Source organism: Haliscomenobacter sp. (genome assembly GCF_040403615.1).
GTDB lineage: Bacteria > Bacteroidota > Bacteroidia > Chitinophagales > Saprospiraceae > Haliscomenobacter.
Genome location: NZ_JBBAKG010000014.1, coordinates 1 through 57,671, shown reverse-complemented (window position 1 = coordinate 57,671; position 57,671 = coordinate 1). Strand labels below are relative to the sequence as shown.

Here is a 57,671-nt window from a genome sequence, read left to right as displayed (position 1 = left end):
GAATCAACTGGATGACAATCAAAACTTTCGGGTTGTTTACCACACCGAACCGCTGCTAGCTGATGAACTGCTGGAGCGTGCGTTTCCCTTTTGGCCGCAGCCCTGGGAATATACACCTATTCCTGGAGATGCTTCTTTTGCCCTGGATTTTGCTGTGGATGAAGAATGGCTTGGGCCGCCTGATTACTGGTTTGATGAAGTTTATCCCGAAGCTTTTTTGACAGCACTGGGCGAAAAGCAAGAGGAGGCGATGGACTTTTTTTATGAATTGGGTTCAAAATCCAGCGGCCACAAGGTTGGAGGATATGCTTTTTTTACGCAATGCGATCCCCGCAAATTGGAGATCCCGATGCAATTGCTTTTTCAGTTGGATTCAGACAATGACATCGATAGTATGTGGGGCGACATGGGCATTGGTAATTTTTTTATTTTGCCAGAAGACTTGAAAACCTTGCGTTTTGATCGCGTTTTGTTCCATTGGGACTGTTCATGACGAGGATTTTACATTTTTTAAAGAATTTTTAATGTATTTTTAGAGTTCTATAACATACTGTAGAATTACTGCATTCCTATTTATCCAAATACCAACCAAATTTGATTGAACATGCTTGCGCCTTATTTTGACCCCCATTTGACAGAAGCTGGCTGCGATGAAGCAGGTCGTGGATGTTTGGCAGGTCCCGTTTTCGCGGCGGCAGTCATTCTTCCCAAGTCATTTCGTCATCCTCTTCTGAACGATTCCAAGTTGCTCACCGAGCAACAACGCATGGAATTGCGCTGCATCATCAAAGCGTCTGCAGTAAGCTGGGCTGTGGCTCAAGTTGATCCCGAAGAAATAGATAAAGTCAATATTCTCAATGCTTCTTTTCTAGCTATGCACCGGGCATTGGACAAACTCCACCACCAACCGGAACTCATTTTGGTAGACGGCAACCGCTTCACGCCTTACCAAAGCATTGATCACCGCTGCATCATTAAAGGCGATGGCATTTATATGTCCATTGCGGCTGCTTCAGTATTGGCCAAAACTTACCGCGATGATTACATGTCCGATTTGGCAGACAATCATCCTCAGTATGGTTGGAACAACAACAAGGGGTATCCAACCAAGGCACACCGCGAGGCATTGCGCCACCATGGCCCTACGCCGCACCACCGCCGCTCTTTCCGATTGTTGCCAGAACAAGTTTCCCTTTTTTAATTGCCTATAGTCAATTGCGTTTTTGGTAGATGAAGCGCCTTCAATTATCCAAAAAAGCAGCACATGCTGGCTTATCTTTGTAAATTGGGTGAAAATTTATAACCATGAGCCAAAGCAACAAGAGCGACAACCCATGGAAAGCCATCATTGGTGTCGCTGTAATCGTGACCTTTTTGGTTGGGCTATTCATGTTGGCCCGCTTCGTTTTTACTTTAATGTACTACTTGTCTCCGATCATGCTGATTGCAGCTTTGATTATCGACTACCGCGTAGTATTGGATTACCTCAAGTGGGTTCGCAACACATTTCGTCGAGACAATATCTCTGGTGTACTCATTGGCATCGTTTCCATCATTGGATTTCCGATTTTGAGTGCTTACTTTTTGGCCAATGCCTTGCTGAAGAAGCAAGTAAAAAAGGTCAAAACGGCGTACGAACGCCAGAGAGATGGCGATTTGGTGGAATATGAAGAACTGGAAACTGATTTTCCACCGCGCATCCGCAAAGAAGAAAAATCGATTAAAGACGACGATCTGGTGCTATAAGTGACTGAATTGATCCTCAATTGAGCAGACAGTAGGCAATACCCAAAAAATATGGCTCTGATTTTACCGATTGCCGTTGTATTGAGTGTTGCCTACTGCCTACTCATCCATTTTTTCTTATGGCATTGGCACAAGATTCCCCTTTGGCAAATCCCTGCCGATTTTCAGCCCCACACTTTCGTTTCCGTGATCATTCCTGCCCGCAATGAGGCAGCCAATATCCAGGAATGCGTCAACGCAGTATTGGCCCAAAATTATCCCGTCGAATTGATGGAGGTGATCGTAGTTGACGATCATTCGGAAGATGCTACGCCGGCATTGGTGCAAGCCATAGCAGATCCTCGAATCCGGTTGATCCAGTTGGCCAATTATCCTCTCCCTGAAGGGCAGGCTTTCAAAAAACACGGCATTAACACTGCGATTGCCCAGGCGCGTGGAACGCTGATGCTGTGCACCGATGCAGATTGCTACATAGGTAGGGAATGGATTTCAGGCATGGTGTCATTTTACCAAAATCACCCCGTACAAATGATTGCCGGCCCCGTCAATTTTCATCGGGAACGGAGTTTTCTGGAGCGTTTCCAATCGCTGGATTTTTTAGGCATGATGGTATTGACCGGAGCAGGCTTGCATTCTGGCCTGATGCGCATGGGCAATGGTGCAAACTTGGCCTATACCCGTGCAGCTTTCAACGCAGTGGGAGGGTTTCGGGGAGTTGACCATCTTGCCTCGGGTGATGATGTTTTTTTGATGCACAAAATTGAAACGCAATATCCTGGACAAGTACAATTTCTTAAATCCCTTTCAGCTACAGTACTCACCTTAGCCATGCCCGATTGGCGTGCTTTCTTTCATCAGCGCCTGCGCTGGGGCACCAAAAATGCCAACTATACCGAATGGCGCATTACCGCGGTATTGGGGCTGGTTTTTGGGTTGTGTTGGAGTATTTTGTTGTGCTTGCTGCTGCTACCGCTTGCACCATCTGCATTGGGAATGAGCTTATTGCTGCTAATCAGCGCTAAAGTTGGGGCTGATTACCGTCTGTTGGGCACCGGAGCGGTCTTTTTTCAGCGCCAGGATTTGTTGCGTGTATTTTGGCCGGCGCAAGTGGCGCACATTCTCTACATTGCCGTCATTGGTTTGTGCGCGAATCTGTACAAGCAATACGAATGGAAGGGGCGCAAGGTCAGGTAGGTTTTAGACTTGTTATAACGGGAGACTGCTTGGCTCAAAAAAGGTCTTTTTTTCCTGCTTTTCGTTTATTTTCTCGTCCGTAGCGCTGCTACGCACTCAAAAATAAGCCTCAATCAGGAAAAAATTTATGCTGAGCTTGCCGAAGTAATCCCTTATTTTGATCTCAAGCGCTCCCGTTACAACAAGTCTAGTTTGCCTTGAAACCGATCAAATTTAACATCCTACCCGTAACGCCTTTTTCTTTGCGGTAAGAATAAAAATCGGTATTGTGCACCACGGTGGAATAGGGCGAAACCTCAATTTTTTCAGGTAGAATTCCCGCCTCAATCAATTGCGTACGATTGGCTGCTTTGAGATCCACAAAATACTTTTGCAAGGATTCATCCCAACGTTTGAAATCACCTGCAAAATGATCGGCCACATCGGCATTGACTTCAAAGGAACATTCATCGATACAGGTGCCGATGTAAGCCAGGCAATCCTGGGCTTGAACACCGAATTCGGCTTGTAGGCGAGTGATGGTTTTGGATACGATCCCCGCAATCGTGCCGCGCCAGCCTGCGTGAATGGCGGCAACTGCTCGGGTTCGGGGATCGGCAATCAGAATGGGCGTACAATCCGCAATCGTCACCGTCAAAAACAGATTGGGTACATTGGTGATGAGGGCATCATAACCATCCGCTCTTCCAGGTTGATCTACTTTCAGGATGGCATCGCCGTGAATCTGGTAAGCGCTGGCGATTTGCGTTGGGGACAATCCCAGGCTTTGGAAAAAAATGCGACGGTTTTCTTCGATGGCAATGGGGTCATCTTCGGTGGAAAGCCCCAGATTTAGCGCAGCGTAATTGCCCTGACTGACGCCTCCGTGGCGGGTACTTTCAGCGGCAATTAGACCTGGAATGGCATCAAAAATCCGGGGTTGGAGACAGCAAGATTGAATCGTAGTGGTCATTTTTGGGAAAATTTTCCCAAAAGTAGGCATTGAACCGCTACCGTACAATGCTGTGTGCCGGGCTGTATTCTGCGTTGAGGATACATTCCTCTTTTCGGCCTCGAATTTTGAGGCGAAGCGGCTCGCTTTTGTCGGCTTTTCCTCGGATGTAGGTTTTTAAGGAACACCAATCACCAAGGGTTTCGATGGCTTGTCCGTCTATTTTTTCAACCACTTCGCCCAGTACAAACCCGTATTTTGATACATTTTCACATGCACTTAGGCGCACGATGCGGTGTACCCCTCCAACCGGATAAAACACGATACCGTAATCTTTGTCCTCCCGATTGGGGCGAATCAGGCGATTGGGCGTCAGAATGTATTCTTTGGCATCCGAATTGATGATCAGGTTGAATTGATAAAGATAACCCAATCCCAAACGGGCGTATTCTACCTCGCGTTGGAGTTCTATGCGGGGCGCATTGGTAATCACGTACTTGTCGTATCCAAATTTGTAGGGGCGATTGAGGGTGTAAAAAGTATCTACGGCACTCAGCCCAAACAAGGCCAAACTGGAAGCCCCCACATTCATTTGGGCATGTAACCCCGAAAACAAAGGGGTAAAAGCCGCTTTGTTGAGTTCCAGTTCACCACTTGAACCTAGGTCGATGTGTACCCAAAAAGGAACACCCTCGTAGCGAAATTCGATGAAATGTCGATTGCTTTGACTGATGGTATACGCACAGCGCAAGCCAACATCCAAAAAAGGCCGAGATGCCAAGTGCAAGGTCTTTTTGTCAAAATCTATTCGCCAATTGGCTTTGTTGATTACCGAACTGCCGATGAAACCGTCTACTTTTTGGCAGGAAGGCAAACCATCTGTATCGATGATGGCCACCCGGGTATCTTTAAAATGAACGTCCGCAAGTTGGATGTCACTGGCATTGCCCAATTGTCCTTTTGCTTCCGTTTCGTTGGCATCTGCCAGGATGACCCCGGAGTCGGGACTGGCCTGAATGCCACAACGCGTTGCAAAATCATTGTCCAATCCGGTCACCGTAAAGCCGTTGTCGAAAATAAAATTGCCTTCTACCCCGTTGATTTTCGCTTTTACGTAAATGTGGTTTTGGTGAAATGCGAACGGGATTTCCGTCATAAACTGTAGTGGGGCTACAGATCCCTGATTGGGTTGTACTTGCGCAAACCCAATGAAGTTAAACCCCAGAAAACCCAAAACCCAACAACCAAGTATTCTTTTCCACACCATAAAGCCGAATTTAGCAATAAAGATGCAAAAGACTCCGGTTTTGGTGGTTTCGTTGGTTATTTTACCCGAATTTTTGTCCCCGCCTTACAATCGTTACCTGCCAGGTTGTTCAGTTTCTTGATGCCTTCTACCGAAGTCTTGAACTTTTGAGCAACAATTTCCAGGGTATCTCCCTCGATCAATTGGTAGTATTGGGGCGCCAGGATGGTATTGTTACTATTGTTGTTAGTGGTAGGTGCAGCAGTAGGATTGGATTTGGAAAAAGGATCTGTACTATTTGCCGCAGGATTGGGCTTGTTGTTGGATGCCAAATCAGTGGAGGCACTCGTGCCTACCTTGATAGGTTGGAGCGCTGGCCTGGAGGTATTGTTTTGCGCAGGAGTCAAAGGTACAGTTGGCTTTGCAGTGCTGGTTGTGGCCGATTGATTGGGAACGGTAGACAACGGGGTAGGCTTTTTATTGGGTTGATCGCTTTGCAATGCTGGTTGTTTTTTGGCTTTCCCTCCTCTGATTTTGACCAGGGCATTTTCGCCAGGCTCTTGTCCATGGATCATCCGGTTGCGGATATACAGTTTGTCCAGGTCAACGGCATACAAGACCGAAATATCGATCATCAGGTCTCCTTTGCGCACTTTGTGAAACAATTCTTCGCCGCGCCAGCTTTTGGGTTTGGATTGCAAAAACACCCGGATGCCTGCCTTTAGAGGTACATCTGCGCCACTGATGTGGGGGTTGTAGTGCATGATGGCTTTAGGGGAGAGGTACTGCTTGGAGGCAATGTCTTTCAAGGTTTGGTTTTCGGCAGCCACAATAAACTTGACATCGTTTGTGGATTGTGGAATGCCGACTACAAGTACCGGTTTGGTTTTTTCAGGGGAGTCGGGCTGAGTCAGCGTTGGCAAGGTGCCCATTTCGGACAACAGCTCTTGGTAACTGACTTCATCGTAGCGGTGAAGATCGAAGTCTTCGATCAATTTGATCAATTTAGCTGGATAACCTGGGTCGGTAGCGTATCCGCCTTTTTTCAATCCTTCTGCCCAACCGCGGTAATCGGTACGCTTCAATTCAAACAAGGGCCCGTACCGTTCTTTTTTAGCCGGATTCATCAAGAAAGCGGAATGATCGCGGTAGCATTGATCTGCGTGGCTGTATACCCTGAAGCAAGATTTGATGAGTTCCCCTTTGTCGTTGAGGTCATCGTCTTCTTTGTAATAGCCTTCTCCAGACCAGTCTTTGCCACATTTGATCCCAAAGTGGTTGTTGGCCAAACGCGCCAGGTCACTGGTTCCCCAACGGGATTCCAGCAATCCCTGTCCCAGCTTGATGCTGGCGGGAATTCCGGTGCGTTCCATTTCTTCTACGGCCAAAAGGCGATACCGCTCGATGTAGGCCATTTTTTCCTCTACTTCTTTGGGTTGCGCGTTGGCGCATCCTAAAACCAAAATTGACAAACAAACGAACAGGCTGTTTTTAAAAAGTACCATGATCTATGGGATTGTTGCTTAGTAGTGGGGCAAAAATAAATCAAAACTCTCAACGGCGGCGAAAAGTTAATCAATATCAAGCTTTTGATTATTAAATTTTTTTTAACGTTGCGATTTTTTTGCGAAATTGCTCAGCAAAAGCCAGATAATGGCAATCGGGTCATTTTGCTGGAACAACTTGAACCCTGGGTTGTTGCACATAGATCCGAGACGGTAGTATTGCGTATCTACTCCAACGGTAACTGAAAGAGAACTGGCAATTAAATTAGCGACATAATGTTCAGGCCAACCTATCATTCAAAAATCTACCGCTCTTTCCTGAGCCTGGATGAAAATTCATTTCAGGAAATTATTCATTTTTTTGAAGACCATGAAAAGGAGATTCAAGGCCTGGATTTTGAAGAATATTTTGATCTTTTGGTTACGTATGTTACGGCTCTTTTTGAAGTAGGTGCTTACAGGGAGCATTTGGCAATCGTTGACGCAGTCATTGAAACATCTATCCTAAACAATATTGTGCAGTACAAAGAGGAAGACTTGTATCAGCGCATGCTTTTCCGCAAAGCGGCCTCCTTGTATCATATCCAACAATACCAAAAAGCAGAACATATACTGGGTGAACTGTTGCGCATGGATGTAGAAGACCAGGGTGCTGTTCTGTTTATGAAAAAATGCTTGCGCACCCATTATCCTCAAATCCGCAGCAATGCCCATGCCGGGGCAGTGTTTTTATTTTTGCTCACCACCTTGGTGATTGCAATGGAAGTACTGCTTGTTCGTCCCTTTTACCACATGCACACCAGACTGATTGAAAACTCGCGCAATTCTATTTTTGTGCTTGGTATTCTACTGATTGTGTTTGGAAATTTCTACCACTGGTATTTGGCGGAAAGGGAAGTGCGGAGATTTTTGAGCGAAATACGCAAGAGTAAAATGGAAAGAGTGGAGTAACCAGGCTTGTTGTTGAGTCTGGTTACTCCACATTTAATCTTCATCTGCCCCCATTTGCGCCAACACCATTCCGGGGTTCAATGCTGCCGCAGGATTGTGGGCAGCCGTGAAGGCCGGAGCAGCTGCTAATCGCTCCCGATTGGCGCGCAATTGCTCAATGGCCTGGGCAAAATACTCGAATGGTGCGCGTACTGGTTGCTCCTTGGCTACATCAAAGCCATGCAAGTTGCGGGCATCGGCTACAATGCGCTTCAGATCGGCGCCTGAGCAGTCGTAAGTCAGCTCCGCCAAATGGTTCAACTCGCCTGGTTTCAATTGCAATACACTGCCAGAAAGGATCGCTTGCAACATGGCCTTACGGGCGGATTGATTCGGCAGTTTCATTTCCAACCACAACTCTACTCGACCACTGCGGATCAATGCAGGTGGCAATGCACCAATGTTCATGGCGGTAAACATCACCGTCACTTGAGCATTCGACTTGGATTCCAGGCCGTCCAGCATGGTGAGCAAATAGCGGTACAAACCATATTCATCCTGGTTTTCAAACAACACATCGCAGTCATCGATGAACAAGATGCTGGGTGCGTTGTGTTTGGCCGCTTCAAAGATCTGGCTTACTTTTTGGTAAAACTGATCCGTTCCACTGATCACCGTACCGTCAAGCAAGAAAAACTTGCTGTGCAAACGGTGCGCCAAGGCCCGGCCAATCGAGGTTTTACCCGTTCCAGGAGGGCCGTACAACAAGACACCCCGCTTGGCGCGGATGCCCAGGTCTTTGGCCAGATCGTCGCGCTCCATCGGAACGATGATGTCGATCTCCAGTTGGCGAATGACTTCCTCTACGCCATACAAATCAGCGAAGTCCATGGTTTCTACTTCGGTGGTATCCACATTGCTGTGGAGGGCGTAAGTCTCCAGAAACTTGATCAAAAATGCGGTATCAAAAACGCCAAATGGTGGCAAAAACTGGCAGGCATAAGCCATCTGAATGGCGTTGAGGTGGGGCGCAAAAACAAACACCCGCTCAAAGTCAACGTCCTTTAATTTTCCATGACTGAGCACGTTGAACAAGAAAGCATGGTCGGCTGCCGTGAACTCAACCAGGTTTTCTTTCTGAATGAATTCGTTCAGAGGATCGGCATAGTGCCCGTGCTGGCTGCTCAACACAAGTCGTTTGCCACTTTGCTCCAACCAACGCAAAATGCCATCCAGGGCAGCATTCAGCACGCCTGGACGCGCTTTGCCGTAGCAGCTTTCTACCATGTTGGATACATGATGAAAATCGTCGACGATCACCAGGTCGTGCGCTTTGAGCGCTTTGAGTAAAGTGGAAACAATGCCTTCTTCGATGGCCAGGGGGTGGAAGGTTTGGATTTCATCAAAAAAATCGGCCAGGCGCAAAAAGTGGCCTCCAGTTTCCAGAGCCAGGCGCTTGAGCATGAAGGTACGGCCGTGACCGTAATTTACGGCAAAACCACATAAGCAGTTTTGTTGGACTTTGCGGAGCAAGCTTTGATAGGCGGCTTGCTGAGAGGGACTCAATTCCGGGAGTTTTACTGCTTGCAAAACCAGGGGTTGAAGCTTTTGCATTTTTTATTAAAGTTGATTCGGGGTAGTAACTGCGAACGCGGGGAAAAGATTCCCGCAGAGCCATTTTTTTTTAAATCGCCTGGCACTTTTCCTCCAACCATTGCAGCTCGGCTCCTTCGAGCAGGGGACTCAGCTCGCGGAATACCTTTTGGTGGTAATCATTCAACCACTGGATTTCAGCCGCATCGAGCAAACTTTGGTCAATCAACTTCACATCAATCGGGAAAAGGGTAAGGGTTTCAAAATGCAAAAAATCGCTGGATTCCTCAGGAGTCTGAGCGGCGCATAAAATAAGGTTTTCGATGCGGATCCCGTATTCTCCAGGCAAATAACAGCCAGGTTCGTTGGAACAAAGATGCCCAGGCAGCAGAGCTGTGGTACCCCGACTGGTGGAAAGGTTACTGGCAAAACCCTGTGGTGGCTCGTGCACACTCAAAAAGGCCCCAACCCCGTGGCCAGTTCCGTGGTTGTAATTCAATTGGTGTTGCCACAAGTGTTGGCGAGCCAGTGCGTCCAGTTGGATGCCGACGGTTCCCTGTGGGAAAATGGCCCGACTTAGGGCAATCATGCCTTTCAATACCAATGTGAAATGCAAACGTTGTTGTGCAGAAGGTTCGCTCAGTGCGATAGTTCGGGTAATGTCTGTGGTGCCATCCAGGTACTGCCCGCCAGAGTCTACCAAGAGCATACCCTGCGGTTGAATTAGGGCAGCATCTTCCGGGTTAGGCCGGTAATGAATGATGGCTCCATTGGCATTGTACCCGACGATGGCCGAAAAACTCTCGCTGAAATAATCAGCTTGCTTGGTACGGCAGGCAGCTATTTTTTGGGCAAAATCGTATTCGCTTGGGTAAGTATCTTCCTGTTGTAGTGCGGCTTCCAGCCAACGAAATGCCCGCACCAGGGCAACGCCGTCCTTGCGCATGGCTGTTTTCAGGTGGTATTGCTCGGCGTGGTTTTTAAGGGCTTTGCGATTGCGGATCAAGTGCTCGCCCTCTTTGATGCGGAGATGATCCAGTTGGTAATAGAGTTGTAAGCTACAGGTGCCTGGATCAATCAGGATCGATTGTCGGTCTGACAAAGTACTGCAAAAAAACTCGATGGTAGAATAAGGCATTAAACGAACACCATCTTGCTGCAATTGCTCGTACAGGGTTTGAGGTATTTTCGTAGAATCAACAAACAACCAGGCTTCGCTTTTTCCGATGATCAAGTAAGCAACAAATACCGGGTTGAAAGGGACGTCATTGCCGCGCAGATTGAGTACCCAGGCGATGTCTTCGAGGGTACAAACCAGGTGGTAGGCAGATTTTTGCTGCTTCATTTCCACCCTGATGTCGCGCAACTTATCTGCCCGGCTTACGCCAGCAAAGTACATGTCCTGCTCAAAAACCAGGGCTTGGGGTAGGGCAGGTCTCTCTGGCCAAAGCGGGCCCAAGAGATCCAATTGCGCATCTAGTTCAATTCCCTTGGCTTCAAATCTTTTTTCAATGTGCCGTACCTGTTGAATGCTAAACAATTGCCCATCGCAGCCTACTACCGAGCCTGCGGGCAGGTTTTCAGCCAACCACTCAATGTGCTCGGGAGCATTGGCCACCTGCTGTTTTTTGAGTTGAAAGGGGCTATCTTGTAGTTCTTTTTCTGCCTGCAAAAAATAGCGCCCATCCGTCCAAACCTGCGCTTCCGTAGCCGTGATGACCACAGTACCCGCAGAACCTGTAAAACCGGAAATCCACTCGAGCAACTTCCAATGTGCGGGTGCGTACTCACTTTGATGCGGATCGTTGCTGGGTATGATGTAAGCAGCCAGCCCCTGGTGTTGTAGGACAAGGCGCAAGGCTTTTAAGGCTTCGATAGACGAGGATGACATATGTGCAAAGATTGTAAGTCTGAACTAATTACGCGAATCTTGCCCCCAAGCCAATTTATCGCGCATCGTATCCATGAATCCGTAATCGTGCAGTTGCACCAGTTTGATAGAAAAATCATTTTTGCGTACCGCCAATTGATGCGCCGAAGTGATGGTTTCGAAACGAGAATCGAGGGTGCAAAGAAAATTTTCGGCGCGGCCTTCTACATCAAACGAAATGATCGAATCATCGGAGATCACCACCGGGCGTACGTTCAAGTTGTGGGTGGCTACCGGAGTGATCACAAAATTGTCAGAATTGGGAAAGATGATCGGCCCACCGCAACTCAAGGAATATCCCGTTGATCCGGTAGGGGTGGCCACAATAATCCCATCTGCCCAGTAAGTATTGAGGTACGAGCCATTGATGTAGGTATGGATCGTGATCATCGAAGAAGTATCGCGCTTGAGGATGGTAAAATCGTTGAGGGCAAAACGGGTATCTCCAAATAAAGGCATGTTGCTTTCGAGGTACAAGAGGCCGCGTTCCTCAATGGAATACCGCCCTTTGGCCAATAATTGCACCGCATCGCGAATGCGCTTTTTCTCGATGCTGGCCAAAAAACCCAATCGACCGAGGTTGATGCCCAGGATAGGAACGCCCGATTCGCGTACGTGCGTAACGGCACTCAGGATTGTACCGTCACCGCCCAAGGCAATTACAAAGTCAAATTTTTTGAGGGTAAGATCGATGAAGCCATCAAACTCGCCCACGTCTTTTTGAAATTTGATTTTGCCTTTCATCAGATCCAGAAATGGCCCGTAGACGTATACGGAGATGTTTTCTTCGTGTAACGCATCAAATAGAAGTTGAATGTGTGGCACATCAATGTCTTTCAGCACATAGGCGTAAACTACAACCCGCATCAAATATTCATGTTGAAATGAAAGAAAACACCCGGCTGCCACAGGTGGTTAAAGCTGTATTCGATTTTGAAAATCTTGTCGAAAAAGAATACCGCATCCAAACCAATTCCTTTGCCCCACAGCATCCGATTGGTAAAAGAATTGTCTCCAAAATCAAAAGGACTGTTGACGTAGCCAATGTCATTATTTATCGCCAAATATAACTTAAATGGCAATACCCGCATGCGTTCTATCGGGATGATTTTACCGAAATTCACCCGTTTTTCTGCTATTTTAAAACGGAAGCTGGTATTGATGATGCCCATGTCCAGTCCATCGATGACGTAATACTCATACCCCACCAGGTCATTGTCGGAATATCCAATGGCGCGGTTGTCATTGTAAGGCTGTTGGGAGCGAATAAAGGAAAATTTTGTGCGCCCAATAAACGAAAAATACCAGCGATCGCTTAGGGGTAGAAACTGTCCATATCGACTGGAAAAAGTAAAAGAGTTGCGGTCGTTGGACACCATACCCAAACCGTGTTTTTCCAGGGCAGCAGAAAAAAATTGCCCACTGAGTGGATAGGGCCGACAATCGCGGGAATCGAAGGTGTAGTAATAAGCAAGCGACAAGTACCGTTGAAGACTGCGTCCTTGCAGAAAAAAATCAGGGTTGAGGTCTTTGGCAACGTAATCGGCTATGCGATTTTGTTCGAAACTGAGTTTGAACTCGTGTTGTTCGCGCAATTTGGGCCGGTAAACAAGCGAAAAGCGCGAACGGAAGCGCTGGTAGGCAAATTGCCCTTCGTCTTTAAAAAACTGTTGCCGGTTGTCTTTGGTGGAATAATTGATCTCCCGATTTTGAGCAAAAGAAACCCCAGCATCGATGCCAAACGTTTTTTTGCGGTTGATAAACGGCAAGCGGTAACTCAGCGAATAATTGCGGGTATATCCATTGGTGAATTTGATCTGAAACCGATCCCGATTGCCCGAAAAATTGCGGTGTACAAAATCCATCCCATAAATGATGCGATCCAGAGAACGGTTTTGATCAAACCACCAAACGTTGAAATTACGGTCGGCCAGTTCAAAATAAGGCGTTGGGTAGATGTACCAGCTTTCAGCAAGGTGCAAATCGATGCGGATGTGGTTGGGGTTGTTTACACTATTGGAATGGCTGATGTGGCCTTCCCGAAACATTCCGGTATTGAGTACCTGCTGCTTGCCCCACTCAAGACGTTCCTTCAAGTTTTCGAGCAGAATGGTATCTCCAATTTGAAACGGCAACTCCCGCAAGATGACCTGGGCATTGGTACGACGATGGCCCTCAATGGCAATACTGTCCACCACCACATACGCTTCCTGCGCGATGGCTCCGGTACAATACAACCAGAAACAAAGTGACCATAAAAACCGCATACTTTTAAGTTGGAATTTGCCCTCAAACTAATGAGGGGTAAAATACGATATTTTACCAAAGTCCAGAAGAAAAATGAGCAAGATTGGTCCGCTGCAAAACTTTATGAATTAGACAGTATGTCATTTTAATACGCGCTAATTTCTTTTGCCGTATTTGAAATACTTTGACCAGCGCATTGCCGGACGTTCGATCAGCAAATAAAAACCATGCGCCAGTAGTAGCGTAAAGCCAAACAACAAAACTAAAACCATCAGTCGCTGCAAATCTCCTTCAACGTACCGCGCCAGCAAAGGAATGATCTTTTTGCCCAACGGCAAATGGATCAAGTACAAAGAATACGAAATCATACCCAACCAACGTAGGGGTTTGAAATGTAAACCCGGCAAAAAAGCGATTAAAAACCAGGGGACAAATCCTGCAATAACGTATTGCCAACTGAACTTATCCTGGATGACCCAAAAGACAATTGCCGAAAAAATGAAAAATTCGACCTGCCCCATGCGGTTTTCGAAGCGTCGAAAAAGGCCAAAACCCAGGATAAAAAACATGCTGTAATCGAAAAAAAATGCCGGATGACTCGGAAAAGCAGCAATGCCCAATAGCCCCAACACCAGCAACCAAAAATAAATGCCTAAGCGATGGAAAAGTAGGGGATAAAACAAACTCACTAGAAAGTAGTACTGAAACTCGATGGCCAGCGTCCAATACACCCCATTCAACCATTGATTGGGTGGAAAAAACGGGATCAGGTACCCCAAATGCAAAAACACCCGCTGGAGGTTAAAAGGAGGCGATGCAACCAGCCAAAGCCCCGCCAGGGCATTCAACATGAGTACAAATACAATGCTCAACAAGTAAGGTGGATCGATCCGCGCCCAACGCTTGATCAAAAACACTGGAAAGTGACGCAGCTGGTAATTGCTCCGGGCCATAGAATACGGGATGATGAATCCCGAAATGACAAAGAAAATCTCTACCCCTAACCAACCTTTGCTGGCGATGATTTTGATCCAATTCTGATCGGAAATAAAGTCATGATTGCCATTGGTAAAATGAAAGATACACACTACCGTAGCCGCAAGCCCGCGCAGCAACTCGATGATGGAAATATTGGCATTTTTATCCGACGGGATAAGGGTGGTTGTGGATTGTGGCATTATTTCAGCTCCACCGAAAAGCGAATCTTCTGCTCAGGCTCATCTTCGCCGTGGGTACGCACTTCGGATATTTTTTCAATGATCTCCATTCCTTTGGTCACTTCCCCAAAGACGGTATACTTTCCATCCAGATTGGGCGCTCCGCCCAGGGTTTCAAGAATCTTAAGTTGCTCTGGTGGATATTTATCCCTGAGTTCATCGAGGTCTTCATTCAGAAAACGCCGACCCCGCACAATGTAAAACTCGGTTGGCGAAGAGTTGTTGTTGGGATTGCCTTCATCGTAATGCGCCATCGCCAGTGCCCCATATTTATGGATGCGATCGGGGCTAGTTTCATTGGGAATGACGTACTTGAAGTTAATTTTTGTTTCACTTCCTCCCTGTACCATAAAACTGCTGATGATGCGGTAAAAATGGCTTTTCTTGTAGTAGCCTGCTTTGATCATCCGCACAAAATTGGCGCGGTGAAGGGGAGTCTCCTTGAACAGTCGAAGTTCCACATCTCCATAATCGGTGTGAAGCACAACCGCTGTCTCCTGGTTTTCTTTGGCATACTGGCCCAACACTGCGGCAACCTGATCCTGAGGGATTTCGAGTTGCTGATTTTGGCAAGACCACAAGCAAAGGCTGGCCAAACCAATCGTAATAAGTACTGCTCTCATTAATTTATTCTTGAAGGCAAATCACCTTTTGTGCTGCAAAGATAGCCATTTGTACCGCCAAATGCCTATAACTGTACCTACTAAGAGAAGAAGCGGATAAAAAAATCTTTAGCCATCGTACCTTTACGCCTTCTTTTATCGTTTCTAAGTAGTGGGGCAAAAATAAGTGTTCATTTTTCTTGAGCCATAGAATTAGATAAGACACTTGAAATGAACCGTTTACTTATCTAATCCTATGGCAAAATGAACACTTATTTTTTTAACGCCCCTAATGCAAAATTCAAGACTGTGCGTACGATGATTTTGAGCGGAAATTTGTTGCTTCGATTGATTTTAGTGGGATTCTTTGGCCTTTTTTTGGTACAAAGCTGGGCGCAAAAAGGATGGGAGGCCGGAGCATGGCTGGGTACAGCCTATTATTTCGGTGATCTGAACACCAGCTACAACCTGAGCGATCCTCGTCCTGCCGGAGGAATAATTGCCCGGTACAACTTCAACAACCGAATCTGCTTCAAAATGGGCGGTGGGTATGCTGTGGTAAGTGGCGACGACGCAAAATCGACCAATCCTTTTGAAAAGGCGCGCAACCTGAGTTTTCGTTCTGAAATTATTGACGTGAGTGGCCAATTTGAGATTAATTTCTTACCCTACGTACACGGCAGCCGCTCTGAGTTTTTTACGCCGTACATGTTCACTGGTTTCTCCGCATTTTCCTATAACCCGACAGCGGAACTGGACGCTACACGCTACAACTTGCGCGAGTTGGGCACCGAAGGGCAATTCAAAGGGGATGAATACTACGGGGTAAGCGGCAGTTTTGTGTATGGCGGCGGCTTTAAAATCGACGTCAGCAAAACCTGGAGCCTAAACCTGGAAGTAGGCGCCCGCGCCGCTTTTACCGATTACATCGACGATGTAAGTACTGTTTATCCGGGGAAAAAAGAACTGTTGCGTACCCGTGGCGAAGTTGCGGCGGCGCTTTCAGACCGATCCATCATGATTCCTGGCGTAGACAGCAGCCAATTGGGTAAAAAAGGCGCCCAAAGAGGCAACAGCAGCAACAAAGACAATATGGTTTTTATCCAAATCGGCATCGTGCGGTATTTCGGAAATCTGGCTTGTCCGAAGCCGTAATGGCTTCGAAGAACGAATGGGAAAGTGGGTTTGATTTAATGCGGGTGATGGGAGTTACTTAATCGCTTGGTTTTTTTACGCGGTAGCCAATGGATATGATAACATCCAAATTATAAAAATCCATCTGATATATTTTACCATCATCGGCAGTGTGTGCAAATTTTGCACATACTGAATCATGTACAAGTTCTCCTTCCTTCAATTTCAATAGCGTGGGTAGTATTCATCTTCTTTGGGTTTTGTTTCATAAGTATAGTTTTTAATTTTTAAAAATAAAAAATATAGTTTTAAAAATCACTCCACTTTACTCAACTCCGTCCTTGCCGATACCCCATTCTCATTTACGCTCTCAATGCTGAAATAATACGCCTTCTGATTGTCCATGCCTTTGAACCAATACTCATTCGCATCGTGTACCATGATGCAATTGTAGAGCTTATCTGGCGCAGTGCCGTAATAGATGTTGTAGGCGTAGGCATTGTCTACGGGCGACCATTTGATCCAAGCGGAGCGCTTGTCCAGCTCAGTACGCAGCACAAAGAATTGCTTGGGGGCTGGCGGAATACTGCCTTTGCCTTCACCAAAGATCCGCAGGCCGCTGAGTGCAAATTTTCCGCTGGGCATTTTGCGGTTTTCGATTTTCACATAGCGAGCTTCAATGGGTTGCGCCAGTTCGATGTAATCATGTGGCACATCGGTGGTGTTTTGGCTTTTATCAGCCAGAATTTCCCATTTTTTGCCGTCTTTGGAATGGTACAGGATGTACTGGTGCGCCACGCCGCTGTTTTTACCCAATACATCAGCATCCTGATCGGCATAGTTGATTTGAACGGCGCGGATGGTCGATACTTCTCCTAAATCCGTTTCCAGCCACTCTCCAGCTGCATTGCTTGCCGCCGACCAGTAAGTTTTAATGCTTTCATCTACCGCAAAATTGGCGAAATGAGCACCTAGTGTGGAAGAAACCCGCACCGGTTTTTGGTAGTTGAGCAACATCCAGCCCGTAAAGCGGCTTTTCAGGTGATCGGCCTTCCCTTCGGGTAAATAATGCGGATAATCGCCAAAGGCGGTGTTGCAGTACATCACATCATTTTGGTCAAAACCAGCAGGCCAGATGCCGATGCGGCGTTCAAAGTTGTTCTTTACCGCCACCACGATGGTGGATACGTGCCAGTAATTCTGCCAATTGTCCTGAAAAGTTGCACCGTGCCCTGCCCCGCGTGCGAAACCACCGGGCTTGAAAGACAAAGGGTCGCTTTGGTTAGTCCAGTTGTCGGTCAAAGGGGTGTTTGATACGATGACCCCGTCAGCATAGCCGCTGAACTCGGTGCCAGGAGCGCCGTATTGCAGGTAATATTTGCCGTTGTGTTTGGTCATCCAGGCGCCCTCCATAAAGGGGTTGAGGAAGGTATTGTCCATGTGTTCGCCGAAGCGCTGCCAGCCGAAACGTTCGGGGCGCAATACGTAAAGCTCGGTGCGCGTGCCCATTGGTTGCAGGGTTTTGCGGTTTAGCTCAACCCCCTTGAGCGGAAAAGCATTGCTGGAGCCATTGTACACATAGAGTCGGCCATCGTCGTCGGTGAAAAAAGCGGGATCCCAGCCGCCGATGTCAAATTTGTGCACGGCTTCCGACCACTTGTCGTGCTTGGGATCGGTACTCATCCAAATGGGAAAATCGCGGCCATAGGTTGAACCAAACACCAGCATGGTATCGCCGATGATGCCTACCGCGGGGGCACAAAGGTCGTCGTATACCTTGTGCTCAGGGCGGAGGAAATGGCGGGGAATGAAGTTCCACTTGAGCATGTCACTGCTCCACCAATAGCCCCATTGGTTGGTTGAAAAAAGGTAGTAGTCGCCTTTGTAATTCACTATCACCGGATCGGCAGTGGCGCGGTGACGGCCCCATTCCGAAAAGTTGGGGATAGGTGTGTAGCCATAGTCAATGTTGATGGGGTTGCAGTAAGTACGCTGGGCACTCAGCGTTGGGCTCCAGGAAAGCAAAACGATGCAGGTGCAGAGGAAAAATTGGCTGATTTTCATTCGGTTTTGTTTTTGGACTGCGAGCCATAAAAATATACTTTTACCGAAATAATCAACCAACAGATTTAGGGTTCCTTTAAAAAATCGCCATGCAAAACCTAAAAATCGCCAGCGCCCAATTCGAACACAAAAGTGGAGATAAAGCTTACAACCTTTCGGTCATTGAAAAACTCGCCGAAAAAGCAGCTAGAGAAGGGGCAAAAGTGATCGCCTTTCACGAATGTTCCATCACGGGCTATACGTTTGCCCGGCAACTTTCTAAGATTCAGATGCTGGAAGTGGCCGAGTGTATTCCCGCAGGGCCAAGCATCCAGGAACTGACCCGCATTGCCCAACAATTTGACGTCGCCATCCTGGCCGGGCTTTTTGAAAAAGACGAGCATGACAATTTGTTCAAAGCTTACGTTTGTGTGGACAAAAACGGATTGCTGGCCAAATTTCGCAAAATTCACCCCTTCATCAATCCTCACTTGAGTCCCGGCACTGAGTATTGTGTGTTCGATCTTTACGGCTGGAAATGTGGCATTTTGATCTGTTACGACAACAACGTCATCGAAAACGTGCGCGCCACCAAGCTGCTGGGAGCTGATATTATTTTTATGCCCCATGTAACGATGTGCACCCCTTCCACCCGTCCGGGAGCAGGCTTTGTTGACCCCGCGCTTTGGGGAAACCGCGAAGCTGATCCAACTTCACTTCGCCTGGAATTTGATGGCATGAAAGGACGCGATTGGTTGATGAAATGGCTTCCTGCCCGCGCCTACGACAACGCCATTTATGCTGTATTTTCCAACGCAATCGGCATGGATGATGACCAATTGAAAAACGGGTGCTCCATGATCATCGATCCATTTGGTGATGTGATTGCTGAATGTCGAACACTGGGAGACGATTTCGTTACCGCAGTATTGACCCCTGAAAAATTGACCCAGGCAGGCGGATCGCGGTACATCAAAGCCCGCAAACCAGAATTGTATGGAAAAATCCTGGCACAGGAGCATCAATCGGAGCAGAAGGTAATCTGGTTGCACGAATAATCTTTAATCAATTCTACTTCGTCTCTACGTTGCATTCAGGCAGGTGCTGCACGGGGAAATTGCAGGAATTGGCAATAAAACACAGTTGATTGGCCCGGTGATGCAAGACGATGGCTTGTTCGCACATGGAAGCTTCCGTTACCGTTACAAGCGGGTGTAAAATCACTTCCGTGAAATGCCCGCCGCCATCGGCTGTTTCTTGCATTGTCCCAGTGGCGTAATCAACATAATCCGTAACCACGATGCCATTTTCTGCGCAAAGGTGCAAATACCAGAGCATGTGACAGGTAGAGAGGGAAGCCACGAAGAGTTCTTCGGGGTTGTGCCGGGTTTTGTCGCCCCGAAAAGCTGGGTCAGAAGAGCCCAAAATATCGGCTTTGTTTTCAACGGACACGGTATGGCTGCGCTCGTATTGGCGGTAGCCACTGGTGCCTTGGCCGGTATTTCCGGTCCAGGTTACGGTTAGGCTGTAGGTGTGGTGTCCTTGCATAGATAAAGAAACTTGGAAATGGGTTAAAAAACCTGCTCAAAGTATACAAAATTCAACCAGGATGGGTTGATCCACTTGCTTATTTTGGGCAATCCTTTTTTCTTGATATACCTTCCAACTAAAATCTTTAGATTTGCTTACCTGGTTCACTATCAACAAACAAAAACATTAGACATGAAACGATCATTGTCCATTTTTTCAACATTAATCTGTTGTTGCATCATGCTGACGCTACCTGCCCAATCCTCCAAAATCGGAATTTTTGATGAAGCTGTTGACGTTGGCAAACCCAAAATTGCTGGAAGCTCGATCTACGACCCAACTACCCAGGAATACACGCTCACTGGTGCTGGATACAACCTCTGGTTCAACCGCGACGAATTTCATTACCTGACCAGCCGCATCAAAGGCGATTTCATTGCCACCGCTGATTTTGAATTTCCCAAGGCTGGGGTAGATGTGCACCGAAAATTTGGCTGGATGGTGCGCGAATCCCTGCAAGATGACGCTGCTCATTTTACCGCAACCCATCACGGCGGCGATGGACTTACCACCGCACAGTGGCGCTCTTTGCGTGGCGCCTTCATGCGCGACCCTCAGGACGAACAGTTTTTTCCAAAAAGAAAAGTACGCACTATTCAACTGGAGCGCAAAGGCAATCAATACACCATGCGCATCGCCAATTGGGGCGAACCTTTGCAATCTTACGGATCGATAACCATGGAAAACTTGAGTGACAATCCTTACGTCGGCCTGTTTGTGTGTTCCCACAATGCGGATGTAGCAGAAGAAGTACGGATTTGGAATGTGCGGATTGACCGCCCCATGCCAGCCAGTTTCAACTTTGGGGGTACGGATACCCTTGGCAGTCGTTTGGAGGTTTTGAACGTATTTTCAGGCACCCGCAAAGTGGTGTATGAAAGTCCGGTCAAGTTTGAAGCACCCAATTGGATGCCCGATGGCAAAAAATTGCTCTTCAACAGCAAGGGCTCGATTTGGACGATCCCGGTAGATGGCTCTGAAGCACCAACCAAGGTAAATACCGATTTTGCCGACCGAAACAACAATGACCACGTCATTTCTTTCAATGGAAAAATGTTGGGCATCAGTCACCATCGACAAGGTTTATTTGGCGGAGGCTCAACCGTATATGTATTGCCCTTGGCTGGTGGAACCCCCAAAATGGTCACCGAAAAAACGCCTTCGTATCTGCACGGCTGGTCGGCCAACAACAAGGAAGTGTACTACGTAGCCCGCCGGGATACGGCCAGAAATTCTCCCTACCATGTATTCAAAGCCAATATTGATAGTGGGGTAGAAACGCAGCTCACCAATTTCAAGTTTGGCCACGTTGACGGCCCCGAAGGCTCACCAGATGGGCAATGGATTTATTACAACGGCAGCCAATCGGGCACCATGCAGCTTTGGCGAATGAAACCCGACGGAAGCGCCCATGAGCAACTGACCTTTGATCAGTACAACAACTGGTTTCCTCACATCTCGCCAGATGGCAAATGGATCGCCTATATCTCTTTCCCCGACGACATTAATCCATCGGATCACCCGGCTTGTAAAGTGGTGAGTTTGAAACTGATGCCCGTCGGTGGCGGCTTCCCAAAAACCATTGCTTTCTTGTACGGCGGACAGGGTACGATCAATACACCTTCCTGGTCGCCAGATAGCAAACACATTTCCTTTGTGAGCTATTCTGGAAGGGTTAAATGATGAAAAATTGTTATTGCTCGCGCTATCTCTGTTTTTTTAGGACTTAGAGCGAGCAATGCAAGATTATTTCTCGCGCTATCTCTGTTTCGGAGATTGTCTTTGAAACGGGGTACTTTTATATTTTAGGTGCCTGGTCATAATTAACCGCACTGAACTGCACTAAAGAAAACCACCATCATGGAGTCCATCTTAACCGAGATTCACGACTGTCGCGTTTGCGCCGCAAGTTTGCCCCATGGATGCCGTCCGATTGTACAAGCCAGCAGCGAAAGTCAAATCCTGATCATTGGGCAGGCTCCAGGGAGGCGGGTGTTTGAAACAGGCATTCCCTGGAACGACCCCAGTGGAGATGCATTGCGTAGGTGGCTCGGGGTAGAAAAAAGTCAGTTTTATGACCCCAAAATTTTTGCGTTGATGCCGATGGGTTTTTGCTATCCTGGCGCTGGAAAATCGGGTGATTTGCCACCCCGACCAGAGTGCGCGCCACTTTGGCACGATAGTCTATTGGCAAATATGCCCAATCTGCGTCTGACCTTATTGATCGGGCAGTATGCTCAAAATCATTACCTTAGAAACGCTACAGGTAAAAACCTTACCGAAACGGTGCAAAATTGGCAAACTTATCTTCCTCAATACCTGGTATTGCCTCATCCCTCGCCGAGAAATCGGATTTGGATGAGTAAAAATACCTGGTTTGCATTAGATGTACTGCCTGCTCTTCGAGCGCTGGTATTGGAAATCGTTTAGGTTACGAAGGCATATTGGTCAACTTCTTCCGATCCCGAATGGTAATCGAACCGTCGCTGATGTCAATGTAGCCATCTTGCTTGAACTCGGTCAGCATGCGGATTACGCTCTCTTTGGCGGTGCCTACAATGCGCGCCAGGTCGTCGCGCAGTACGCTGATTTCGTCTTTGCCTTCTTTTTCAGACAGCAACAAAACGGCGTCTGCTACGCGTTTGCGCACTGAGTTATAGGCCAATTGCAGGAGTTGTTCTTCTTTTTCGGCGATGTTGTTGGCCAGCATTTTGATCAACTGAGACGAAACATCGCGGTTGGCAAGGAGTAGGGCCGTGAAGTCTTCTTTAGGGATGAGGCTCACTTCGGTATCTTCCAAAGCTGCTGCCGAATCGTCGTAGGTACTTTCTTTGATCAAATCAACATAACCGATGAAATCGCCTTCCGTAAAAATGTCGATGATGTATTCTTTCCCGTGTTCGTTGGTCTTGAACACTTTGATTTTGCCACTTTTGACAAAGTAGAGGTAGCGTGGAAAATCTCCTTCCTCGTACAGCAAGTCGCGTTTTTTGAAGTGCTTGACTTTGCGATTGTCCGATAATTTTTTCAATTCTTCATACCCTTTGGCAGCATTGATAAAGGCGGTAATGCCCTGCTCGGTACGATCGAATTGCTTCTTCAATTGTTCGCTTTTCTTGAGCCGTGTTTCGATAACGGATAGTAGTTCGTCTTTAAAAAATGGCTTGGTGATGTAATCATCTGCGCCCAGGTTCATGCCACGACGGAAATCAACCCTTTCGGTTTTTGCGGTTAAAAAAACAAAAGGGATAGCAGCCGTTTCGGGGCGTTTTCCCAGGATATTCAACACACCAAAGCCATCTAGCTTGGGCATCATTACATCACAAAGGATTAGATCAGGGCTGTTTTTTTGGGCAACTTCAACGCCTACTGTGCCATCCTCGGCCAGTAGCACCACGTAGCCAGAAAGTTCAAGAATTTCTTCCAGATTTTCCCGAACTTCCTGGTTGTCTTCGATGATTAGAATTCTTTGCTTATTCATCTTTTGGTGTTTTTATGGTAAGGGAATGTGGACGTGAAAGGTGGTTCCTTCGCCGAGGATACTTTCAAAATTGATGCGTCCGTTCATCAATTCAATGTAGCGTTTCACAATGTTCAACCCTAGTCCGGTGCCTGGGATGTTTTCGGCATTGTGGGCTCGGAAAAAACGGGTAAACAAGTGTTGCTGTTCTTCTTCCGGGATGCCGATGCCGTGATCCTGAATACTCACCCAAAGTTCATGGTTTTTGATTTCCACAAAGCAATCGATGGGTTTGCCTGGTTCAGAATACTTGATGGCATTGGAAAAAAGATTGATCAGAATATTCTTCAACATCTTTTTGTCCAGAAAAATAACGGTATCTGACCGCAAACCGTGATGCTGAAATACCTGTCCAGGTTTGAGTAAAGCTTGTACATCGTCCATGACCTCCTCACAAAAGCCTTCCAGATTGAATTCAACGGGAGAAATTTCAATTTTTCCTTCTTCCAGTTTGCTTAAGGAAAGGAAATCATTCAGAATGCTGATCAGGTTGTTGACTGCCGATTTGATGCGGGTTGTATGCTTCAGGCGTTTGTCTTGTTGCTCTTCGGCAGTATACATTTCCAACAAATCTGCCGAAGAAAGAATGGTGCTGAGTGGGGTACGAAATTCGTGAGAAGCCATAGAAACGAACCGGGATTTCAAGGTATTCAGTTCGCGTTCTTTCTCGATGGCTTTGCGCAAGTCGAGTTCGTTTTTGCGCAGCGTGGCCTCGGCTACTTTGCGTTCCTGGATTTCGAACTCCAGCTTGGTGTTGCTGTTGAGCAATTGATTGATGGTTGCGGCCAATTCCTCGGTACGGCGGTTGACTTCCTCTTCCAGGTGTTGATTGAGTGCTTTTATTTGAGCTTCGGCAGCTTTCTGAGCCGTTAAATCGTGCAGGATACCCGTGAAAACCACCCGCTCCGGAAGCTGTACTTCGCTGATGCTTAGCCTTAGCGGAAACGTGTCTCCATTTTTTCGCAGCCCCATTACATCGCGACCAATGCCGATGATTTTGCGGATTCCGGTTTGGATGTAATTTTGAATGTAAGAGTCGTGAGCATCGTGGTGGGGATTGGGCATCAATACGTTGATGTTTTGGCCTACCAATTCTAACTCTTCGTAACCAAATAAACGCCCAGCAGCCTCATTGACGAGCTCAATAATGCCAGTGTCATCGATGATGATGATGCCATCGGTAGCCGTTTTGATAATGGCTTTTAGGCGCAGTGCGGCCTCAGAGTCGTGTTGGTGTGCGATCATCCAGTCCAAGGCAATGATAATTTTGTGCCATGAAGGTAAGATAAGTATTCTATCGTTAATGATTTAATAAGTCAGCAAATGAGGTGACAAATGTCATTCCAAAAAAAAAAGAGAACCTTGATCTTGCATGGGTCGTATTTATTATGTGCCAGGCACAACCATAAAGAACAAGTAAGCAATGGAAAAAGAAAACAAAGCCCATATCACACTTTTAGGAATAGGCTCGTTAAAAGACCGGGCACTAAAAGCCAATCTTACGGCCGCTTTGGAATACTTGGAACTGGATGCAACTGTTCTGGAAGTGAGCGATGTTAGTCAAATTTTAAAGTATGGTATTTCAGGTATCCCTGCCATTTTGTTGGATGGAAAAGTGATTTTCCAAAAAATTGTACCTACCGTAGAGGAATTGTGTACTGCATTCAATGAGTTGCTACAATACCGCGAAGTGCAAAATCCAATACAACTATGAATCCGAATCGACCCATCAGTGAGGTAATGTCGACAAGGTTGGTGACTGTAGAACCACAAACCACCGCACGCGCCATAAAAGACATTTTTGAACAGCACGAGTTTCACCATCTGCCCGTCGTAGAAGGCGATGATAAACTTTTGGGCATCATCAGCAAACAAGATTTCTATAAGGTTGCCTACATCTTCTCTTTGGAAACAACTGGTCGTACCTGGTCTGAAAAAGAATACGAGGTGCTTAAGGCCAAAGACTTGATGACCGATCACCCCCTCAGTCTGGAACCTGAAGATACCATTGGACTAGCAGCAGATATCTTTTTGGCCAATCAATTCCACGCCATTCCTGTGGTAGAAGACGATAGGCTGGTTGGGTTGATCACTACCCATGATTTATTGCTGTACTCCTTCAGTTCGCCTATTCCAGATTTGCCCATTTAATGTTGCAATCATAACCTGGGGATTGCTGCTCCTCAAAAGCCGCCTATCTGCTCAATTCAAAAAAAAAAGCCTCCTTCACTCAATTTGAGGAAGGAGGCTTTTGACTTTAGGGCTTTCCCTTTTCAGAAGGGTTATCGTTTGATGATCTTCTGTACCGCACCGATTTGGACTCCCTTGGCATCTGCAAGTCGCAAGAAGTAGAAGCCTGCTGGTTGTGATCCGATCGAAAGCAAGATTTGTTGTACAAATTGACCCTTGTACAGCGTTTGCCCACGTGAGTTGGTCAAATCATAATTAACCTTGACCAGATTATCGGTCTGGATGATCAACAGGTCTGTAGTGGGATTCGGATACACCTTCAGCCCAACAGGAGGAACGTCGAGTGTGACATCAATTGGAGGGGTTCCTGTACCGCCACCACCTACACCAGTAGTGTCTTTGGGTGGAGTAGTACCGCCGCCGCCAGTTTTGATCGTATCCTTAGGTGGTGTTGTGCCACCGCCAGTGCCGGTTTTGGTGGTGTCCTTTGGAGGAGTAGTTGTGCCACCGCCACCAGTTTTGATAGTGTCTTTTGGAGGTGTTGTGCCACCTCCAACGCCCGTGGTGTCTTTGGGGCCGCCAATCACTACAGTATCTTTGGGACCGGTTTTGATTGTATCCTTAGGAGGCGTTGTGCCGCCACCAGTTTTGGTTGTATCCTTGGGTGGATTGGTTTTGGTGGTATCTTTTGGTGGCGTAACTACAATGACCGTATCTTTCTTGGGAGGAAGCAACTTCTTGGGATCAAAGGTAGGTACAAAGACCGTCTTGGAAACCACTGTAGTCACACTGTCACAACTTGGATCGATAAAGGCACGAGAACGCAGCGTCAAGGTCAAATCGTAGAAGCCACTGCGTGGGAATACATACCGCAAGGTGTCTTTTGATTTGACAATGGTATCTTTTAATCCTTTGAAACTCCAGTAGAAAGTAGAGTTTTTGACCATCGTATCGGTAAGGTTCCCGCGGATTGAAAAGGTATAAAATGGAGCACCAAGGATGATGGTGTCTTCAACAATGGACAAATCAGCAGGTGGAATCAGGAAATTGAATGACGTGCTTTGAAACTGGACAGACATGTCGTCGATCCAAAGTTTTTCATCGCCTTCACCAGAAAACTCTACGATGTAGGTAATCTTGTTGTAAAAAGCAGGACTGTTTGGCGCTTTGGCTTCAATGCCCTGGTAAGTCATGTTCAATCCAGTAAACTCGGCCAGTTGGATTTTCTGTGTAGACAATCCTTCCAACTCTGCCCAAATTTTTACGGTATCCAAAGGACTCACAAATTCACTAGGCGACATCAATTTGAGGTTCAAGGCCAGATCGCCAAAGAACATGAAGCAGGTAGAATAATTGAGCGGCGACATCACCAAACGGGCTTTGCCATTTACGCGCTCCAATTCGATAAACGATTTACCAGAGTAGGGGAAATAGCCCTTGGCTGTGGCTGGATTGGTAACTGCTTTTGCCCCGGTAGATTTGGTTACATCAAGGTTAAAAGCTTTGCCCTGGCCTGCTTCTGGAAGGTTATAAGCCAGCAAACCCTTGATGGATTCATTGCTTGGAGCAGTCGTTTTCAAAATTGCTTTGGCCAAAGAAACCGGTTCCAGGGTTTCATCCCGGTGAAACAGCAGCTTGTCAATGGTCAAACCTTTGGTTGCCTCTGGCAGCAAAACCACGGTATAAACCGTATTGGCCGCAAAAAAGAAAGTACGGCGTGAATTCTGCCAGGTATAATCCGCATCTGGGCCACCGGAACAACTCACCCGGCGGCGAATGTTGTTTGCAGCAGCCTCGTTGATTTTAGGCAATACGAAACTTGCGGTGGAGGTATAAAGTTTGCGGCTAAAGTACAAAGTGTAATTGCCAGCGTTGGTTACCTGGATATGGTATACCAGCTTGGCGGCATTGTAATCTTGATTGGGAAAGTTGCGATCGGCAGTAGTACTTACGCCTTTCACTTTTCCATCTTGTTTGATCTCCCAATTGGCCGTTTGGCCTTGTCCACTTGCTTGATTGTCAGCAAAAGCTTCTGCTTCAAAAAGCAGGTAGGAAGATTCTGTTTGGTTGATGATGCGAGCAGTTTGCGCTGTCGCAAGGAAGTAACAACCTGTTAGTAGCACGGATAAAAATAGCCGAATCATGGGTATTATGATTGTATAAAAATGACAAAATATAGTTAGGTTTAAGAGGCGATCTTTGGGTCGACTGGCCTTTTCATGAGCATGAATCCTGTGCAAGACTATAATACAAAAGCTAGGAGAGTAAACAATTCTCACAAAGATAAAAAACCTTTCTGGTTGTATCTATTATTTTGCATGATATTAGAAAAAATACCGACTCAAGGGTATTAAAGTGATCAGCTGTGAGCCATCAGCTATCAGCCATCAGCCAGGGCGATGCTTGCTGATAGCTGATAGCTCACAGCTCAAAGCTCACAGCTGATCAAATACTGCGCGTTCTGCCTCCATCTACCAGGATACTCGTGCCTGTAACGTACGCAGCGGCTGGGGTACACAAAAATGCAGCTACACTGGCTATTTCTTCGGCAGTACCAAAGCGTCCGGCTGGAATGGTTTCCCTGGCTTGTTGCAGTTCTTGTTCCAAGGCAATGCCTTTGCGTTGAGCCGAGCCTGCCAGCACTTCCACCAACCTTTCGGTTTCTGTAAACCCTGGCAGCACGTTATTTACAGTAATTCCATCTTTGGCAACCTCATTGGCCAGGGTTTTGGCCCAGGATGCTACTGCGCCCCGTGTGGTGTTGGATACCCCCAAATTGTCGAGCGGTACGCGCACCGAGGTGGAGACCACGTTTACAATCCGGCCAAATCCTGCAGCCTTCATTTTGGGAATAACCAATTGGGCAAGCAGGTGATTGCACAGCAGGTGATTTTGAAAAGCTTGCAGAAATTGCTCCGGTTGGGCATCCAAAATGGGCCCACCGTTGGGGCCACCGGTATTGTTGATCAAAATGTGGATTGGTTTGACCGTAAGCAGACCCACCACGCGCTGGTGCAACTCAGCCCGATCGTTGAAATCCACCACCAAAAAATCGTGTTGTTGCCCCGGATGATTTTGGTCCAATTCTTGCACGACTTCGGCCAGCAATTCGGCAGAGCGCGCCATAATTGTTACATTTGCTCCCAGCTTGGCCAATTCAATAGCAATGGCTTTGCCAATTCCTTTGCTGCTTCCGCCGATGAGGGCATTTTTGCCCTGAAGGTTCAAATTCATCTATTGGTGATTTTAGTAGACAGCAAAAATGGGAAATAAAAATGGGAAATAATCACGCGGCCAATTATTACAACCACAAAAGGTATGTCAAAAATTTATTTCGCCTCCGATTTTCATTTGGGTGTACCCGGTAAATATTCCAGCCGGGAACGCGAGTTGCAAATTGTGCGTTGGCTGGAAGAGATCCGTAAAGACGCCCAGGAAATTTTCCTGGTAGGAGATTTGTTCGATTTTTGGTTTGAATACAAAGCGGTGGTTCCCAAAGGGTATACTCGGTTTCTGGGCAAACTCGCCGAACTGCGCGATGCGGGCATTCCCATCCATTTTTTTACCGGCAACCACGACATGTGGATGTTTCGGTACTTTGAGGAAGAATTTGGCATTCCCATCCACCGCAAGCCTGTCTTGCGCGAATTCAACGGCAAAACTTTCCTGATTGGTCACGGTGATGGATTAGGACCCGGCGATCATGGGTATAAAATGCTGAAACACATTTTTGCCAGTCCTTTTTTTCAGTGGCTGTTTGCCCGCGTGCACCCCAACTTCGGGGTGGGGGTGGCACAGTTTTGGTCGGGTCGCAGCCGCAGCGCCAATCCACCCGAAGAACAATTTTTGGGAGCAGACAAAGAGTGGTTGCTCATTTATGCCAATGAACAATTGGAATGGCAACCAGCTGATTATTACGTTTTTGGTCATCGGCATTTGCCCATCGATTGTGTGCTAAACAACGGCAAAAGTCGTTATGTCAATTTGGGAGAATGGTTGTTCAATAATTCATATGGTGTATTTGATGGAGAAGATTTGGAACTCCGGTTTTTTGAAAATCCCGAGGGAAAAATATATGGCCAACATTAAGACCTGGGTTGGTTTGGGGATACTTGTTTTTGCCACAATTCTGCAACCTGTATGGGGGCAAGATACGCTGCGGATTGTCCAAAGTTTTGATGCTGAGGTGCAATCCTTCACGAGCGATAAACTGAAACAAATTTACCTGATTACACCCAATCAGGTGCTGCGCAAATGCACCGAATCCGGGAAAGTCCTCTTCGAATTCAGCAACCGCTACCTTGGCCGCTTGAGCAAGGTAGACGCCAGCGACCCTTTTGACCTGGTGCTGTTTTATCCCGACTATCAAACCATCCTGTTTTTAGACCGTACCCTCAACCTCACTGCCGATGTGCGCCTCAAAACCGAAGAATTTCCCTTCCCAACACTTGTTGCGGTTGGGCGTGATCGGCAGATCTGGATTTATGATGGAGCGCTCAATACCATCAACCAAATTGATCGACAAGGTACCATTAAGCATACCAGCCAGGATTTGAGCCTGCTGTTGGGGCGCAGGTTTGTCCCCAACCAAATGGTCACCAATGAGAAAGGTATTTACCTGGTTGACCCGGATCAAGGCGTACTGGTGTTCGACTTTTTCGGCCAATTCAAAAATTTCATCCCTATCCAGGGCATTGAGCAATTGCAAAATTTTGACCAATACTTGTTGTACCGACAACAGGGAGAATATTACATAAGCACACAAATTGGATTGGATCCAAGCGCATTAAAAGGCCTGCCCCCCAAAGTCCAATTGATTGCGGGTTTGCCCAATTGGGTGCTGGTCTGGAATGGAGAAAAAGTGCTGGTGTTGGGGAGGTAGTGAATGCAGGAATTGGTGAAGGGTTTTTATAGAAAAACCTATAGAATTCTTGTGATTGATTCTATGCATTGAAAAAAAATGCCCACCTCTTGACATATTCATACATCTCGCCTATTTTTGTCCAAAATTACCCAATTGGGTAAACTTGTGTCATGAAGGAACTGAGTACCGAGGAAAAGATCATCCAAGCCGCCAAAGAAGTTTTTACCCAAAAAGGCTACGCCGCCACCCGCACGCAGGAAATTGCCGAGCGGGCGGGTGTCAACAAAGGTCTTTTGCAGTATTACTTCAAAGGCAAGAGTAAGGAAAAACTCTTCAAGGCCATCTTTGAAGAAGCTTTTTTGAAAGTAACTTCACAATTGAATGTCATCTTCGAAAGCGAAGATTCGATCTCGCATAAAATGGAATTGGTAGTCGATGTGTACTTCGACATGCTGCTGAACAATCCCAATTTACCAGGATTTGTAGTCAACGAATTGCACACCAATACCCATGCTTTTGTAGAGGAAATCATGAGCAAACCCAGTCGCCCCAATCCGATTCCACTGATGATGCAGATTTCGAAGGAAATCCAGGAAGGCAAAATCAGGGAAATCAATCCGGTGCACCTGATTTTGAACGTCATGTCGATGTGTGTATTTCCTTTTATTGCCCGACCCTTGTTTCAAAAAGTAATCGGCATCGATGATCAAAGTTTCATGATGCTCATGCATACCCGGAAAAGCGAAATCATTGATTTTGTAAAAAATGCTTTAAAACCGTGAATGGAATATCGAGTTTTTCGAGTGACGAATGACGAATCCCGAGCTCCAGTCACTGAGTTGCTCACTGAGCGAAGTCGAAGTGAAGCCGAAGTGCCGGAGCTCGGGATTCGTCACCCGTCACTCAAAAAATTCCTCATTCGAAAAACCCTGATCTCTATGTACAGGATACTCCTATTGGGCTTGAGTGCCCTTATTTTTTACCCAGCATTTACCCAAACGGGTAAATTGTCCGTGGACAGTTGCTACGCCATGGCCAAGCGAAACTATCCGCTGCTGAAACAATACGCCCTGATCGAAAAATCAAGGGACTACTCGCTCGAAAATGCCGCCAAAGGAACCTTGCCCCAGCTCAATCTAGCCGGACAAGGCACCTACCAGTCGGAGGTGACCAAGATTCCGATTTCCTTGCCCAATCTGGAGATTCCAACCTTGAGCAAAGACCAGTACAAATTGTACGCCGAGGTGGCCCAGCCCCTCACCGACCTATTTACGGTCAAATACCAAAAAGAACTGATCAAATCGAATGCTGAGGTGGAAGGCCAGAAGATAGAGGTGGAGCTGTTCAAGATCAAGGAAAGGATCAATCAGCTTTTTTTTGGAATCATCCTGGTCGATGCGCAAATCCAGCAAACCGAGTTGCTCAAAAAAGACATCCAACTGGGGATCGACAAAACCAATGCTGCCATCACCAATGGCACCGCCCTCAAAAGCAGCGCCAACGCCCTCAAAGCAGAACTGCTCAAGGCCAATCAGCGGATTATTGAGCTCAAAGCTGCCCGAAAAGGCTACCTGGACATGCTTTCCTTGTTCATCCATCAGCAACTGGACGACAATGTGGTGCTTGAAAAACCAGCGGTGTTGACGGTAACATCTACCATCAATCGGCTCGAATTGCGTTTGTACAGCGCGCAACAACGAACGTTTGAGGTACAAAACAAGCTCATCACCGCCAAAAACCTGCCTCGCGCCAGCTTATTCCTGCAAGGTGGCTACGGCAAACCTGCGCTGAATGTGCTCAACAATGCCTTCGATTTGTATTACATCGGAGGCCTGCGGCTGAATTGGAACCTTTCGGGCTATTATACGGCCAAAAATGAACGGAAAATCCTGTCGATTAACCAAGACATCATCGGTCTGCAACAAGAAACCTTCTTGTTCAACACCAACCTCAACCTCAAGCAACAAAACGCGGAGTTGAGCAAATTGCAGGAACTGATTGCTTCCGACAGCGAGATCATCCAATTGCGTGAAAGCATCAAAAACACCGCCAAAAACCAACTGGATTTTGGCACCGTGACCAGCAACGATTATATCACCTATTTGAATGCCGAAGACCAGGCCAAGCAGGGTTTGCTTTTGCATCAAATTCAGTTGCTGATGGCCCAGTACAACTACCAAACCACTACAGGCAACTAATACCTTAACTTTTAACCAAAAGACAATGAGTAATTTATCAAAAATCGGCATACTTGGCTGCCTTTTCATTTCCCTTGTCGCCTGCAACAAAGACCAAAACACCTTTGACGCATCCGGTGCATTTGAAGCCGAAGAGGTGATTGTATCTGCCGAACAAACCGGAAAAATTTTGAGCCTGAACATTGAAGAAGGCCAACAGTTGGAAAGCAATATAGTCATCGGACAAATCGATGTAGCAGCGCTCAATGTGCAAAAAGAACAGACCCAGGCCTCCGTTAATGCCATTGGCCAAAAAGTAAACAATTCTGCACCCCAGGTCAATATTCTGCAAAGCCAAATCAAAACCCAAAAAGCCCAAATCCAGGTGCTGAATCAGCAGTTGGAAGTGTTGAACAAGGAAGTGGCTAGAACCCAAAACCTGGTCAAAGCCGATGCCGCCACTCCCAAACAACTGGATGACCTGCTGGGGCAAAAATCTATTCTGGAAAAACAAATCGCTGCTGCGCAAGACCAAATTGGCGTGCTCAATGAACAAATCGCCGCCGCCAAAGAAAACGTCAGCATCCAAAACCGGGGCGTGCTCAGCGAAGTGACGCCAATGCAAAAGCGGATCAGCATCCTGGACGAACAAATTGGTCGCGGGCAGATCAAAAACATCGTTGCCGGAACGGTGCTGACCAAGTACGCCTCCGCCGGAGAATTTGCCAGCATGGGCAAGGCTTTGTACAAAATTGCCGACCTCTCCGTGCTCATTCTGCGCGCTTACATCACCGGCAATCAGTTGCCCTTGATCAAGCTGAACCAAAAGGTGAAAGTCCTCACCGACGATGGCAAAGGGGGCTTCACAGAAACCACCGGGCAAATCACCTGGATCAACGACAAAGCAGAATTTACCCCCAAAACCATCCAGACCAAAGACGAACGCGCCAATATGGTGTACGCCATCAAAGTGAAAGTGACCAACGACGGCACCTATAAAATCGGAATGTATGGCGAAATCAAATTTCAATAACCATGGCCGACGTCGTATTGAACCACATCAGCAAAACCTACAACAAAGGCGAAGTCAAAGCGGTAACGGATGTGTCGTTTGAAGTTGAAAAAGGCGAACTCTTTGGCCTGATCGGCCCCGATGGGGCGGGCAAAACCAGCATCTTCCGCGTCCTCACCACACTGTTGTTGCCCGACGCAGGTTCGGCATCGGTCAATGGCCTGGATGTAGTGAAAGACTGGAAGGCCATCCGCCAGCGGGTAGGGTATATGCCGGGCAAGTTTTCCTTGTACCAGGACTTGACGGTGGAAGAAAACCTCAATTTTTTTGCTACTGTTTTTAATACCAGCGTTGCCGAAAATTACGACCTGATCAAGGACATTTATGTGCAAATCGAACCTTTCAAAACCCGCCGCGCCGGGAAGCTTTCGGGAGGGATGAAGCAGAAACTGGCGCTTTGTTGTGCCTTGATTCATCGGCCAACGGTGTTGTTTTTGGATGAACCAACCACGGGGGTAGATACCGTTTCGCGCAAGGAGTTTTGGGAAATGCTCAAGCGTCTCAAGGAGCAGGGTATCACCATTTTGGTCTCTACGCCCTACATGGACGAGGCTACTTTGTGCGAGCGCATCGCGCTGATTCAGGATGGAAAAATTTTGTCGATTGATACCCCCGCTCAGGTCGTGGCACAGTTTCCCAAAAACCTCTACGCCATCAAATCCGAGCGCATGAGCCAGTTGTTGCGCGACATTCGCCAACTGGACTACATCGACAGTTGCAATTCCTTTGGCGAATTTCACCACATCACTTTTCGAGAGGAAGATGATTACGAGATACAAAAAAAACTGATAGCGGATTTGAACAGCAAAAACCACGAGTACATCGAATTCAAGGCAACGCCTGCGACCATCGAAGATTGTTTCATCAAATTACTCGATCAGCATGAATAGGAACATCGTCATTTCTACCGATAAACTCACCAAGCGCTTTGGCGATTTTGTGGCCACCAATGAAATCACTTTTGACGTGTACGAAGGTGAGATTTTTGGGTTCCTGGGTGCCAATGGAGCGGGCAAAACTACGGCCATGCGGATGCTCTGCGGTTTGTCCATCCCCTCATCCGGAAAAGCGACCATCGCTGGCTTTGATGTGTACAAGGAAACCGAAAAGATCAAGGCAAACATTGGCTACATGAGTCAAAAGTTCTCCCTTTATGAGGACTTGACCGTGCAGGAAAACATCCGGTTTTTTGGCGGCATTTATGGCCTATCCGATCAAAAAATCAAGTCCAAAAGCAATGAATTGATTCAACAGCTGGGCATGGAAAAAGAGCGGGGCAAACTGGTTGGTTCACTGCCACTGGGCTGGAAGCAAAAACTGGCTTTTTCCGTGGCCATTTTTCACGAACCTAAAATTGTGTTCCTGGATGAACCCACGGGAGGCGTTGACCCCGTTACCCGCCGGCAGTTTTGGGACTTGATTTACGACGCTTCCGACCGGGGCATTACCATTTTTGTCACTACCCACTACATGGACGAGGCCGAATACTGCAACCGCGTCTCGATGATGGTAGACGGTTATATCAAAGCCCTAGATACCCCGACGAAGCTCAAACAACAGTTTTCTGCCGATACAATGGATGCAGTATTTTTTGAACTGGCACGGGGTGCAAAAAGAAAAGCAGATTAACCATGAGACAATTCTTCGCCTTCGTCATCAAGGAATTCTACCACGTTTTCCGCGACCCCAAGTCCATGCTGATGCTGTTTGGGATGCCCATCATGCTGATTTTGCTTTTTGGTTTTGCGTTGAGCAATGAGATCAAAAACTCCAAAATTGTCATTTGTGATTTTGCCCAGGACCCGGCGTCCCAGCGCATCATCGACAAGATTGAAGCCAGCAAGAATTTTGAAATCAAAAAATTCTTGTTCGATCCTCGTCAAATTGAGCAAGCCTTCAAGGAGGGCAACGTCAAACTGGTGGTCGTGATTCCCAACCACTTCAACGACGACTTGCTGCACCTCCACAAAGCGCAAATTCAAGTCATCGCCGATGCTTCCGACCCCAATACGGCCAATACCCTGACGAATTACATCACCAACATCGTCATGGATTACCAAAAAGAGATCACGCCCTTCAATGATCTGCCACAACAAATCAACACCGAAATCAGGATGATTTACAACCCCGAACTCAAAGGCACCACCAATTTTGTGCCGGGGGTAATGGCCCTGGTTTTGCTCCTGGTTTGTGTGCTGATGACTTCGGTCTCGATCGTAAAGGAAAAGGAAAAAGGGACCATGGAAGTGCTGCTGGTTTCGCCCATGCACCCGCTGATGGTGGTCATTTCCAAGGCAGTGCCCTACCTGTTTTTGTCGATTGTCAACCTTTCAGTGATTTTGCTTTTGAGTGTTTTTTTGCTAAAAATGCCCATCAATGGCAGCATCGGCTTGCTGTTTTTTGAAAGCTCACTGCTCATTCTCACTGCGCTTTCCTTGGGCCTGCTCATTTCCAACTCTGCGCAATCACAGCAACAGGCCATGCTCATTTCACTGATGGGCATGCTGATTCCAGTGCTGTTGTTTACCGGGTTTATGTTTCCGCTGGAGAATATGCCCTTGCCCCTGCAAATCATTGCCAACGTAGTGCCTTCAAAGTGGTATTACATCATCGTAAAATCGATCATGATCAAAGGTTTGGGCATTGGTGCCATTTGGAAAGAGACCTTGATTTTGCTTGGCATGACCGTGTTTTTGCTCACGGTGAGCATCAATAAATTCAAAATTCGCCTCGGATGAGAACTTTAAGATTTTTGTTGCAAAAAGAGTTTCGCCAGATTTTCAGAAACCGGGCCTTGTTGCCAGTGATCTTCATCGCGCCGATGATTCAGTTGCTGATCATGCCCCTGGCCGCCGATTACGAGATCAAAAACATCAACATATCCATCGTAGATCACGATCATTCTGCCTATTCCCGGCAATTGGTGTCCAAAATCAGCTCTTCAGGTTATTTTGTGATCAGCGATTACGGCACCTCATTCAATGCTGCTTTTCAGCAATTTGAAAAAGACAAATCCGACTTGATTCTGGAAATTCCACTTGGCTTTGAGCGCAATTTGGTCAAAGAAAACGAGCAAAAACTCTTCATCGCGGTAAACGCCATCAACGGCACCAAAGCGATGGTGGGCAGTTCGTACCTGAGCAGGATCATTGCAGGTTACAATGCGGATATTCGACTGGAAATGACGGCGAACCCGCGCATGAATCCTGTCCCAAACATCGAAGTGCCCTCCATCAATCGCTTCAATCCCTACCTAAATTATCCGTTCTTCATGGTACCCGGTATTTTGTGTACCCTCGTGACCATGATCGGCGTATACATGTGCTCTTTGAACATTGTGAAGGAAAAAGAGGTCGGCACCATTGAGCAAATCAACGTGACGCCCATCAAGAAAATCCACTTCATTCTGGGCAAGCTCATTCCCTTTTGGGTCATTGGGGTGTTCCTTTTTTCGGTAGGTTTGTTTGTCATCGCGGGTTTGGTATACGGCATCCACCCGCTTGGCAGTATCCCGCTGCTGTACTCCTTTTTGTTTCTTTTTCTGATTGCAGTACTCGGCATCGGACTGCTGATCTCCACCTATTCCGAAACCCAGCAACAAGCCATGTCCATCGCCTTTTTCTTCATGATGATCTTCATGCTGATGAGCGGCTTGTTTACCCCCGTCGACAGCATGCCCAATTGGGCCATTATGATCGCCAGACTGAATCCGGTGACGCACTTCATCGAGGTGGTGCGCATGGTGGTGTTGAAGGGCAGTAGCTTCAACGACATCAAGTACCATTTTCTGGCTATGACGGGCTTTGCACTGTTTTTTAACAGCTGGGCGATTTGGAATTATCGGAAGACGGCGTGAGGGACTTAGATTGCTTGATTGGGAAAAAATGTGGATATTTGTTTTTGCATTTTTGCAAGTTACAGAACTAAGCAGATATGGTTGCACTAGAATTTTCAGGCACAATTGAGCAAGGGGTAATTCATCTGCCGAGGGAGTACTCCGAATACGACAATGCTCAAGTAAGGATCATTGTTTTGGTTGAGAAAACTGTAGAAAAGTTATCTCAAAAGGAAAAGCTATTGGCATTGTTCGATCAAATGAAGCAGTTACCAATGTTCAGTAAAATTGAGGATCCAAAGGCTTGGCAAAAACAAATAAGGGAGTATTGATAACATTAAAACACAGGTTTAATGATCGAGCACATTGAAATATATAACTTTAAGTCGATAAAGGAGCTAGAGCTAGATTTAAAACCAATCAACGTACTGATCGGAGCCAATGGCGTAGGCAAAAGTAATTTCATTTCTTTTTTTAAGCTCTTGAAAAACCTGCAAAATGATACCCTCAATACCTATGTAGCTGAAAATGGTTACATGGACAACCTCGTTTATTTTGGCCATGAAGGGGAACCATTCATTCAAGGGCAAATTGTATTTTCAGAGGAACTTGGCAAGCCATCCCATCGCTACGAATTGAGGTTAACACCAGATCATCGAAATTTAGCATTAGCCAAAGTTAATTTTGAATCAAGCGATAACTTAAATGTCAAAAGAGAAGGACAAGAACTGGTAAGTGACAGTTATACTAGTTTCAACAATACTGGTCAAAGTGTACATTTACTAAGAGAAGATGAAAAAGTATACAAAATCACAGTCAAACACTTCAATGATTTTTACGTCTATCATTTTCATGATACCTCTTTTAGTTCTCCGCTAAAAAAAACAGCCAGGCTCCACGACAATGTCTTTCTGCGTGAAGATGGCAGTAATCTTCCAGCTTTTCTTTATTTTTTACAAGAAAGGCATCCCAAAATTTTATCATTGATTGAAAAGGTAGTTCATTCGATTGCGCCTTTTTTCGAAAAGTTCATTTTAAAACCAGACCGGCTTAATGGCGAATACATTCAGTTAGAGTGGCAAGAAGTGGGGCATGACAGGTATCAAAATGCGCACAACCTTTCAGATGGTACCCTGCGATTTATAGCGCTAACCACATTAATGCTTCAACCGGAGCCACCTAAAATCATCATTATTGACGAGCCAGAGCTGGGCTTACATCCTTCTGCTATAGAAAAATTGGCAGGATTGGTACGCAAGGTTTCTGCAAAGAGTCAAGTTATTTTGGCTACCCAATCGATCCAACTTGTCAATAATTTTGAGCCTGAGGACATTATAGTGGTAGATAGAGATCGTGAAAAGCGCCAATCCATCTTTACTCGGGCGGACGAGATACAACATATCCAATTGCAAGATTGGCTTGATGAATACGGCCTGGGCGAGATTTGGTTTAAGGGTTTAATTGGTGGTAAACCATGAAACGACTTCGAATCGTTACCGAAGGAGGTACGGAAGAAACTTTTGTCAATGAAATCCTTCGTCCATATCTGTTCGAAAAACAAATCTTTGATGTAGCTGGGCTCAGAATCCAAACCAGCCAGGGCCACAAAGGTGGTTTGGTCAATTACCAACACCTCAAAAATGATGTGACCAGAATTTTGAAAGAATCGAACGTAGTCGTTTCGACTTTTGTTGATTTTTTTCGGATTCCTACCTCTATGCCCGATTATGAGCTGATGACCCAAGCAGTCAAAGCAGATCAAAAAATCGAAATTCTAGAAAACGGCTTAACAAAGGACTTCAATCATCCCAATTTTATCCCCTACATCCAGAAATTTGAATTTGAAGCCTTGTTGTTTTCAAGCACTCGGGGTTTTTCATCCATTTATGATGGGGTAAATCCTCATATCACCCGTGCAACCCAAGCCATCATCGACGAATACGACAACCCCGAAGAAATCAACAGTCACCCAAACACCGCTCCTTCAAAAAGAATCAAAAGAATCTTAGAAGCGCAGGGTATGACTTATAATAAAGTATTTGAGGGCAATTTGATCGCCCTGGAAATCGGCATCCACACCATCCTCGAAAAATGCCCCCGTTTCCGCGCCTGGGTAGAAAAACTCATAGTGGCTTGTAGCGATTGATTCGAATTGGATTTCAGCAATAAGCGTCTAAAGCAAGCCCAGAACCTGACCTGCTGAACCCCAATTCCATCCCCTCACTCCCTACTCATCGAATACGGCACATCCTTTGCGCCCACGCCTCTTGCCAGGTTTGGTTTTGCGCCCATGATCAATTGCAGCGTTCCGCCCTGCATGATTTGCTGATGGCTCAGGAAGTTTTTGCTGAAAGGCTGCTGATTCAGTTTGGCATTTTGGATGTACACGTTTTGATCCGAGTTATTTGGTGCCTCGATGGTGAAGGTCTTGTCATTCTCCAGCTTTAGGGTGATTTTTTGAAACAGTGGACTGCCCAGTGCGTATTCCCCTGCTGCCGGACAAACCGGGTAAAAACCCATTCCCGAAAAGACCAGCCAGGCCGAGGTTTGGCCATTGTCTTCATCGCCACAAAGTCCATCTGGAGTAGGCTGATAGAGCTTTTTCATGATGTCGCGGGCGCGCATTTGTGCTTTCCAGGGTTGCCCTACCCAGTTGTAGAGGTACACAGCGTGCTGAATTGGTTGGTTGCCATGGGCATATTGTCCCATACCCATGATGAGCATTTCCGTGATTTCGTGGATGGGGAAACCGTAATAAGAGTAATCAAAAGTAGGGGCAGAGCTGAAAATGGAATCGAGCTTCGTCGCCATTTTTGGTTTTCCACCCATCGCATTGGCCAAGCCAACTGGATCTTGAAACACCGACCAGGTGTAATGCCAGGAAGAACCTTCTGTAAACGCATCGCCCCATTTGTCGGGTCGGAAGGGCGATTGCCAGCTGCCGTCTTCGTTTTTGCCACGCATAAAGTTACTGGACTTGTCGAACACGTTGCGCCAGTTTTGAGCACGCTTGGCAAAAGTAGCCGCTTCGGGTTTGCCCAGTTTTAGTCCCAATTGCCAGATGCAATAATCCGCATAAGCATACTCAAGGGTGCGGGCGGCATTTTCGTTGATGCCTACGTTGTAAGGCACATAACCCAGGCGATTGTAATAGTCGGCACCTAGCCGTCCTACCGAAGCCACCGGGCCAACTCCCCCACTGTTTTTGACCATGGCGGAGTACAAGGTCTCGATGTCGAATCCTCGGATGCCTTTGAGCCAGGCCTCGGTGATCAGCGAGGCTGAATTGGAGCCAATCATGCAATCGCGGTGGCCAGGGCTGGCCCATTCAGGCAGCCAGCCACTTTCTTTGTAGGTATTGACCAAACCCTGCATAATTTGCCCATCGAGTTCTGGGAAAAGTACTGAAAACAAAGGAAAAACTGCCCGGAAGGTATCCCAAAAACCATTGTCGGTAAACATATAGCCCGGCAAAACCTGCCCATTGTACGGACTGTAATGCACGATTTGTCCTTTGGCATCGTATTCAAAAAACTTGCGGGGGAAAAGCATCACGCGGTACAAGGCGGTATAAAAATTCATCTTGTCCGTTTCCGCTCCACCTTGTACTTGTACCCGGCTCAAGATTTTCTCCCAAGCTTGGCGGGCTTTCTCTTTGGTGGCATCAAACGCATCAGCACCTATTTCGCGTTGCAAATTCAGTTCAGCCTGCTCGGGGCTGATGAACGAGGAAGCCAGTTTCACATTCACAGTGCGCACACTGGATTTGAAGTGCACCAATGCGCCAACGTGCTTGCCTTCTACACTCAGATCTTTCAATACAATGGTGTCGTTGAACGTGTTGCTGAGCTCAAAATCCTGGTCAAATACCGCCACAAAATAATTTTTAAAATTGCCAGGTACCCCACCGTGATTGTTTTGGGCATACCCAATGATTTTGCGTTCGGCAGGGATGATTTTGACCATGCTTCCCATGTCAAATGCGTCCAGAAGCACACTTTTAGGCCCTTCCTGTCCCCAACGAAAGCGCATTTGTGCGGCACGTTCGGTCGGCGTGATCTCCGTCCAGCAGTCGTAGTCGGCCAGATATACCTGATAGTAGTGGGGCTGCGCAATCTCGGTTTTGTGCGAAAACCAGGAGCCACGTTTGCGATCGCGAACTTCAGGGTTTTTGCCACTCATGGGCAGCAACGAAAACGCGCCATAATCGTTGATCCAGGGAGAAGGTTGGTGGGTTTGTTTGAATCCCCGGATTTTGTTGGCATCGTAAGCGTACTGCCAGCCGTCGCCATTTGGTGCCGTTTGAGCCGTCCAAAAATTCATGCCCCAGGGCAAGGCTATGGCAGGATAGGTGTTTCCACTAGAAAGACTGAAATCCGAATCAGTACCTACTAATGGATTGACATAGCGCAACAGGTTTTGGGCAGTAACTGTGCTCGCAAAAATCAATAGGATACAGAGGAGAAGGAGGCTCTTTTTCATAAGGCAAATGCAGATTTTGAATGGATGCCCTAAAGATGGGTAAACTTTCTAAAAAAATCACCCATTTGGGTGAGGTGCAGGCCTTTTTTCTCCTGCAACTTTGCAATGTATTCAATCGAATTGTAAATCTCAAAATCCTATTGAAATGAAAAAGATGCTTTTTTTGATCGGCCTGTTTACATTGTGTGCCACCGTTACTTTTGCTCAAGACCGCTCTAGGGCAAAAGCCAAATCTGCAAAGCCTTCTGGCTGGAGAGATGATTCTTTATTGTGGGTGAAAAAGCCGGTAAATGGAACCCCGACGGTTAACAACCCAAACAGCAGAAAACCACAACAAGACAAGCTGGGAAATTTCGAAATTCAGGACGTTAAAAGCCCTAACCCACAACAAGACAAGCTGGGAAATTTCGAAATTCAGGACGTTAAAAGCCCTAGGGATGCTGCAAGTGGCAAAGCAACCGGACAAAGAAGGGCACAAGGGAAGCGCAGAGGAAATCAATAGACAATGCCGTTTCTGTAAAAACAACAAGCCGATTCGAATTGGAGCATCGAATCGGCTTGTTGTCATTGACCTTGCGAAACAGCAGTACCTGTTATTGCTTGGGCTACCAGATTATATCCGGGTAATCTGTGCGCCAATGTTTTTTAAGCGCTCCTCGATAAACTGATATCCTCGGTCTATTTGATTCACGTTGTGGATTACACTGCGGCCTTTGGCCGAAAGTGCGGCAATCAGCAACGCCACACCAGCACGAATATCGGGTGAAGTCATGGAAATACCGCGCAAGGGCTGACGTCGATCCAAACCAATTACCGTTGCACGGTGGGGGTCGCAGAGGATGATTTGAGCGCCCATATCGATCAACTTGTCTACAAAAAACAAGCGGCTTTCAAACATTTTTTGATGAATCAGTACGCTGCCACGGGCTTGCGTAGCCACCACCAACATGATGCTCATCAGGTCGGGGGTGAAGCCTGGCCAGGGTGCATCGTAAATCGTGAGTATCGATCCATCAATGAAACTCTGGATTTCGTAATACTCCTGGGCCGGAACGCGGATGTCATCGCCGTCCATGACCAGCTCAATGCCCATGCGTTCAAATATTCGTGGGATAATGCCCAACTCTTCTATTCCCGCAGCCTTGATGGTGATATCCGATTGAGTCATGGCCGCGAGGCCAATAAAACTGCCTACTTCAATCATATCGGGCAACAAGCGATGCTCGGTACCGCCCAGGATTTCTACCCCTTCGATGATCAGCATGTTGGAACCTACTCCACTGATCTTAGCGCCCATGCGGTTGAGCATTTTGCACAATTGCTGGACGTATGGCTCACAGGCGGCGTTGTAAATTGTGGTAGTGCCTTTGGCCAACACAGCAGCCATAACCACGTTGGCCGTACCCGTTACCGAGATCTCGTCCATGAGGATGTAGGTACCAACCAGTTGTTTGGCTTCAACAAAATAGACGCTTAGGTCTGGGTCAAATTTGAATTCTGCCCCCAGCGATTGCAAGCCCAAGAAGTGGGTATCCAGTCGGCGGCGGCCAATTTTGTCTCCCCCAGGCTTGGGCAAAAAAGCCTTGCCATACCTTGCCAACAGTGGGCCAATCAGCATGACTGATCCGCGGATCTTGCTCGCTTTTTGTAAAAATTCTGCCGAATTGAGGTATACCAGGTCGATGTCGTCGGCTTGAAAGGTAAAGGTATCGCCGCTAAGTCGTTCGATTTTCACGCCTAAGCCTTCGAGTAGCTCAACGAGCAGAACGACATCCTGAATTTGTGGTACGTTGGAAATGGTAATTTTTGAGGAAGAGAGCAAGGGCACACATAAAACCTGAAGTGCCTCGTTTTTGGCTCCTTGAGGCACTATTTCACCGGATAGCCGCTGGCCTCCGATGACTTCAAAAGCATCGAGTGTCATTTTTTCGAAAAGGTTTTAGGGTTTTAGGGTTTTAGGAGGCCCCTAAAACCCTAAAACTTAGACTTGTTGTCGTCTATTTCCGTTTGTTGTTTCTCGGATTGAATTTTCCACCACTACCGCCATTGTTGCTGTTTTGCTGGCGGCCACCATAAGAACGGCCACCACTACCGCCAGTGTTGTTGCTGCGTTGTTGGCGGTTGTTGCTGCCCTGGTTGCTGGGGCGGCGGCGGTTATTGTTGTTGTTCATACCACCCTGATTGGCTGGCGTGAGGTTTTCGATCGATCCGAGTTCATCCAGAGACAACTGGCCATTGGAAATGATTTCCAGGTCGGTTTTGATGATGTCATCGCTTACGAAATGCTCCTTGTTCCAGGTGCGGTAGGCAAGCTTCATGTAAGAGGCAATGGTGGCTACAAAACCGTTGCGCTTGGGGCCTGGTTCCATTTCCAATGCACGACGAATCAGCCGCTGTACATTGTTGCCATAGTGGCGGTAGCCAGGTTCGGCACTAGGATAGTTGACTTTATCGGGCTTGCGGTTGTCGTCTTCTGGAGAAGGGGTGATGCCGCTGGGAGGCTGCACGTTCAAATCGTAGCTGGCAATTTTAAACACATGCCGCCACAATTTAATCCGGTAATCTTCCAGGTTGCGGTTTTGAGGGTGCATCATCATCATCATGTCGATGATTTCCTCAATCACTTGTTGGCGAGCGCGATCGTCTTCTATAGCTTTGGCGTAAAAAATCATGTTTTGTACATTTCTCCCATATTCAGGGATGATTAGCTCATCCTTTTGAGAGTTGTACTCCATGTTGAGTGCTTCTTTTTTACTCATTTTATTGGTTCTATTTACTACACTCAGGTTTTGTGCAGGCAGTGCCTGACGAGGTTATTGGTTGAAAACCCAAGTAAAGTTTTATTCTACGGTAACTGATTTAGCCAGGTTGCGGGGTTGATCTACGTTACAGCCTCTCATTACTGCTGTGTAATAGGAAAGCAGTTGTAAGGGGATAACCGCCAACAATGGCGAAAGTGGGTCTTCTGTCTCAGGAATTTCGATGGTGTAATCCGCAATTTTGCTGATGGTTTCGTCACCCTCGGGCACAATGGCAATTACTCTTCCTTTGCGTGCTTTGACCTCCTGGATGTTGCTGACGATTTTGTCATAAGCGCTGCGATTGGTAGCAATCACAATGACAGGCATGTTTTCATCGATGAGCGCAATCGGGCCATGTTTCATCTCCGCTGCCGGATAACCTTCGGCGTGGATGTAAGAAATTTCCTTCAATTTGAGCGCTCCTTCTAAAGCAACTGGAAAATTGTACCCCCGACCAAGGTAAATGGCGTTTTGGTTGTCTTTGATTTCCGCTGCAATATACTTGATCTTATCGTCTTGTTGCAATACCTTTTTAATCTTTTCTGGGATCAAAGTCAGTTCTACGATCAATTTGCGGTAATATTCTTCAGAAATAGTGCCCTTGTGGTGCGCCAGGTACAAAGCCATCAGCGTCAGCAAGGTAACTTGACCTGTAAAAGCCTTGGTGGAAGCCACCCCGATTTCGGGTCCCGCATGTATGTAGGAGCCAGAATGGGTAGTGCGTGCGATGGAAGAACCAACCGAATTGACAATGCCATACAAAAAGGCTCCTTTCTCTTTGGCAATTTCAAGCGCAGCCAGCGTATCCGCAGTTTCACCAGATTGAGAAATGGCAATGACCACGTCTTTTTCAGAAATGACCGGATTGCGGTAGCGAAACTCTGATGCGTATTCCACCTCAACCGGAATGCGGGCCAAGTCTTCAAAGAGGTACTCACCAATCAGGCCAGCGTGCCAGGACGTTCCACAGCCAATCATTACAAAGCGCTTGGCATTGGAGACTTTATTGGCGTATTCGGCAAGGCCACCCAGATGAATCCAGCCTTCATCGGCATTGATCCTACCCCGCATGCAATCGCGCAGGGTGTTGGGTTGCTCGTTGATTTCCTTGAGCATGAAATAATCGTAACCGCCTTTTTCCAGCATCTCGATTTTCATGTCCAACTCGTGGATAAACGGAGTCTGCGATTCGTTGCTGATGCTCTTGATGTCGTAATGGCCATCTCGGTGTATCACGGCAATCTCTTCGTCGTTGAGGTAAATGACACGGTTGGTATGTTCTACAATTGGAGTAGCATCGGAGGCAACAAAAAACTCATTATCTCCCAATCCCAGTACCAGTGGACTTGCTTTGCGTGCAGCCACCAATTTATCGGGTTCGTGTTGGTCAAGTACCACGATGGCGTATGCGCCAATTACACGGGTAAGTGCCAAACGAACGGCCTCTTCCAGGGGCAATTGATCGCGGTCTTGTACGGCCTGAATCAGGTTGACAAGTACTTCGGTATCTGTATCGCTGTGAAAAACGTGGCCTTCTTTCAGCAAGGCAGTTTTGAGCAAGTCGTAGTTTTCGATGATGCCGTTGTGCACCAAGGCCAAACGACCATTGGACGACAAGTGCGGGTGAGCATTCACATCATTGGGTTCCCCGTGGGTAGCCCAGCGGGTATGCCCGATTCCCAAAGTAGCTTTCAGCGGCTGGTGCTCGGCGTGTTTTTCGAGGTCGCTGACCTTACCTTTTTTCTTGTAAACCAATAAATTACCATCGTGTAAGGCTACTCCAGAGCTGTCGTAACCACGGTATTCGAGTCTTTTTAATCCCTTGATGAGTTTGGGGTAGGCTTCCGCAGAGCCCAAATAGGCAACGATTCCACACATTTTGCTAGTAGTTTTACAGTGAACAATGACAATGACAATTTACAAAGGATTTATTATGCGTAATCCCTTGTAATTTAAGTAATCAAATGTAATTAATAATTATTGAAGGTGTTCTTTTTGCCTTGCATCTTTTTTCATGCAAAGCAAAAACACCCTGTTCAATAATTGCGTCAATATCCCCGAGTCACTTACTAGTGATTGTTAAGCACATTGACTTTTCATTTGCCACTTTTCACTGGTTTAATTGGGTATAGTACAGTTTTAGTTTTGCACCGTGCACGGGGTGATCGGCACGGTAAAGCGTGGTTCTTGCGGCTGATTCGGCTAAAGGGAAAGCTTTCAAGATAATATCCGAAGGTGCTTTTCCTGCTATAATGTCTTGAACGTGAGAAGTAAGGTTGATCGTATATGTACCCGGCTCATTGTTGACACCACTGGTGTAAAGGCCATTGTAAATTTGATTGAGGCTACTGGACTGAGATGCAAGGTTAAAATCTCTGACCAGATTCAAGGTGCCTTTGCTGTTGCGATAAATGGCCAATAAGCGGGGGCTGGGTGTAAAGAAAGCAGGTTCATCGCCTTCAATACGGGCTACTTTGACCACCAATTCGGCTTTGTGGATCAATACGTTTTTCAGGTTTTTCAGTCCTGGAATTGAAAACTTGCCATTGGAGCCTTCCTGACCTTGCAGCAAAACATATTCTGGATTGGGTTCGTCTTTCAGGTATTTGCCTAAAAGTGAAGTGCCTCGGTCGCGTTCTATCGATTCTCCAACCACAAATGCAAAGGCGTATTTGTATTGCGCCAATACCGGGGTTGCTCCCGAAACGTCTTTATAATACAAATACAATCCTGCATTGCTTGAACTTAGGTCGAATGCAGCCAGTCCCTTGCCCGCATTGGTAGCCCGCAGCTGTAGACCATAAATGGCCTTCAAAAATTTGGTTCGGTTTCTGTAGACCGCAGTATCGATGGCCAACAATCGATCGACAAAGTTGTCGGTGTCATTAAATTTTACCCTCAATTGTGCAGGCAATTTAAGTTGGGTCTTCGCACCGATGCTTAGGTCGATGATCTTAACCGAATCCAGATTGGGTACAAATGAGGTACCGAACACCACAGATGACTTTGCTGGTAATTTTTGATTGGAGAAATAATTGACGTCCAGTTTAAAGGAATCGGCCAATTCGCGAATTTCGAGATCGAATCGTTGGGCTTTGTTGCCATAAAGGTAGTCCTTGCTGTAAGGGAGTACCAAAACCAACGAGTCCACTTGTATCTTCAAACCAGGGTGCAACTGTACAACGGGAACCAATTGAGGCTGAATTACTACATCGGTTATTCCAAAAATGGGGTCGTTTAACTTGCCAAAAAAATACCGGTTGATCAGACCACTGCTGGCGGTAGTCGGAATTGAATAAACCAACAAGGAATCACCAGGGATGGTGGTAGACGTAATTTTGAAGGTGTCGATATTTTGAACATTGATCAAATCATCGTCCAATAATCCCGAACCAGTCTCAAGAGGATTGGTACAAGAAAACAAATTTGCCAGGCAAAAGCCTAAAAATGTCAGGTGAAAAAGAAAATTCTTCATGTTGAAGTATAAAAATTGATCCAAATGTAATACAGCGATCAAACAGTTGGTTATGTCAGATCGCTGTACAAAAACGATTCAAGCAGAAAACAGCTTATTGCTCTACAATCTCTCCCATTAAGGTTTGGTAGAAATCCATAATTTCTGGCAAATCTTCGGGGCTTTGGCCATCAATTACCGGTTTTTCGGTTTGAGCCAAAATCTCCTGAATTTCATCGCTGTAACTATGGCTCCCTTTTACCACTCCATCGGCACAGGCAATCGCTCCTCTGTGTAGGGTAACTGCGCCGTCCGTTTGGTAAGCAGCCAGATCTTCAACTGAAATGTTGTTGATGCCAGCCTTTGCCATAAAGGTTTCCAGATTGAAGGAGTCTTCCAGGTGTTCGTTGTATACCGAGTAAACGACTTTGGTATGTTGGAACAATGGATCGCTCTTATAGGCAGTCTTGAGGTAAAACGGAATCAAACTGGTCATTGGCCCAAGGCAATGTACCACGTCAGGTGGCCAACCGAATTTTTTTACGGTTTCGATTACACCTTTACAAAAGAACACGGTTCGATCGGCGTTGTCGTCGAAAGGGATTCCATTATCGTCCACAAACACAGATTTGCGGCGGAAGAAGTCATCATTGTCTAAAAAATAGACTTGCATCCGTGCTTCCTGAAGAGAAGCAACTTTAATGATCAACGGATAATCGTCATCGTCAACAATGATGTTCATCCCAGAGAGCCTCACTACTTCGTGTAGTCGATGCCTTCGTTCGTTAATAGATCCGAATCTTGGCATTAACACCCTGATCTCCAGCCCGTTTTCCTGGATGTGTTGTGGCAATTTTCGAGCCATAGCTGCAATCTCAGAAGCAACAGTATAAGGCTCCATCTCTTGCGTCACAATCAGCACTTTCTTCTTACTCATATAGCCGGGACATTAATTAGCCTTGTTTTGACAAGGCGTCAGCGAACGAGTTGCAAAATTAAGAAATATTGACCACTTTTCCTTATTAATGAGCAACTTGTTTGCCGCGCATGCCTAAATTGCGCCAATTTTGCTTCCGAAGAGCGAAGTAGACAACAACCCCACATTGTTAACAATTCATTGCCAAAGATGTTTGTGTTCAAAACCGTAAGTGAACTTCAGCAGTACCTCAATTCTCGCCGTGCCAATGGCGAGCAGATTGGCTTTGCACCAACCATGGGCGCCCTACATTTAGGGCACCTTGATTTGATGCGCCACAGCAAAGCGCAAAACGCTTGTACGGTGTGCAGCATCTTTGTGAATCCGACTCAATTCAACGACCCTAAGGATCTGGAAAAATATCCGCGTACTCCAGAGAAAGACCTCACAATGTTGGAATCGGTTGGTACAGAAGTGGTTTTTATGCCTTCGGTAGAAGAAATTTATCCTCCAGGTTTGGACCTCACCTTAAAATTGGACCTAAATCCATTGGATCAAGTGATGGAAGGTGCCTTTCGGCCAGGGCATTTTCAGGGGATGGCACAAGTGGTGAAGCGCCTGCTCGACATCGTGCAGCCCGATCGCTTGTACATGGGGCAAAAAGATTTTCAACAATTCAGCATTGTAGGATATATGATTCGTCAATTGCAGTTGCCGGTTGAACTGGTCATGGTGCCCACTGTGCGGGAATCGGATGGACTGGCCATGAGTTCGCGCAATGTGCGCTTAAGCTCCACACAACGCCAGGCTGCGCCCATCATTTATCAAACCCTGGAATGGGCCAAATCGCAATTGGACCTTCGAGCGATTGCCGAGATTGAAACAGCAGCTTTGCAACGCCTGAGTTTGCCAGATTTTCGCCCCGAATATTTTCAAATTGTGGATGGAAAAACGCTACAGCCCATCATAAATCCAACCAAACACGACTGGATTGTAGCCTGTGTAGCGACCTGGGTAGGGGAGGTCAGGTTGATTGACAATTTGGCCTTGGCACAAAAAACTATTCCAGGATAAACCCTTCCCGGGCAATGTAATCAGCGATGTTGACTTTGACTTGATCCAATATTTCTACGTCCTGATTCCAATCATCGATTTGCCAGGCCTGTCCTGGGAGGGCGATCACTACTTTTCGGCTTTTGGAAAAGAACCAGATCACTTTTTCTACGCCATGCTTGAACAAGCTGTCTACTTTGCGGATCACATACTCTTGAAAAAGATCGGAGGCACGATCCGGAAGTTCTACGTTGACGTCAATTTCAATCACCACTTTAGGCGCTACTGTAACATACCTTGGGGTGATTTTATCGGGGGTTAGGACTGCCCGATCAAAAATGACCACATCCAGGCCCATGTTGTTGCGTACACTGGCGTGAAAACCCAATTCACCGCATCCAATCCGGTATAAATTTTTGTCTAAACCAGCTTTCAAAATATCGTATAAATAGTCTTTCAAAAAAAAATGCAAACCACTATCACCAATAATTTCAGCTAGTTTTTTTTGCTTGTTCAGTACCTGTCGAAACCCTGGATAATAAAAATCCATCCCCTCAATCGTCTCCCGAACGAGGTAGGCGGGTATTTTTCTTTTGGTTGCTTTTGCTTTAGTTTCTGTTGGAGAAGAAACGAATGCTGAACTCATGGCTCATTTTTTCAAAAATAGCGGTTTTTGAATCAAAGTGCAACTCAAGGAACAGTTTCTAGTGCTCTTAAAACAACTTCGTTTGCGGATCAACATCAAACTCAATGCTGTCTCCGGTTTGTAATTTCTCTGGCTCTGCGGCAAGCTCTGGCTGCACTAAAGGCGCAATGAGTTCTACTTCGCTCAGTTTTTGATCACTCAACTTATTGCCCAACGCTTTCCAGCCTTTGACTTCGATGAATTCGGCTAAATTGATTTCGCCTTGCATTTTCTTATTCTTCAATTTCATCGAATAGCGCACCAGAGGATTGGTCTCGGTCGTAGCAAAGAGCAGTCGCGAGTCTTTGTGATCGGTCAGGAAACTGAAGCGCTCTTTGAGTCTGGTTGTTTCAACACGGAAACGTTTGACCATGGTCAAACCCTTGTTGCCGTCGTAATGCACCGCACTGATGACCAACTCAGGATCAAATTTGCCAACGTAGAGCAATTCGTCGGGGTTGTAGCGCCGGGTCATGTCCAGTTCGGTCATTTCATACGTTCCATCTTTGAAGAGTATAAACATCAGTTCGCCAGTATCAAACTCACCCATCAAGCGCCCACGGCCATCGTTGTTAAGTCGGCCACTCACATCGTCGATGTACACTTTGATCGCGCCGATGGTTGATCTTCCTGCTTCCTTAAGGCTGACCTTGCGCACGGGGTACTTGGTGATCAGGTTGCCTAGGGAGCTGCGCCCTTTGATGGCCAATTCCTTTAAGTCGTAATCAAACTGCTTTTTCTTGGCGGTAGAGGCCAGGGTAAGCTGAATGCTCACTACTTCTGCTTCCCCATTGGGGTTGGCGGTAAAGTAAAGCAACTTGGAGTTTTTGGCTTCCGAAGTAAGCACGTATTCCTTATCCCGCGTGATGGCCGTAACGTTGAAGCGCTTGGCAAAGCAGCGGCCATTGGCGCCATCGGAATAGATGAGGTTGTAGGTGCTGCGCTCGTCGTTTTTCTTCCATACTGCTGCGTGGATGATGTCTTTGCCCACAAACACTTTATCGGCAATGCGCTTGACCATAAAACGGCCATCGGCGCGAAAAACGATGATGTCGTCAATATCAGAACACTCAGAAACGAAGACGTTGCTCTCGTCCTTTTTCAAGCCAAAACCAATGAAACCTTCGGTGTAATTCACAAAAAGTTTGGCATTGTTGGCCACAACCTCGGTAGCCTGGATGGACTCGAAGTTCATAATGCGGGTGCGGCGCTCGCGGCCTTTGCCGTATTTTTCGAGCAAACGCTGGTAATAAGCGATGCTGAAGTCGGTGATGTGCTCCAGATCGTGGCGCACTTGCTTCATTTCTTCTTCCAATGCCACAATGTGCTCATCGGCCTTGAACGTGTTGTATTTGGAAATGCGCTTGATGCGGATCTCGGTCAGCTTGGCGATGTCGTCATCGTTTAGGTCGCGCATGAGCCGCAAGCGGGTATCGTTGGCGCTGGGATTGTCGGCAGGAGTGGCAACATATCGGCGCAATTCCCGATCGATGGTCACGAGTACTTCTTCCCAACTTTCGCATTCTTCGATTTTGTGGTAAATGCGGTTTTCGATGAAGATTTTCTCCAGGCTGGCCATGTGCCATTTTTCCAGCAACTCGCCGAGTTTGATCTCCAGTTCGGTGCGCAGGAGATCGCGCGTACGGAGGGTATTGTGCTCCAGAATCTCTTCCACGGTCATGAACTGTGGCTTGTCATTGTGGATCACACAGGCATTGGGCGAAATGGAAACTTCGCAATCGGTAAAGGCATACAGGGCGTCGATGGTCACGTCGGGCGAAGTACCAGGTATCAGTTCCACCTGGATCTCTACGTCTCGACTGGTGAGGTCGATTACCTTTTTGATTTTGATTTTGCCCTTTTCGCTGGCTTTGATGATGCTCTCGATCAGGGATTCAGTGGTTACGGCGTAGGGCAGTTCCTTGATGGCCAGCAGGTCTTTGTCCAGTTTTTCGATCAGGGCGCGGATCTTGATTTTGCCGCCCCGCTTGCCGCCGTTGTAATCGGCTACGTCGACCATCGCTCCGGTCTGGAAATCGGGGAAAATCTGCACTTTTTTACCCTTCAGGATATCAATCGAAGCCTTGATCAGCTCGATGAAGTTGTGGGGCATGATCTTGGTAGACAAACCTACGGCGATGCCGTCGGTACCGGCTGCTAAAAGCAATGGAAACTTGGCGGGCAAAGTGACGGGTTCGCGCTTGCGCCCATCGTAAGACATTTGCCACTCGGTGGTCTGGGGGTTAAACACTACTTCTAGGCTGAACTTGGTCAAACGGCCTTCGATGTAACGCGGTGCAGCAGCTCCTGCGCCAGTGGCCACATCACCCCAGTTTCCCTGGGTATCGATCAGGATTTCTTTTTGGCCCATGTTGACCAGCGCATCGCCAATGGCCGCGTCACCGTGGGGGTGGTATTGCATGGTCAATCCGATTACGTTGGCTACTTTGTTGTAGCGCCCGTCGTCGGTTTCTTTCATAGCGTGCAGAATGCGCCGTTGCACGGGTTTGAGTCCGTCGTCGATATGGGGTACTGCCCGTTCCAGGATTACGTACGAAGCATAGTCCAGAAAGTAATCCTGGTACATGCCCTGGAGGTGTATGAGTTGGCTGCCGTCGCCGTTGCTTTGAGTTGTTAACTTGTCCATTCCTTGAAAAAAACTTGCCTGATGAGCATGCTAAGTAGCAAAGGTAAAGAAAATAATTTTAAACACAAATTGTTTTTGATTAAAAAAATGCAACAAATCTGATTGAAATGGCCTTTTTATCGAATTTTTTCAAAAGTTTCCGTTCTGCCCAGCAAGGAAATGCCCACAAAACCCCTCATTTTCAGGTTGCCTTCCTCTAGCCACATTTGACAACTGTAGGAATGGCCATTCAGAGAATTGTAAACCGTACCTTGAGTATATTTTCCATCAACAAAAACAAAATTTTTAAGAAAAACCAAGCCGATTACATCCTGATTTCTTAAAGCCGGGTCAGGGTTTTTGGTGTCCTTCTTCGGGATTTTGACCCAAAGCAACTTGCCGTGGTACTTGCTGCCCGTTTTAAAAATTTCAATTTTCCCATCTTTGTCTGGTGACCAATATTGGCCAATAATTTGATCTGCATCCAAACTGGCGTTTGAGTTCGAAAAACTCATGGACGTCATTGCAATGATGGCAACTAAAAAGGTGAAAGCGATTTTCATTTTGTTTGGGTTAAAAAAAATTAAAATAAGTGCTGGTTCATTTGTCCTCACACCTCCGCCAAATATTCGTGCACAAACTTAATCGCCATGGCGCCTTCGCCCACTGCGGAAGCTACCCGATTCATTGCCCCGGCGCGTACATCACCTGCTGCAAAAATTCCCGGCTGGCAGGTTTCCAATAAAAAAGGTTCGCGTTGGTGTTTCCAAATGGATTTGAATTGGGGGTATTGGCGAAGTTCCTTGCCCGTTTCGACGAAGCCCTTGTCGTCGAGCAAGATGTTGTCGGGTAGCCAGTCGGTGGCTGGGCGGGTACCGATGAAGATGAACAAAGAGTCCGCTTTCACCTGGTGGGTTTCTTTGGTTTCGATGTCTTCCAGTACGATACATTCCAGATTTTCGTGGCCCAGGGCTTCCACCACTTCCGTTTTACCCAAAATCTCGATATTGGGAATGGCCTTGATCTGCTCAATCAAGTAGGCAGACATGGTGGAACTCAGGTCTTCGCGGCGGATTACAATGTGTACTTTTTGGGCAAATTGCGAGAGGTATACGGCGCCTTGACCTGCTGAGTTTCCTCCGCCTACCACATAAATTTGTTTTTCGCGGCAGGCATTGGCCTCGGTGATGGCCGCGCCGTAGTAGACCCCTGCCCCGGTGAATTGATCAGCTCCCTTAGCGGGCAACTTGCGGTAATCCACGCCAGTAGCGATGATCACGCTTTTGGCGTACACAAAACTGCCGTCGCCAAAGATCAGTTTTTTGTAGTTGCCCTCAACCTCAATCTTTTCTACCCCCTGCGTTGACAAAAACTCTGCTCCCAGGCGCGTGGCCTGAGTCAGTGCCCGCAGTGTAAGATTGGCCCCACTTAACCCTTCCGGAAACCCCAGGTAGTTTTCGATCCGTGAGCTGGTTCCTGCCTGTCCACCGGGTGCGCGGCGCTCAATCATGAGCGTCTTCAAACCTTCGGAACCACCGTAAACCGCTGCTGCCAAGCCAGCAGGCCCTGCGCCAATGATGGCCACGTCGTACATTTCTTGTTTGGCCTGTGTGGAAAGTCCAAGTTTTGAGGCCAGTGTTGAGTTGTTGGGACTCGTCAATATGGTTCCGTCTTCAAATACAAGCGCGGGCAAGTCTTTGATTTCCAATTGGTGCAATTCCAGGTATTCCACGGCGCGTGTATCGCTTTCCATGTCCAGCCATTGGTAGGGAAAGAGGTTGCCGGATAGGAAATCCTTGATTTCATGCGATTTTGGCGAATACTGGTAGCCAATCAGCCGGATGCCCCGGAATTCGGGGATGTAGTTGTTTTGCCATTGATCCAACAAGTCGTTGAGTACGGGATAGAGTTTTTCAGTGGGCGGATCCCAGGGCTTGAGCAGGTAGTGATCCAGTCCCACGTTGTTGATGGCGCGAATGGCCGCCTCGGTATCCGAATAAGCCGTGAGCAGCACTCGCTTGGCCTCTGGGAAAAACTTTTTGGCCTGTTCCAGAAAATCTACCCCCAGCATATCGGGCATGCGCTGATCGGAAAGGAATAATGCTACCGTTTCGCCCTGTTTTTTGAGTTCAGGCAAGCTATCCAGGGCTTCCTGTGGATATTCGGTACTGATGATCCGGTAATCATTTTTGTATTCGTTGCGCAAGTCGTTTTTGAGCGAGCGCAATACCTGCGGATCATCGTCGATGGAAAAAATGATGGGTTTCTTATCGGTAGCCATATCATTTTAGATTTAAAGCGGAAAACAAACGGTGAAAATGGTTTCGCCAGGCTGGGATTTGACCTGAATGTCGGCGTGGTGCTTGAGTACGATGCGGCGCGTAATTTCCAGCCCCATTCCAGTGCCTTTGCCCACTCCTTTGGTGGTAAAAAAGGGGTCAAAAATCTTGGTGCGGATGTCTTCAGGTATCCCAGATCCACTGTCGATGATGTCTACAATGGCCTTGTGGTTTTTGACGTGGGTATGTATTTTGAGCGTTCCGTCGGGTGGCATTGCATCTACTGCGTTGTCGATCAGGTTGGTCCACACCTGGTTGATTTCGCCAGGATATAGTTTGACCAGAGGCATGTCTTCGGCAAATTCCTTGATCACTTGGATGTTTTTTTCCTTGATTTTGTGCTTGAGCATGGTCATGGTGCTGCGCAGGCCTTCGTGTAAATCGCTGGCTTGCAAATCCTGACTCTGATCCATGTGGGTATAGGTTTTTACGGATCGCACCAGGCGACCAATCCTATCCGCGGATTCGCGGATTTCTTTCACCAAACGTTCCAAACTCAGGGTACTTTCTACCCACCACAGGATGGCTTCAATGTCTTTGCCTTTGACGGCGGCCTTCATGTTTTCCAGGTCTTCCAGGCGCAACCCAAAGTCGAGGAAGGTCTCTGCAATGTCATCGCCGTTGGGGATGCCTTCGTCGTCGAGCCAATCCAGGATCTCATCTTTGCAAGCTTCGCGCTGCATCAAGCTGAGTTCTTTAGCAGGGCCTTGGCTGGTTTTTCCAAACAATATGACGTTGAGTTCGTCGGTTTCTTCGGGCGTCACCCGCATGGTGATCACCGACTTGAAGCGCTCGGGTGATTGGTGGATTTTATTGTACAATTCGTCCGCACTGCGCACCAGGGCAGAGGCTGGGTTGTTGAGTTCGTGTGCTAAGCCAGCAGACAATTTGCCGAGCGACATCAATTTGTCGTCTTGCAAACGCTGCTCCGTGAAGGTCTTAATGCGACTGGACATCACTGCAACCAGGTTTTGCACCAATTCGTAACTGACTGTGACCATTTCAGTGAAGCAGGTACCCGGAAGTGCCAGCAATTCCAGGGGTTCCAGGGCAATTCCGGCAGCGGTGGTTTTTTTCATGCGCGAAAAAGGCAACAGCCCGGTGGCATTGCCAACACCCCACTGCCCGATGTCGCGAAATTCATTGCCTTGCTGCATGCGCAAAACGTATTCGCCCTTGGTGATCAGTACGAGTTGGTTGGCTTCTTCATTGGGGCGAAACAGGTACTCTCCTTCTTCAAATCGTCGGTACTCGGTATGGTCGATGAACCATTGAATCGCCGCAGGTGCAACGCCTTCAAAAAGCTCGAATTTGGCGAGGGTAGACAGTAAATCTTGGTGTTTTTCGAGTATTTGCATGGGGTGATTTCTGGGAGGTTAAGGGAATGAGATTAAAACGGATAAAAAAAATCGTCGGCATAACACCACAACCAGTTTTCGCCTGGCTCGGCAGAACTCACTACCGGATGGCCGCTGGCATGATAATGCTTGGTGGCGTGTTGGTTGGTTGAAGAATCGCAGCAATGCGTTTCGCCGCAAGTTTGGCAGGTGCGCAAGTGCATCCAGTGACTGCCAGTTTTGACGCATTCCACACATTCATAAGCTTTGGCTTTCTTGATGTCTTCAACATTGGGCAAGTGGGTACAAGGTTCTTGGCTCATCATCAATTTTTATTCAACAACGCAGAAAAATTATCTTCCCGATTTTGGGTTTTGAATAGGAAGTCGAACGGTTCATTTCAAGTGAGCTT

At 47.0% G+C, this 57,671-nt stretch carries 52 protein-coding genes (1 of these 52 running past the window's edge); 25 read left to right on the top strand and 27 right to left on the bottom strand.

Annotation, left to right across the window (positions count from 1 at the left end):
* The 4 genes from ABW391_RS06775 to ABW391_RS06760 all read left to right on the top strand — a co-directional run.
* Positions 1-493, top strand: partial view of a YwqG family protein gene (locus tag ABW391_RS06775; RefSeq protein ID WP_353481081.1) — the 3' portion only. 296 nt of this gene lie to the left of the window's left edge; the window shows 493 of its 789 coding nt (coding positions 297-789); its start codon lies beyond the left edge, outside the window; it ends in the stop codon at positions 491-493.
* Between the two features lie 111 nt (positions 494-604).
* A complete protein-coding gene (gene rnhB / locus ABW391_RS06770; RefSeq protein ID WP_353481080.1) occupies positions 605-1,201 on the top strand; it encodes a ribonuclease HII in 597 nt (198 codons plus the stop codon).
* Between the two features lie 104 nt (positions 1,202-1,305).
* Positions 1,306-1,746, top strand: coding sequence for a hypothetical protein (locus ABW391_RS06765; RefSeq protein WP_353481079.1), 441 nt, complete (start codon positions 1,306-1,308; stop codon positions 1,744-1,746).
* A gap of 51 nt (positions 1,747-1,797) precedes the next feature.
* A complete protein-coding gene (locus ABW391_RS06760; RefSeq protein WP_353481078.1) occupies positions 1,798-2,940 on the top strand; it encodes a glycosyltransferase in 1,143 nt (380 codons plus the stop codon).
* Between the two features lie 187 nt (positions 2,941-3,127).
* On the opposite strand, the gene pgeF is transcribed toward ABW391_RS06760, so the two are convergent.
* The 3 genes from pgeF to ABW391_RS06745 are packed head-to-tail and all read right to left on the bottom strand — an operon-like array spanning position 3,128 to position 6,622.
* A complete protein-coding gene (pgeF, locus tag ABW391_RS06755; protein WP_353481077.1) occupies positions 3,128-3,892 on the bottom strand; it encodes a peptidoglycan editing factor PgeF in 765 nt (254 codons plus the stop codon).
* Positions 3,893-3,929: 37 nt separating this feature from the next.
* Positions 3,930-5,138, bottom strand: coding sequence for a retropepsin-like aspartic protease family protein (locus ABW391_RS06750; protein WP_353481076.1), 1,209 nt, complete (start codon positions 5,136-5,138; stop codon positions 3,930-3,932).
* A 56-nt stretch (positions 5,139-5,194) separates the two neighbouring features.
* Complete coding sequence (locus tag ABW391_RS06745) at positions 5,195-6,622, bottom strand: glucosaminidase domain-containing protein (RefSeq protein WP_353481075.1); 1,428 nt, start codon at positions 6,620-6,622, stop codon at positions 5,195-5,197.
* A 276-nt stretch (positions 6,623-6,898) separates the two neighbouring features.
* Here ABW391_RS06745 and ABW391_RS06740 point away from each other — a divergent pair, with 276 nt between their 5' ends.
* Positions 6,899-7,573: a hypothetical protein gene (locus tag ABW391_RS06740; protein WP_353481074.1), complete on the top strand. Its 675-nt coding sequence runs from the start codon at positions 6,899-6,901 to the stop codon at positions 7,571-7,573.
* Positions 7,574-7,606: 33 nt separating this feature from the next.
* Here the strand turns inward: ABW391_RS06740 and ABW391_RS06735 are convergent, their stop codons facing one another.
* The 6 genes from ABW391_RS06735 to ABW391_RS06710 form a co-directional block, all read right to left on the bottom strand.
* On the bottom strand, positions 7,607-9,166 hold the full coding sequence (locus ABW391_RS06735; RefSeq protein ID WP_353481073.1) for an AAA family ATPase: 1,560 nt from the start codon (positions 9,164-9,166) through the stop codon (positions 7,607-7,609).
* Positions 9,167-9,236: 70 nt separating this feature from the next.
* Complete coding sequence (locus ABW391_RS06730) at positions 9,237-11,036, bottom strand: M24 family metallopeptidase (protein WP_353481072.1); 1,800 nt, start codon at positions 11,034-11,036, stop codon at positions 9,237-9,239.
* A 24-nt stretch (positions 11,037-11,060) separates the two neighbouring features.
* A complete protein-coding gene (locus tag ABW391_RS06725) occupies positions 11,061-11,942 on the bottom strand; it encodes an NAD kinase (protein ID WP_353481071.1) in 882 nt (293 codons plus the stop codon).
* The gene (locus tag ABW391_RS06720) at positions 11,942-13,342 is read right to left on the bottom strand and encodes a BamA/TamA family outer membrane protein (RefSeq protein WP_353481070.1); all 1,401 of its coding nucleotides are present in this window, start codon (positions 13,340-13,342) and stop codon (positions 11,942-11,944) included. Before ABW391_RS06720 ends, ABW391_RS06725 begins: the two co-directional genes overlap by 1 nt.
* 135 nt (positions 13,343-13,477) lie before the next feature.
* Positions 13,478-14,500, bottom strand: a complete 1,023-nt coding sequence (locus ABW391_RS06715; RefSeq protein ID WP_353481069.1) for an acyltransferase family protein — start codon at positions 14,498-14,500, stop codon at positions 13,478-13,480.
* Complete coding sequence (locus tag ABW391_RS06710) at positions 14,500-15,162, bottom strand: peptidylprolyl isomerase (RefSeq protein WP_353481068.1); 663 nt, start codon at positions 15,160-15,162, stop codon at positions 14,500-14,502. Before ABW391_RS06710 ends, ABW391_RS06715 begins: the two co-directional genes overlap by 1 nt.
* A 297-nt stretch (positions 15,163-15,459) precedes the next feature.
* Between ABW391_RS06710 and porG the strand changes: the two genes are divergently transcribed.
* Entirely contained in the window at positions 15,460-16,296 is an 837-nt protein-coding gene (gene porG / locus ABW391_RS06705) for a type IX secretion system protein PorG (protein WP_353481112.1), read from the top strand.
* Between the two features lie 294 nt (positions 16,297-16,590).
* On the opposite strand, the gene ABW391_RS06700 is transcribed toward porG, so the two are convergent.
* Entirely contained in the window at positions 16,591-18,339 is a 1,749-nt protein-coding gene (locus ABW391_RS06700; protein WP_353481067.1) for a family 43 glycosylhydrolase, read from the bottom strand.
* 89 nt (positions 18,340-18,428) lie between these two features.
* Between ABW391_RS06700 and ABW391_RS06695 the strand changes: the two genes are divergently transcribed.
* On the top strand, positions 18,429-19,376 hold the full coding sequence (locus tag ABW391_RS06695) for a nitrilase family protein (RefSeq protein WP_353481066.1): 948 nt from the start codon (positions 18,429-18,431) through the stop codon (positions 19,374-19,376).
* A gap of 13 nt (positions 19,377-19,389) precedes the next feature.
* Here the strand turns inward: ABW391_RS06695 and ABW391_RS06690 are convergent, their stop codons facing one another.
* Positions 19,390-19,866, bottom strand: coding sequence for an OsmC family protein (locus ABW391_RS06690; RefSeq protein ID WP_353481065.1), 477 nt, complete (start codon positions 19,864-19,866; stop codon positions 19,390-19,392).
* Between the two features lie 174 nt (positions 19,867-20,040).
* On the opposite strand from ABW391_RS06690, the gene ABW391_RS06685 reads away from it, so the two are divergent.
* Positions 20,041-21,591 carry a TolB family protein gene (locus tag ABW391_RS06685; protein ID WP_353481064.1) on the top strand — a complete coding sequence of 517 codons (1,551 nt, stop codon included), beginning with the start codon at positions 20,041-20,043 and terminating at the stop codon, positions 21,589-21,591.
* Between the two features lie 174 nt (positions 21,592-21,765).
* A complete protein-coding gene (locus ABW391_RS06680) occupies positions 21,766-22,338 on the top strand; it encodes a uracil-DNA glycosylase family protein (RefSeq protein ID WP_353481111.1) in 573 nt (190 codons plus the stop codon).
* Between the two features lies 1 nt (position 22,339).
* Here the strand turns inward: ABW391_RS06680 and ABW391_RS06675 are convergent, their stop codons facing one another.
* Positions 22,340-23,389: a response regulator gene (locus ABW391_RS06675; RefSeq protein WP_353481063.1), complete on the bottom strand. Its 1,050-nt coding sequence runs from the start codon at positions 23,387-23,389 to the stop codon at positions 22,340-22,342.
* A 12-nt stretch (positions 23,390-23,401) separates the two neighbouring features.
* Complete coding sequence (locus tag ABW391_RS06670) at positions 23,402-24,673, bottom strand: ATP-binding protein (protein ID WP_353481110.1); 1,272 nt, start codon at positions 24,671-24,673, stop codon at positions 23,402-23,404.
* A 178-nt stretch (positions 24,674-24,851) separates the two neighbouring features.
* On the opposite strand from ABW391_RS06670, the gene ABW391_RS06665 reads away from it, so the two are divergent.
* Together ABW391_RS06665 and ABW391_RS06660 are read left to right on the top strand one after the other, a co-directional pair.
* A complete protein-coding gene (locus ABW391_RS06665) occupies positions 24,852-25,142 on the top strand; it encodes a thioredoxin family protein (protein ID WP_353481062.1) in 291 nt (96 codons plus the stop codon).
* Positions 25,139-25,579, top strand: coding sequence for a CBS domain-containing protein (locus ABW391_RS06660; RefSeq protein WP_353481061.1), 441 nt, complete (start codon positions 25,139-25,141; stop codon positions 25,577-25,579). Before ABW391_RS06665 ends, ABW391_RS06660 begins: the two co-directional genes overlap by 4 nt.
* A gap of 131 nt (positions 25,580-25,710) precedes the next feature.
* Here ABW391_RS06660 and ABW391_RS06655 read toward each other — a convergent pair whose 3' ends face one another.
* Together ABW391_RS06655 and ABW391_RS06650 are read right to left on the bottom strand one after the other, a co-directional pair.
* Positions 25,711-27,762, bottom strand: coding sequence for a T9SS type A sorting domain-containing protein (locus ABW391_RS06655; protein WP_353481060.1), 2,052 nt, complete (start codon positions 27,760-27,762; stop codon positions 25,711-25,713).
* 301 nt (positions 27,763-28,063) lie between these two features.
* Positions 28,064-28,852 (bottom strand): SDR family oxidoreductase, encoded by a 789-nt coding sequence (locus tag ABW391_RS06650; protein ID WP_353481059.1) that lies wholly within the window; start codon positions 28,850-28,852, stop codon positions 28,064-28,066.
* Positions 28,853-28,936: 84 nt separating this feature from the next.
* On the opposite strand from ABW391_RS06650, the gene ABW391_RS06645 reads away from it, so the two are divergent.
* From ABW391_RS06645 to ABW391_RS06590, 12 genes are all read left to right on the top strand, one after another.
* A complete protein-coding gene (locus tag ABW391_RS06645) occupies positions 28,937-29,707 on the top strand; it encodes a UDP-2,3-diacylglucosamine diphosphatase (RefSeq protein WP_353481058.1) in 771 nt (256 codons plus the stop codon).
* The gene (locus tag ABW391_RS06640) at positions 29,694-30,500 is read left to right on the top strand and encodes a hypothetical protein (RefSeq protein WP_353481057.1); all 807 of its coding nucleotides are present in this window, start codon (positions 29,694-29,696) and stop codon (positions 30,498-30,500) included. Before ABW391_RS06645 ends, ABW391_RS06640 begins: the two co-directional genes overlap by 14 nt.
* Before the next feature lie 152 nt (positions 30,501-30,652).
* Complete coding sequence (locus tag ABW391_RS06635; RefSeq protein ID WP_353481056.1) at positions 30,653-31,264, top strand: TetR/AcrR family transcriptional regulator; 612 nt, start codon at positions 30,653-30,655, stop codon at positions 31,262-31,264.
* 156 nt (positions 31,265-31,420) lie between these two features.
* Positions 31,421-32,680 carry a TolC family protein gene (locus ABW391_RS06630; protein ID WP_353481055.1) on the top strand — a complete coding sequence of 420 codons (1,260 nt, stop codon included), beginning with the start codon at positions 31,421-31,423 and terminating at the stop codon, positions 32,678-32,680.
* Positions 32,681-32,705: 25 nt separating this feature from the next.
* Positions 32,706-33,692: an HlyD family secretion protein gene (locus ABW391_RS06625; RefSeq protein ID WP_353481054.1), complete on the top strand. Its 987-nt coding sequence runs from the start codon at positions 32,706-32,708 to the stop codon at positions 33,690-33,692.
* A gap of 2 nt (positions 33,693-33,694) precedes the next feature.
* The gene (locus ABW391_RS06620; protein ID WP_353481053.1) at positions 33,695-34,621 is read left to right on the top strand and encodes an ABC transporter ATP-binding protein; all 927 of its coding nucleotides are present in this window, start codon (positions 33,695-33,697) and stop codon (positions 34,619-34,621) included.
* On the top strand, positions 34,614-35,360 hold the full coding sequence (locus ABW391_RS06615; RefSeq protein ID WP_353481052.1) for an ABC transporter ATP-binding protein: 747 nt from the start codon (positions 34,614-34,616) through the stop codon (positions 35,358-35,360). Before ABW391_RS06620 ends, ABW391_RS06615 begins: the two co-directional genes overlap by 8 nt.
* 2 nt (positions 35,361-35,362) lie before the next feature.
* Positions 35,363-36,469: an ABC transporter permease gene (locus ABW391_RS06610; RefSeq protein ID WP_353481051.1), complete on the top strand. Its 1,107-nt coding sequence runs from the start codon at positions 35,363-35,365 to the stop codon at positions 36,467-36,469.
* Positions 36,466-37,587, top strand: a complete 1,122-nt coding sequence (locus ABW391_RS06605) for an ABC transporter permease (RefSeq protein WP_353481050.1) — start codon at positions 36,466-36,468, stop codon at positions 37,585-37,587. Before ABW391_RS06610 ends, ABW391_RS06605 begins: the two co-directional genes overlap by 4 nt.
* A 77-nt stretch (positions 37,588-37,664) precedes the next feature.
* On the top strand, positions 37,665-37,898 hold the full coding sequence (locus ABW391_RS06600) for a hypothetical protein (RefSeq protein WP_353481049.1): 234 nt from the start codon (positions 37,665-37,667) through the stop codon (positions 37,896-37,898).
* 21 nt (positions 37,899-37,919) lie between these two features.
* Entirely contained in the window at positions 37,920-39,044 is a 1,125-nt protein-coding gene (locus ABW391_RS06595; RefSeq protein WP_353481048.1) for an AAA family ATPase, read from the top strand.
* Positions 39,041-39,712, top strand: coding sequence for a DUF4276 family protein (locus tag ABW391_RS06590; protein WP_353481047.1), 672 nt, complete (start codon positions 39,041-39,043; stop codon positions 39,710-39,712). The genes ABW391_RS06595 and ABW391_RS06590 overlap by 4 nt, the downstream gene beginning before the upstream one ends.
* Positions 39,713-39,786: 74 nt before the next feature.
* Here the strand turns inward: ABW391_RS06590 and ABW391_RS06585 are convergent, their stop codons facing one another.
* Entirely contained in the window at positions 39,787-42,048 is a 2,262-nt protein-coding gene (locus ABW391_RS06585; protein WP_353481046.1) for a GH92 family glycosyl hydrolase, read from the bottom strand.
* Positions 42,049-42,193: 145 nt separating this feature from the next.
* Here ABW391_RS06585 and ABW391_RS06580 point away from each other — a divergent pair, with 145 nt between their 5' ends.
* Positions 42,194-42,550, top strand: coding sequence for a hypothetical protein (locus ABW391_RS06580; RefSeq protein WP_353481045.1), 357 nt, complete (start codon positions 42,194-42,196; stop codon positions 42,548-42,550).
* Positions 42,551-42,661: 111 nt separating this feature from the next.
* On the opposite strand, the gene murA is transcribed toward ABW391_RS06580, so the two are convergent.
* The 5 genes from murA to ABW391_RS06555 all read right to left on the bottom strand — a co-directional run bounded on the left by murA (position 42,662) and on the right by ABW391_RS06555 (position 49,240).
* The gene (murA, locus tag ABW391_RS06575) at positions 42,662-43,972 is read right to left on the bottom strand and encodes a UDP-N-acetylglucosamine 1-carboxyvinyltransferase (protein ID WP_353481044.1); all 1,311 of its coding nucleotides are present in this window, start codon (positions 43,970-43,972) and stop codon (positions 42,662-42,664) included.
* Between the two features lie 73 nt (positions 43,973-44,045).
* Positions 44,046-44,807 (bottom strand): DUF4290 domain-containing protein, encoded by a 762-nt coding sequence (locus ABW391_RS06570; RefSeq protein WP_353481043.1) that lies wholly within the window; start codon positions 44,805-44,807, stop codon positions 44,046-44,048.
* Positions 44,808-44,888: 81 nt separating this feature from the next.
* The gene (gene glmS / locus ABW391_RS06565; protein ID WP_353481042.1) at positions 44,889-46,727 is read right to left on the bottom strand and encodes a glutamine--fructose-6-phosphate transaminase (isomerizing); all 1,839 of its coding nucleotides are present in this window, start codon (positions 46,725-46,727) and stop codon (positions 44,889-44,891) included.
* Between the two features lie 232 nt (positions 46,728-46,959).
* Complete coding sequence (locus ABW391_RS06560) at positions 46,960-48,324, bottom strand: DUF4270 family protein (RefSeq protein ID WP_353481041.1); 1,365 nt, start codon at positions 48,322-48,324, stop codon at positions 46,960-46,962.
* A gap of 94 nt (positions 48,325-48,418) precedes the next feature.
* Positions 48,419-49,240: a glycogen/starch synthase gene (locus tag ABW391_RS06555; protein WP_353481040.1), complete on the bottom strand. Its 822-nt coding sequence runs from the start codon at positions 49,238-49,240 to the stop codon at positions 48,419-48,421.
* 189 nt (positions 49,241-49,429) lie between these two features.
* Here ABW391_RS06555 and panC point away from each other — a divergent pair, with 189 nt between their 5' ends.
* On the top strand, positions 49,430-50,293 hold the full coding sequence (gene panC / locus ABW391_RS06550; RefSeq protein WP_353481039.1) for a pantoate--beta-alanine ligase: 864 nt from the start codon (positions 49,430-49,432) through the stop codon (positions 50,291-50,293).
* On the opposite strand, the gene ABW391_RS06545 is transcribed toward panC, so the two are convergent.
* From ABW391_RS06545 to ABW391_RS06520, 6 genes are all read right to left on the bottom strand, one after another.
* Entirely contained in the window at positions 50,280-50,918 is a 639-nt protein-coding gene (locus ABW391_RS06545; protein WP_353481038.1) for a Uma2 family endonuclease, read from the bottom strand. The two genes, panC and ABW391_RS06545, sit on opposite strands and share 14 nt — an antisense overlap.
* A 67-nt stretch (positions 50,919-50,985) precedes the next feature.
* A complete protein-coding gene (locus ABW391_RS06540; protein WP_353481037.1) occupies positions 50,986-53,604 on the bottom strand; it encodes a DNA gyrase/topoisomerase IV subunit A in 2,619 nt (872 codons plus the stop codon).
* Positions 53,605-53,720: 116 nt separating this feature from the next.
* Positions 53,721-54,146, bottom strand: coding sequence for a DUF2147 domain-containing protein (locus ABW391_RS06535; RefSeq protein WP_353481036.1), 426 nt, complete (start codon positions 54,144-54,146; stop codon positions 53,721-53,723).
* Positions 54,147-54,193: 47 nt separating this feature from the next.
* The gene (locus tag ABW391_RS06530; RefSeq protein WP_353481035.1) at positions 54,194-55,864 is read right to left on the bottom strand and encodes an NAD(P)/FAD-dependent oxidoreductase; all 1,671 of its coding nucleotides are present in this window, start codon (positions 55,862-55,864) and stop codon (positions 54,194-54,196) included.
* A 12-nt stretch (positions 55,865-55,876) separates the two neighbouring features.
* Positions 55,877-57,280 carry an ATP-binding protein gene (locus tag ABW391_RS06525; RefSeq protein ID WP_353481034.1) on the bottom strand — a complete coding sequence of 468 codons (1,404 nt, stop codon included), beginning with the start codon at positions 57,278-57,280 and terminating at the stop codon, positions 55,877-55,879.
* Positions 57,281-57,312: 32 nt separating this feature from the next.
* Positions 57,313-57,585 carry a UBP-type zinc finger domain-containing protein gene (locus ABW391_RS06520; protein WP_353481033.1) on the bottom strand — a complete coding sequence of 91 codons (273 nt, stop codon included), beginning with the start codon at positions 57,583-57,585 and terminating at the stop codon, positions 57,313-57,315.
* Positions 57,586-57,671: the final 86 nt, after the last annotated feature.

Bases quoted from the DNA above. Each gene is read 5' to 3' on its own strand.
- ABW391_RS06580 (WP_353481045.1), top strand. From the start codon at position 42,194: ATGAAAAAGATGCTTTTTTTGATCGGCCTGTTTACATTGTGTGCCACC.
- ABW391_RS06595 (WP_353481048.1), top strand. From the start codon at position 37,920: ATGATCGAGCACATTGAAATATATAACTTTAAGTCGATAAAGGAGCTA.
- ABW391_RS06625 (WP_353481054.1), top strand. From the start codon at position 32,706: ATGAGTAATTTATCAAAAATCGGCATACTTGGCTGCCTTTTCATTTCC.
- ABW391_RS06660 (WP_353481061.1), top strand. From the start codon at position 25,139: ATGAATCCGAATCGACCCATCAGTGAGGTAATGTCGACAAGGTTGGTG.
- ABW391_RS06640 (WP_353481057.1), top strand. From the start codon at position 29,694: ATGGCCAACATTAAGACCTGGGTTGGTTTGGGGATACTTGTTTTTGCC.
- ABW391_RS06645 (WP_353481058.1), top strand. From the start codon at position 28,937: ATGTCAAAAATTTATTTCGCCTCCGATTTTCATTTGGGTGTACCCGGT.
- ABW391_RS06695 (WP_353481066.1), top strand. From the start codon at position 18,429: ATGCAAAACCTAAAAATCGCCAGCGCCCAATTCGAACACAAAAGTGGA.
- ABW391_RS06675 (WP_353481063.1), bottom strand. From the start codon at position 23,389: ATGAATAAGCAAAGAATTCTAATCATCGAAGACAACCAGGAAGTTCGG.
- ABW391_RS06765 (WP_353481079.1), top strand. From the start codon at position 1,306: ATGAGCCAAAGCAACAAGAGCGACAACCCATGGAAAGCCATCATTGGT.
- ABW391_RS06540 (WP_353481037.1), bottom strand. From the start codon at position 53,604: ATGGACAAGTTAACAACTCAAAGCAACGGCGACGGCAGCCAACTCATA.
- ABW391_RS06745 (WP_353481075.1), bottom strand. From the start codon at position 6,622: ATGGTACTTTTTAAAAACAGCCTGTTCGTTTGTTTGTCAATTTTGGTT.
- ABW391_RS06585 (WP_353481046.1), bottom strand. From the start codon at position 42,048: ATGAAAAAGAGCCTCCTTCTCCTCTGTATCCTATTGATTTTTGCGAGC.
- ABW391_RS06725 (WP_353481071.1), bottom strand. From the start codon at position 11,942: ATGCGGGTTGTAGTTTACGCCTATGTGCTGAAAGACATTGATGTGCCA.
- glmS (WP_353481042.1), bottom strand. From the start codon at position 46,727: ATGTGTGGAATCGTTGCCTATTTGGGCTCTGCGGAAGCCTACCCCAAA.
- ABW391_RS06570 (WP_353481043.1), bottom strand. From the start codon at position 44,807: ATGAGTAAAAAAGAAGCACTCAACATGGAGTACAACTCTCAAAAGGAT.
- ABW391_RS06700 (WP_353481067.1), bottom strand. From the start codon at position 18,339: ATGAAAATCAGCCAATTTTTCCTCTGCACCTGCATCGTTTTGCTTTCC.
- ABW391_RS06615 (WP_353481052.1), top strand. From the start codon at position 34,614: ATGAATAGGAACATCGTCATTTCTACCGATAAACTCACCAAGCGCTTT.
- ABW391_RS06735 (WP_353481073.1), bottom strand. From the start codon at position 9,166: ATGCAAAAGCTTCAACCCCTGGTTTTGCAAGCAGTAAAACTCCCGGAA.
- ABW391_RS06730 (WP_353481072.1), bottom strand. From the start codon at position 11,036: ATGTCATCCTCGTCTATCGAAGCCTTAAAAGCCTTGCGCCTTGTCCTA.
- ABW391_RS06520 (WP_353481033.1), bottom strand. From the start codon at position 57,585: ATGATGAGCCAAGAACCTTGTACCCACTTGCCCAATGTTGAAGACATC.
- ABW391_RS06720 (WP_353481070.1), bottom strand. From the start codon at position 13,342: ATGCGGTTTTTATGGTCACTTTGTTTCTGGTTGTATTGTACCGGAGCC.
- ABW391_RS06740 (WP_353481074.1), top strand. From the start codon at position 6,899: ATGTTCAGGCCAACCTATCATTCAAAAATCTACCGCTCTTTCCTGAGC.
- ABW391_RS06715 (WP_353481069.1), bottom strand. From the start codon at position 14,500: ATGCCACAATCCACAACCACCCTTATCCCGTCGGATAAAAATGCCAAT.
- ABW391_RS06655 (WP_353481060.1), bottom strand. From the start codon at position 27,762: ATGATTCGGCTATTTTTATCCGTGCTACTAACAGGTTGTTACTTCCTT.
- ABW391_RS06630 (WP_353481055.1), top strand. From the start codon at position 31,421: ATGTACAGGATACTCCTATTGGGCTTGAGTGCCCTTATTTTTTACCCA.
- ABW391_RS06635 (WP_353481056.1), top strand. From the start codon at position 30,653: ATGAAGGAACTGAGTACCGAGGAAAAGATCATCCAAGCCGCCAAAGAA.
- ABW391_RS06560 (WP_353481041.1), bottom strand. From the start codon at position 48,324: ATGAAGAATTTTCTTTTTCACCTGACATTTTTAGGCTTTTGCCTGGCA.
- panC (WP_353481039.1), top strand. From the start codon at position 49,430: ATGTTTGTGTTCAAAACCGTAAGTGAACTTCAGCAGTACCTCAATTCT.
- ABW391_RS06650 (WP_353481059.1), bottom strand. From the start codon at position 28,852: ATGAATTTGAACCTTCAGGGCAAAAATGCCCTCATCGGCGGAAGCAGC.
- ABW391_RS06535 (WP_353481036.1), bottom strand. From the start codon at position 54,146: ATGAAAATCGCTTTCACCTTTTTAGTTGCCATCATTGCAATGACGTCC.
- ABW391_RS06530 (WP_353481035.1), bottom strand. From the start codon at position 55,864: ATGGCTACCGATAAGAAACCCATCATTTTTTCCATCGACGATGATCCG.
- ABW391_RS06525 (WP_353481034.1), bottom strand. From the start codon at position 57,280: ATGCAAATACTCGAAAAACACCAAGATTTACTGTCTACCCTCGCCAAA.
- ABW391_RS06710 (WP_353481068.1), bottom strand. From the start codon at position 15,162: ATGAGAGCAGTACTTATTACGATTGGTTTGGCCAGCCTTTGCTTGTGG.
- ABW391_RS06690 (WP_353481065.1), bottom strand. From the start codon at position 19,866: ATGCAAGGACACCACACCTACAGCCTAACCGTAACCTGGACCGGAAAT.
- ABW391_RS06760 (WP_353481078.1), top strand. From the start codon at position 1,798: ATGGCTCTGATTTTACCGATTGCCGTTGTATTGAGTGTTGCCTACTGC.
- murA (WP_353481044.1), bottom strand. From the start codon at position 43,972: ATGACACTCGATGCTTTTGAAGTCATCGGAGGCCAGCGGCTATCCGGT.
- ABW391_RS06670 (WP_353481110.1), bottom strand. From the start codon at position 24,673: ATGATCGCACACCAACACGACTCTGAGGCCGCACTGCGCCTAAAAGCC.
- ABW391_RS06685 (WP_353481064.1), top strand. From the start codon at position 20,041: ATGAAACGATCATTGTCCATTTTTTCAACATTAATCTGTTGTTGCATC.
- ABW391_RS06665 (WP_353481062.1), top strand. From the start codon at position 24,852: ATGGAAAAAGAAAACAAAGCCCATATCACACTTTTAGGAATAGGCTCG.
- ABW391_RS06605 (WP_353481050.1), top strand. From the start codon at position 36,466: ATGAGAACTTTAAGATTTTTGTTGCAAAAAGAGTTTCGCCAGATTTTC.
- pgeF (WP_353481077.1), bottom strand. From the start codon at position 3,892: ATGACCACTACGATTCAATCTTGCTGTCTCCAACCCCGGATTTTTGAT.
- ABW391_RS06545 (WP_353481038.1), bottom strand. From the start codon at position 50,918: ATGAGTTCAGCATTCGTTTCTTCTCCAACAGAAACTAAAGCAAAAGCA.
- rnhB (WP_353481080.1), top strand. From the start codon at position 605: ATGCTTGCGCCTTATTTTGACCCCCATTTGACAGAAGCTGGCTGCGAT.
- ABW391_RS06610 (WP_353481051.1), top strand. From the start codon at position 35,363: ATGAGACAATTCTTCGCCTTCGTCATCAAGGAATTCTACCACGTTTTC.
- ABW391_RS06590 (WP_353481047.1), top strand. From the start codon at position 39,041: ATGAAACGACTTCGAATCGTTACCGAAGGAGGTACGGAAGAAACTTTT.
- ABW391_RS06600 (WP_353481049.1), top strand. From the start codon at position 37,665: ATGGTTGCACTAGAATTTTCAGGCACAATTGAGCAAGGGGTAATTCAT.
- ABW391_RS06620 (WP_353481053.1), top strand. From the start codon at position 33,695: ATGGCCGACGTCGTATTGAACCACATCAGCAAAACCTACAACAAAGGC.
- ABW391_RS06750 (WP_353481076.1), bottom strand. From the start codon at position 5,138: ATGGTGTGGAAAAGAATACTTGGTTGTTGGGTTTTGGGTTTTCTGGGG.
- porG (WP_353481112.1), top strand. From the start codon at position 15,460: ATGATTTTGAGCGGAAATTTGTTGCTTCGATTGATTTTAGTGGGATTC.
- ABW391_RS06555 (WP_353481040.1), bottom strand. From the start codon at position 49,240: ATGAGTAAGAAGAAAGTGCTGATTGTGACGCAAGAGATGGAGCCTTAT.